Origin of the sequence: Bacillus sp. F56 (assembly GCF_001748205.1) — a bacterium.
In the GTDB taxonomy this organism is placed as follows: Bacteria; Bacillota; Bacilli; order Bacillales; family Bacillaceae; genus Bacillus; species Bacillus stercoris.
The window spans coordinates 1-57671 of record NZ_BDFC01000012.1 but is presented as its reverse complement, the minus strand read 5'-3'; the positions used below and the strand labels follow the sequence as shown (position 1 = coordinate 57671).

At 42.4% G+C, this 57671-nt stretch carries 58 protein-coding genes and 1 pseudogene (1 of these 59 running past the window's edge); all 59 read left to right on the top strand.

Annotated elements, in window-relative coordinates; genetic code table 11:
* Positions 1–1111, top strand: partial view of a flagellar protein export ATPase FliI gene (gene fliI, locus BFW96_RS19295; protein WP_069840325.1) — the 3' portion only. The gene continues 206 nt to the left of window position 1, outside the view; the window shows 1111 of its 1317 coding nt (coding positions 207–1317); its start codon lies beyond the left edge, outside the window; its stop codon occupies positions 1109–1111.
* Positions 1112–1114: 3 nt separating this feature from the next.
* On the top strand, positions 1115–1558 hold the full coding sequence (gene fliJ, locus BFW96_RS19290; RefSeq protein WP_014663970.1) for a flagellar export protein FliJ: 444 nt from the start codon (positions 1115–1117) through the stop codon (positions 1556–1558).
* An 11-nt stretch (positions 1559–1569) separates the two neighbouring features.
* Positions 1570–2184 carry a MotE family protein gene (locus tag BFW96_RS19285; protein WP_040083175.1) on the top strand — a complete coding sequence of 205 codons (615 nt, stop codon included), beginning with the start codon at positions 1570–1572 and terminating at the stop codon, positions 2182–2184.
* Between the two features lie 12 nt (positions 2185–2196).
* Positions 2197–3660, top strand: coding sequence for a flagellar hook-length control protein FliK (locus tag BFW96_RS19280; protein WP_069840324.1), 1464 nt, complete (start codon positions 2197–2199; stop codon positions 3658–3660).
* A complete protein-coding gene (gene flgD, locus BFW96_RS19275; RefSeq protein ID WP_069840323.1) occupies positions 3657–4079 on the top strand; it encodes a flagellar hook assembly protein FlgD in 423 nt (140 codons plus the stop codon). The genes BFW96_RS19280 and flgD overlap by 4 nt, the downstream gene beginning before the upstream one ends.
* Positions 4080–4100: 21 nt before the next feature.
* Entirely contained in the window at positions 4101–4895 is a 795-nt protein-coding gene (gene flgG / locus BFW96_RS19270; protein ID WP_040083173.1) for a flagellar basal body rod protein FlgG, read from the top strand.
* A 39-nt stretch (positions 4896–4934) separates the two neighbouring features.
* Positions 4935–5150, top strand: a complete 216-nt coding sequence (swrD, locus tag BFW96_RS19265; protein ID WP_040083172.1) for a swarming motility protein SwrD — start codon at positions 4935–4937, stop codon at positions 5148–5150.
* A complete protein-coding gene (gene fliL / locus BFW96_RS19260) occupies positions 5147–5569 on the top strand; it encodes a flagellar basal body-associated protein FliL (protein ID WP_014663976.1) in 423 nt (140 codons plus the stop codon). The genes swrD and fliL overlap by 4 nt, the downstream gene beginning before the upstream one ends.
* Positions 5570–5602: 33 nt before the next feature.
* Positions 5603–6601, top strand: a complete 999-nt coding sequence (fliM, locus tag BFW96_RS19255; RefSeq protein WP_003220879.1) for a flagellar motor switch protein FliM — start codon at positions 5603–5605, stop codon at positions 6599–6601.
* Positions 6591–7730, top strand: coding sequence for a flagellar motor switch phosphatase FliY (gene fliY / locus BFW96_RS19250; RefSeq protein ID WP_069840322.1), 1140 nt, complete (start codon positions 6591–6593; stop codon positions 7728–7730). The genes fliM and fliY overlap by 11 nt, the downstream gene beginning before the upstream one ends.
* Before the next feature lie 25 nt (positions 7731–7755).
* Complete coding sequence (gene cheY / locus BFW96_RS19245) at positions 7756–8118, top strand: chemotaxis protein CheY (RefSeq protein WP_014476812.1); 363 nt, start codon at positions 7756–7758, stop codon at positions 8116–8118.
* A gap of 14 nt (positions 8119–8132) precedes the next feature.
* Positions 8133–8792, top strand: a complete 660-nt coding sequence (fliZ, locus tag BFW96_RS19240; RefSeq protein ID WP_069149599.1) for a flagella biosynthesis regulatory protein FliZ — start codon at positions 8133–8135, stop codon at positions 8790–8792.
* On the top strand, positions 8785–9450 hold the full coding sequence (gene fliP, locus BFW96_RS19235) for a flagellar type III secretion system pore protein FliP (protein WP_003245692.1): 666 nt from the start codon (positions 8785–8787) through the stop codon (positions 9448–9450). Before fliZ ends, fliP begins: the two co-directional genes overlap by 8 nt.
* 14 nt (positions 9451–9464) lie before the next feature.
* Positions 9465–9734, top strand: a complete 270-nt coding sequence (gene fliQ, locus BFW96_RS19230) for a flagellar biosynthesis protein FliQ (RefSeq protein ID WP_003220888.1) — start codon at positions 9465–9467, stop codon at positions 9732–9734.
* A gap of 7 nt (positions 9735–9741) precedes the next feature.
* Entirely contained in the window at positions 9742–10521 is a 780-nt protein-coding gene (gene fliR, locus BFW96_RS19225) for a flagellar biosynthetic protein FliR (protein ID WP_014663979.1), read from the top strand.
* Positions 10521–11603, top strand: coding sequence for a flagellar biosynthesis protein FlhB (gene flhB / locus BFW96_RS19220; RefSeq protein ID WP_069840321.1), 1083 nt, complete (start codon positions 10521–10523; stop codon positions 11601–11603). Before fliR ends, flhB begins: the two co-directional genes overlap by 1 nt.
* Positions 11604–11635: 32 nt before the next feature.
* Entirely contained in the window at positions 11636–13669 is a 2034-nt protein-coding gene (gene flhA / locus BFW96_RS19215; RefSeq protein WP_014663981.1) for a flagellar biosynthesis protein FlhA, read from the top strand.
* Positions 13669–14766 (top strand): flagellar biosynthesis GTPase FlhF, encoded by a 1098-nt coding sequence (flhF, locus tag BFW96_RS19210; RefSeq protein ID WP_014663982.1) that lies wholly within the window; start codon positions 13669–13671, stop codon positions 14764–14766. Before flhA ends, flhF begins: the two co-directional genes overlap by 1 nt.
* Positions 14757–15653 carry a flagellum location/number ATPase FlhG gene (gene flhG / locus BFW96_RS19205; RefSeq protein WP_083252925.1) on the top strand — a complete coding sequence of 299 codons (897 nt, stop codon included), beginning with the start codon at positions 14757–14759 and terminating at the stop codon, positions 15651–15653. Before flhF ends, flhG begins: the two co-directional genes overlap by 10 nt.
* 1 nt (position 15654) lies before the next feature.
* Positions 15655–16725: a protein-glutamate O-methylesterase CheB gene (gene cheB / locus BFW96_RS19200; RefSeq protein WP_069840319.1), complete on the top strand. Its 1071-nt coding sequence runs from the start codon at positions 15655–15657 to the stop codon at positions 16723–16725.
* Between the two features lie 5 nt (positions 16726–16730).
* The gene (gene cheA / locus BFW96_RS19195; RefSeq protein ID WP_069840318.1) at positions 16731–18746 is read left to right on the top strand and encodes a chemotaxis protein CheA; all 2016 of its coding nucleotides are present in this window, start codon (positions 16731–16733) and stop codon (positions 18744–18746) included.
* A 21-nt stretch (positions 18747–18767) separates the two neighbouring features.
* Positions 18768–19238, top strand: coding sequence for a chemotaxis protein CheW (gene cheW / locus BFW96_RS19190; RefSeq protein ID WP_003231938.1), 471 nt, complete (start codon positions 18768–18770; stop codon positions 19236–19238).
* An 18-nt stretch (positions 19239–19256) separates the two neighbouring features.
* A complete protein-coding gene (cheC, locus tag BFW96_RS19185) occupies positions 19257–19886 on the top strand; it encodes a CheY-P phosphatase CheC (protein WP_003231935.1) in 630 nt (209 codons plus the stop codon).
* A complete protein-coding gene (cheD, locus tag BFW96_RS19180) occupies positions 19883–20383 on the top strand; it encodes a chemoreceptor glutamine deamidase CheD (protein ID WP_014476818.1) in 501 nt (166 codons plus the stop codon). The genes cheC and cheD overlap by 4 nt, the downstream gene beginning before the upstream one ends.
* Before the next feature lie 22 nt (positions 20384–20405).
* Positions 20406–21170, top strand: a complete 765-nt coding sequence (gene sigD / locus BFW96_RS19175; RefSeq protein WP_003220911.1) for an RNA polymerase sigma-28 factor SigD — start codon at positions 20406–20408, stop codon at positions 21168–21170.
* Positions 21171–21198: 28 nt separating this feature from the next.
* The gene (locus BFW96_RS19170; RefSeq protein ID WP_069840317.1) at positions 21199–21702 is read left to right on the top strand and encodes a Swarming motility protein SwrB; all 504 of its coding nucleotides are present in this window, start codon (positions 21199–21201) and stop codon (positions 21700–21702) included.
* 143 nt (positions 21703–21845) lie between these two features.
* A complete protein-coding gene (gene rpsB, locus BFW96_RS19165; protein ID WP_003220918.1) occupies positions 21846–22586 on the top strand; it encodes a 30S ribosomal protein S2 in 741 nt (246 codons plus the stop codon).
* A gap of 101 nt (positions 22587–22687) precedes the next feature.
* Entirely contained in the window at positions 22688–23569 is an 882-nt protein-coding gene (gene tsf, locus BFW96_RS19160) for a translation elongation factor Ts (RefSeq protein WP_014663986.1), read from the top strand.
* A 145-nt stretch (positions 23570–23714) separates the two neighbouring features.
* Positions 23715–24437 carry a UMP kinase gene (gene pyrH / locus BFW96_RS19155; RefSeq protein ID WP_003220923.1) on the top strand — a complete coding sequence of 241 codons (723 nt, stop codon included), beginning with the start codon at positions 23715–23717 and terminating at the stop codon, positions 24435–24437.
* A 1-nt stretch (position 24438) separates the two neighbouring features.
* Positions 24439–24996 carry a ribosome recycling factor gene (gene frr / locus BFW96_RS19150; protein ID WP_003231927.1) on the top strand — a complete coding sequence of 186 codons (558 nt, stop codon included), beginning with the start codon at positions 24439–24441 and terminating at the stop codon, positions 24994–24996.
* Between the two features lie 130 nt (positions 24997–25126).
* Positions 25127–25909: an undecaprenyl pyrophosphate synthase gene (locus BFW96_RS19145; protein ID WP_040083163.1), complete on the top strand. Its 783-nt coding sequence runs from the start codon at positions 25127–25129 to the stop codon at positions 25907–25909.
* Between the two features lie 3 nt (positions 25910–25912).
* The gene (gene cdsA / locus BFW96_RS19140; protein WP_014663989.1) at positions 25913–26722 is read left to right on the top strand and encodes a phosphatidate cytidylyltransferase; all 810 of its coding nucleotides are present in this window, start codon (positions 25913–25915) and stop codon (positions 26720–26722) included.
* Positions 26723–26783: 61 nt separating this feature from the next.
* Positions 26784–27935, top strand: a complete 1152-nt coding sequence (gene dxr, locus BFW96_RS19135) for a 1-deoxy-D-xylulose-5-phosphate reductoisomerase (protein WP_069840316.1) — start codon at positions 26784–26786, stop codon at positions 27933–27935.
* Positions 27936–27941: 6 nt separating this feature from the next.
* Positions 27942–29210: an RIP metalloprotease RseP gene (gene rseP / locus BFW96_RS19130; protein ID WP_014663991.1), complete on the top strand. Its 1269-nt coding sequence runs from the start codon at positions 27942–27944 to the stop codon at positions 29208–29210.
* 32 nt (positions 29211–29242) lie between these two features.
* Positions 29243–30937, top strand: a complete 1695-nt coding sequence (gene proS / locus BFW96_RS19125; protein WP_069840315.1) for a proline--tRNA ligase — start codon at positions 29243–29245, stop codon at positions 30935–30937.
* A gap of 108 nt (positions 30938–31045) precedes the next feature.
* Entirely contained in the window at positions 31046–35359 is a 4314-nt protein-coding gene (locus tag BFW96_RS19120) for a PolC-type DNA polymerase III (RefSeq protein ID WP_014663993.1), read from the top strand.
* Between the two features lie 329 nt (positions 35360–35688).
* On the top strand, positions 35689–36159 hold the full coding sequence (gene rimP / locus BFW96_RS19115; protein ID WP_014663994.1) for a ribosome maturation factor RimP: 471 nt from the start codon (positions 35689–35691) through the stop codon (positions 36157–36159).
* 34 nt (positions 36160–36193) lie between these two features.
* Entirely contained in the window at positions 36194–37309 is a 1116-nt protein-coding gene (gene nusA / locus BFW96_RS19110; RefSeq protein WP_014663995.1) for a transcription termination factor NusA, read from the top strand.
* 13 nt (positions 37310–37322) lie between these two features.
* Positions 37323–37598, top strand: a complete 276-nt coding sequence (rulR, locus tag BFW96_RS19105) for a glucose-induced regulator RulR (protein ID WP_069840314.1) — start codon at positions 37323–37325, stop codon at positions 37596–37598.
* 1 nt (position 37599) lies between these two features.
* Positions 37600–37902: a YlxQ family RNA-binding protein gene (locus tag BFW96_RS19100; protein WP_003220946.1), complete on the top strand. Its 303-nt coding sequence runs from the start codon at positions 37600–37602 to the stop codon at positions 37900–37902.
* A gap of 19 nt (positions 37903–37921) precedes the next feature.
* Positions 37922–40069, top strand: a complete 2148-nt coding sequence (gene infB, locus BFW96_RS19095; protein WP_069840313.1) for a translation initiation factor IF-2 — start codon at positions 37922–37924, stop codon at positions 40067–40069.
* Entirely contained in the window at positions 40066–40344 is a 279-nt protein-coding gene (locus BFW96_RS19090; protein WP_003220950.1) for a DUF503 domain-containing protein, read from the top strand. The genes infB and BFW96_RS19090 overlap by 4 nt, the downstream gene beginning before the upstream one ends.
* A 16-nt stretch (positions 40345–40360) precedes the next feature.
* Positions 40361–40714 carry a 30S ribosome-binding factor RbfA gene (gene rbfA, locus BFW96_RS19085; protein ID WP_009967251.1) on the top strand — a complete coding sequence of 118 codons (354 nt, stop codon included), beginning with the start codon at positions 40361–40363 and terminating at the stop codon, positions 40712–40714.
* Positions 40715–40796: 82 nt separating this feature from the next.
* Positions 40797–41726: a tRNA pseudouridine(55) synthase TruB gene (truB, locus tag BFW96_RS19080; RefSeq protein WP_069840312.1), complete on the top strand. Its 930-nt coding sequence runs from the start codon at positions 40797–40799 to the stop codon at positions 41724–41726.
* 18 nt (positions 41727–41744) lie between these two features.
* Positions 41745–42698, top strand: coding sequence for a bifunctional riboflavin kinase/FAD synthetase (gene ribF, locus BFW96_RS19075; RefSeq protein ID WP_069840311.1), 954 nt, complete (start codon positions 41745–41747; stop codon positions 42696–42698).
* A gap of 156 nt (positions 42699–42854) precedes the next feature.
* Positions 42855–43124, top strand: a complete 270-nt coding sequence (rpsO, locus tag BFW96_RS19070) for a 30S ribosomal protein S15 (protein WP_003220957.1) — start codon at positions 42855–42857, stop codon at positions 43122–43124.
* Positions 43125–43296: 172 nt separating this feature from the next.
* Positions 43297–45414 (top strand): polyribonucleotide nucleotidyltransferase, encoded by a 2118-nt coding sequence (pnp, locus tag BFW96_RS19065; protein ID WP_014664000.1) that lies wholly within the window; start codon positions 43297–43299, stop codon positions 45412–45414.
* Between the two features lie 116 nt (positions 45415–45530).
* Entirely contained in the window at positions 45531–46490 is a 960-nt protein-coding gene (locus BFW96_RS19060) for a polysaccharide deacetylase family protein (RefSeq protein WP_069840310.1), read from the top strand.
* Positions 46491–46529: 39 nt separating this feature from the next.
* Positions 46530–47759: a M16 family metallopeptidase gene (locus tag BFW96_RS19055; RefSeq protein ID WP_040083155.1), complete on the top strand. Its 1230-nt coding sequence runs from the start codon at positions 46530–46532 to the stop codon at positions 47757–47759.
* Positions 47760–47836: 77 nt separating this feature from the next.
* Positions 47837–48094, top strand: a complete 258-nt coding sequence (locus BFW96_RS19050; protein ID WP_014664003.1) for a YlmC/YmxH family sporulation protein — start codon at positions 47837–47839, stop codon at positions 48092–48094.
* 174 nt (positions 48095–48268) lie between these two features.
* Positions 48269–49162: a dipicolinic acid synthetase subunit A gene (dpaA, locus tag BFW96_RS19045; protein ID WP_069840309.1), complete on the top strand. Its 894-nt coding sequence runs from the start codon at positions 48269–48271 to the stop codon at positions 49160–49162.
* Positions 49163–49164: 2 nt separating this feature from the next.
* Positions 49165–49767: a dipicolinate synthase subunit B gene (gene dpaB, locus BFW96_RS19040; RefSeq protein ID WP_014664006.1), complete on the top strand. Its 603-nt coding sequence runs from the start codon at positions 49165–49167 to the stop codon at positions 49765–49767.
* Between the two features lie 125 nt (positions 49768–49892).
* Complete coding sequence (gene asd, locus BFW96_RS19035) at positions 49893–50933, top strand: aspartate-semialdehyde dehydrogenase (RefSeq protein ID WP_069840308.1); 1041 nt, start codon at positions 49893–49895, stop codon at positions 50931–50933.
* Positions 50934–51024: 91 nt separating this feature from the next.
* A complete protein-coding gene (dapG, locus tag BFW96_RS19030; protein WP_040083152.1) occupies positions 51025–52239 on the top strand; it encodes an aspartate kinase in 1215 nt (404 codons plus the stop codon).
* A gap of 30 nt (positions 52240–52269) precedes the next feature.
* Positions 52270–53142: a 4-hydroxy-tetrahydrodipicolinate synthase gene (gene dapA / locus BFW96_RS19025; protein WP_003245816.1), complete on the top strand. Its 873-nt coding sequence runs from the start codon at positions 52270–52272 to the stop codon at positions 53140–53142.
* A 177-nt stretch (positions 53143–53319) separates the two neighbouring features.
* Positions 53320–54987 (top strand): ribonuclease J2, encoded by a 1668-nt coding sequence (rnjB, locus tag BFW96_RS19020; RefSeq protein WP_014664010.1) that lies wholly within the window; start codon positions 53320–53322, stop codon positions 54985–54987.
* A 116-nt stretch (positions 54988–55103) separates the two neighbouring features.
* A complete protein-coding gene (tepA, locus tag BFW96_RS19015) occupies positions 55104–55841 on the top strand; it encodes a translocation-enhancing protein TepA (RefSeq protein WP_014664011.1) in 738 nt (245 codons plus the stop codon).
* The gene (locus tag BFW96_RS19010; RefSeq protein WP_003231871.1) at positions 55838–56050 is read left to right on the top strand and encodes a YlzJ-like family protein; all 213 of its coding nucleotides are present in this window, start codon (positions 55838–55840) and stop codon (positions 56048–56050) included. Before tepA ends, BFW96_RS19010 begins: the two co-directional genes overlap by 4 nt.
* Positions 56051–56180: 130 nt before the next feature.
* A pseudogene (gene spoIIIE, locus BFW96_RS19005) lies at positions 56181–57671 on the top strand (DNA translocase SpoIIIE); the annotation flags it as partial.

Here is a 57671-nt window from a genome sequence, read left to right as displayed (position 1 = left end):
TATGCCTTATTTAGAGGCTGCGAGTATTGCACCAGGCAGCATTGTAGAAGCTACTGGGGAATCTCTTCGGATTAAAGTTGGATCTGGACTGATCGGGCAAGTCATCGATGCTTTTGGAGAACCGCTTGACGGAAAACTTCTGCCCAAAGGGCTTTCGCCTGTATCGACGGAGCAATCACCGCCCAACCCGATGAAACGGCCGCCTATCCGTGAAAAAATGGGTGTTGGCGTCAGATCCATTGACAGCTTGCTGACAGTCGGTAAAGGCCAGCGGATTGGAATATTTGCCGGAAGCGGTGTCGGAAAAAGCACATTAATGGGAATGATTGCTAAGCAGACAGAAGCTGACTTAAACGTCATTGCACTTGTCGGAGAACGTGGACGAGAGGTCCGGGAGTTTATTGAAAAAGATCTTGGGAAAGAGGGGCTGAAACGATCGATTGTAGTTGTTGCCACCTCAGACCAGCCAGCATTAATGAGATTGAAAGCGGCATATACAGCGACTGCAATTGCCGAGTATTTTCGAGATAGAGGCCAAAATGTCATGTTTATGATGGATTCTGTTACAAGGGTGGCGATGGCGCAGCGTGAGATTGGTTTAGCTGCTGGAGAACCACCGACGACAAAAGGCTATACACCCTCTGTGTTCGCTATTTTACCTCGTTTATTAGAACGAACAGGTGCAAACGAGCACGGAACCATTACGGCATTTTATACAGTGCTGGTAGACGGCGATGACATGAATGAACCGATTGCCGATACCGTACGCGGAATTTTAGACGGACATATTGTGTTGGACAGGGCGCTTGCCAATAAAGGCCAATTTCCGGCAGTTAATGTCCTAAAAAGCATCAGCAGGGTGATGTCAAACATATCGACAAGACAGCACCTGGATGCGGCAAATAAATTCCGCGAACTTTTATCGACATATCAAAATTCGGAAGATCTCATTAATATCGGAGCTTACAAAAGAGGCTCATCAAGAGAAATTGATGAAGCGATACAATTTTATCCGCAGCTTATTCAATTTTTAAAGCAGGGAACAGATGAACCGGCATCATTGGAAGAAAGCATTGCTGCATTAACTAGTTTGACAGGAAATGAGGAATAAAACGTGGCTTATCAATTTAGATTCCAAAAGCTGCTGGAACTAAAAGAAAATGAGAAAGACCAATCCTTATCCGATTATCAGCAATCAGTTTCTGAATTTGAAAACGTTGCTGAAAAATTATATGAGAGTATGAGCAAAAAAGAATTACTAGAACAAAATAAAGAAAAGAAATTAAAAAGCGGCATGAGTGTACAAGAAATGAGGCACTACCAACAATTTGTCTCAAATCTTGATAATACGATTTATCACTATCAAAAGCTTGTCATTATGAAAAGAAATCAAATGAATCAAAAACAAGAAATTTTGACAGAGAAAAATATTGAAGTGAAAAAGTTTGAAAAAATGCGTGAAAAACAGTTTAAAATGTTTGCTCTTGAAGACAAAGCTGCAGAAATGAAAGAAATGGACGATATTTCGATTAAGCAGTTTATGATTCAAGGCCATTAGGAGCGAATGTAATGTCCGGCAAAAAGAAAGAATCAGGTAAGTTCCGTTCGGTTTTGCTTATCATTATCCTCCCGCTGATGTTTCTTCTAATCGCAGGGGGGATTGTTCTTTGGGCTGCTGGTGTCAATGTGTTAAAGCCGATCCAGGATGCTGCGGCAAAAACGCCGGTTCTTAAGGAATTGGTTCCTGAAACCGAAAATAAAAAAGGCACAGCATCAAGTAAGGATAGCAGTAATACGGCAGCTCTGGAAAAGACCATTAAGGATCAAAAAAGTGAAATCAGTATATTGAATAAAGATTTAGAAACAAGCAAATCGGAAATCGATAGGCTCAATCAAAAGATTCGTTCACTTGAAAAGACGGCGGAGGACCAAAAAAAGTCATCTGAAGATCATACTGAGGGAACATCAGACTCTAAAGCTTCATCTAAAAATGACAAAGTGATCAGTGTGTACAAAAGCATGGACAGCGGAAAGGCTGCGAAAATTATTGCCCAATTAAAGGAGCAAGAAGCACTGAAAATATTGAATGGCCTAAGCAAAAAGCAGCTTGCTGACATATTGGCAAAAATGACTCCTGAGCAAGCAGCAACCTATACAGAAAAAATTGCTGCCAGCCAAGAATAGGGGGAATTAAAGGTGAAGCTGCTTGAATTATCGGGACCTTTGCTGCAAACCACAACGGGTTCTGCCGCTAAAAGCATGAAAAGTAGCCCGGGTGTTTTTCAAAACTGGCTTATATCTGAGGCAGGTTTAAAGGAACTCTCAGAACAAGAAAAGGGTACTCCGAATTCCGGAGGTCAGCTTTTAGAAGATGCGCTTAAAAAGATCGGTGAATGGCTAAAAGCAAGTCCTGAAGATCAAGACAAACAAAATGCGGGTCTTCTGCAAACATTAAGCAAACTGACAGGGAAGCAATTGGATGCGAATGCTCTGCAAATGTTGCAAAATCTTTTGCAAGCAGTTGAATCAAGATTGTCAGGCGGGATGGATCAATTGCTCACAGAAACGGAGAAAATCTTTTCAGAAGCTAAAACGGCTCTGAGTGCCAATGATTCTGCTCTTGACATTAATGGACCACTGAAGTCCGATACAGAGCAATCAAATCAGGAAAATGAAGTATCCGAGGCTGCTAAAGAATTGATCTATATCCAGATGTTCATTAGCCAGCTTGTAGAAGGGAATAAGCTGACTGATCGAGGGAACGGCAATGAAGCTCATGCCATTTACCAAAGTGGGGATCAATTTCTTTCTGCATTAGAAAAAAAAGGTGTATCTCAACAGCTAATTCAGGATCTTAAACAGCAAATGTTCACCAAAGATGAGTCGAGTTCAAAACTTTATTCGATGACAGCGTCAGAGCTGAAAAGTTTTCAAAGCTTAATGGATCAAATGTCTATGCTCCCTCAAAAAGGAACCAAAGAATGGAGTTTAGCTGAAAGCCAGTTGAAAACTTTCTTGTTATCGAAATCATCCGAATCATCACAAGACTTTGGGAAGCGTGTTTTCACACCGCTTTCGCAGAGTTCATCCAGCAAAAGTGCATCGGATGTTTCTGGAAGTATTCAGCCTGTAGATAGTAAATCAGGACTCCAAATGCTGTTTTCAGGGTATCGGGGCATAGGAGGAGTTCAAACACTTGATCTGCAGCAGATGTCAGCTGATATACCAAATGCTGAAACAAAAACGGTGGCTGATCAAGTGATCAATGCGTGGAAGCAGATGAAATATACGCCTTTCGGCAGATCAACGGGAAGCTTCACCATTCGGTTAAACCCTGAACATTTAGGATTTGTCACAATCAAGCTGACAAATGAAAATGGAATGTTTCAGAGTAAAATCATTGCATCTAGCCAATCAGCAAAAGAATTGCTTGAACAGCATCTTCCGCAGCTGAAGCAATCATTGCCGAATATGGCCGTCCAAATAGACCGTTTTACTCTTCCGGTCCAAAGCGGGGATCAGCCGATATACGGCCAGCTTGCTGATGAACAGAAACAGCAGCAAGAGGAGCAGAGACAGCAAAGGCAGAAAAAGCAATCAAATGATTTTGGCGATTTGCTCGAGGAAGTGTCGATGGTTGAAATGGAGGAGGAAGAATGACTTCTATAAGTTCAGAATATAAACTGCCTGAAAAAACGAACACCGTGTCGACGAACAACAGCAGCTTGGGGAAAGACGAGTTTTTAAAAATATTAATGACTCAAGTTCAAAACCAAGATCCGCTCAACCCGGTTGACGATAAAGAATTTATCAGTCAGATGGCGACTTTTTCAAGCTTGGAGCAAATGATGAATCTGAATACGACAATGACTCAATTCGTCGAAAACCAAGATCCGTTTACAACGTATGTTGATTGGATGGGAAAAGAAGTATCTTGGACTGATGGTAAAAGTGCAACAGATAAAACAGGCACAGTAAGCTCTGTTAAACATTCTAAAGGAAATTATTATCTCGTTCTTGATGATGGGACCGAGATCAGTCCTGCGAATGTCATGTCTGTGGGACAATCATCTAAATAAAAAAATCTGGGGGAATACATTATGTTACGTTCACTTTATTCTGGAATCAGCGGTATGAAAAACTTTCAAACAAAGCTTGACGTAATCGGTAACAACATTGCAAACGTGAATACAGTAGGATTCAAAAAGAGCCGTGTGACTTTTAAAGATATGGTAAGCCAAACAATTGCCGGCGGTTCTGCGGCCGGTGCAACTATCGGCGGTACGAACTCTAAGCAAATCGGTTTAGGTTCATCATCTGGCACAATTGATACAATTCATTCAACAAGCGCCACACAAAGTACAGGAAGAGCACTTGATTTAGCAATTGACGGTGATGGTTACTTCCGGATTGATACAGGTGATGGAACAGCTTATACAAGAGCAGGGAACTTCTATTTAGATAATACCGGAACATTGGTTACAGGTGATGGCTACCATGTGTTAAATATGAATGGAGGAACAATTAAAATTCCTACTGATGCTCAAAGCTTTAGCATTGGTCCTGATGGAAAGGTGTCAATTGTTGATGCCGGCGGTCAACCACAAGACGGCGGACAAATCGGGATTGTGACTTTTGCCAACAGTGACGGCCTAGATAAAATCGGGAGCAACTTATACCGTGAATCTTTAAACTCGGGTACGGCCAGTGCAGCGAACCAGCCCGGTGATGGCGGAACAGGTTCTCTTAAATCAGGATTTCTCGAAATGTCTAACGTTGATTTAACTGACGAATTTACTGAAATGATCGTAGCCCAGCGCGGATTCCAATCAAACTCAAAAATTATTACAACATCTGATGAAATCCTTCAAGAACTGGTTAACCTTAAACGTTAAGGAGGGAGGGGAGGCGAGTAATCGCTTCTCCGCTGTTTTATGATAAAAGTAACCCGTTTGAACGGGCAGCCCTTTACACTGAATGCGCTATTTATTGAACAGATTGAATGCTTTCCGGATACTACAATCACTCTGTCAAACGGTAAGAAGTTTGTAGTAAAAGAAGATGAAGAAGCTGTTCTGGAAAAGATCGCATCTTTCTACCGAAACATACAAATATTTTCAATGGATCAAGGAATAGAGGAACCGGAATGAAGAAAAAGTTAATGATCATCTTACTAATTATTCTTATCGTAATTGGTGCTCTCGGGGCAACGGCTTATTTTGTGTTAGGCGGAAAGTCCGAAAAAAGTGAAGCGAAAAAAAGTATTGATGAAATTGTTTCATCTTCTGTTGATGTAGAAGAAATCACAACAAATTTAAAGTCTGATAACATTATCCGTCTTGCTATTAAACTTGAAACTGATTCTGATAAATCAAAAGAAGAACTTGAGAAACGTGATTTTCAAGTGAAAGACGCTGTTATATCACTGCTGGCTGATACGAATGCTGATCAGATTGAGGGAGACAAGGGAAAAGAAACCTTTAAGAAGGAACTAAAAGATAAAATAAATAGCTACCTCCAAGAAGGAAAAGTAGAAAAAGTGTATATTACCTCCTTTAATCTGCAATAAAGCATAATTTGACAGAATACGGAGGTGAGGAAAATGTCAGGAGAAGTTCTCTCCCAAAATGAAATAGATGCACTGCTTTCTGCAATATCAACTGGTGAAATGGACGCTGAAGAGCTGAAAAAAGAAGAAAAAGAGAAGAAAGTCAAGGTTTATGATTTCAAACGTGCGCTGCGGTTTTCTAAGGATCAGATCCGCAGTTTAACGAGGATTCATGACAATTTTGCAAGACTTCTTACCACTCATTTTTCGGCTCAGCTCAGAACCTATATTCATATATCTGTCAGTTCTGTTGACCAGGTCCCTTATGAGGAATTTATCAGATCGATCCCGAACATGACGATTCTGAATCTATTTGATGTCCATCCGATGGAAGGCAGAATTATGATGGAGGTTAACCCCACGATAGCTTATACAATGATGGACCGAGTCATGGGTGGGATTGGAATCAGTCATAACAAGGTTGACAGCTTGACAGAAATTGAAACAAAAATCATTTCTAATTTATTTGAAAATGCACTGGGTAATTATAAAGAAGCTTGGCAGTCAATTGCTGATATTGAACCGGAAATGACTGAGTTTGAAGTGAATCCGCAATTCGTTCAGATGGTGTCTCCTAATGAAACAGTCGTGGTGATCTCACTTAATACTCAAATCGGTGAAATCAGCGGTGTCATTAATCTCTGTATCCCGCATATCGTCCTCGAGCCGCTCATACCGAAGCTTTCAGTCCACTATTGGATGCAATCAGACCGAAATGAGCCAAAGCCTGAGGAAACAAAGTCGCTTGAAAAACGTATCATGACAGCACAAATACCTGTCGTGGCCGAGCTCGGCACATCTGAACTGACAATAGAAGAGTTTTTAAGTTTAGAAGTCGGAGACTGCATAACTTTGGACAAATCAGTCACGGATCCTCTTACTGTATTGGTCGGAGATAAGCCGAAATTTTTAGGACAAGCCGGCCGGGTGAATCGAAAACAGGCAGTGCAAATTTTAGATCACGACATAAGAGGTGAACAAGATGGAGAATAATAGATTATCTCAAGATGAGATTGACGCGCTTCTTAACGGTACTGGCAGCACGCTTGATGAGCCAGAGGTTCCGGAAGTAGATGACTTATCGGAAATGGAGCGTGATGCGATCGGTGAAATCGGTAATATTTCATTCGGCAGTTCTGCGACAGCACTGTCAACACTTTTAAATCAAAAGGTCGATATTACGACTCCGAGCGTAACGGTTATCCCCAAAAGTAAAATCAGCGATGCGTTTCCTGAACCGTATGTAGCGATTGAAGTAAATTATACGGAGGGCTTCAGCGGCAGCAACCTGTTAGTCGTGGAACAAAGTGACGCGGCGATCATTGCTGATTTAATGATCGGGGGAGACGGAAAAGGTGCGGATCCTTCACTGGGGGAAATCCATTTAAGTGCGGTTCAAGAAGCAATGAACCAAATGATGGGATCGGCAGCCACATCAATGTCTACTGTATTCAGTAAAAAAATTGATATTTCACCGCCTCGGGTTGAATTGCTCGATGTAACTGAAGAAAAGGGCACAGACCGTATTCCTGATGATGAAATGCTGGTGAAAGTTTCTTTCAACTTAAAGGTGGGAGAATTAATAGACTCCAGTATTATGCAGCTTTACCCATTAACATTTGCGAAAGATTTAATTTCAAGCCTTATGAATTCAGGAAATGCAGAGGAAGCAACAATGGCGCAGCCTGATGCTACATACGAGCAGCCGAAAGAGCCTGTGACGCCAGAGCCTCGTATTGAACCGAAGCAACAGCAGCCGCAGCCGCCAAAAAGGCAGGGAACAGCAAAAAAAGCAGCGCCAGTTCAGGTTTCACCGGTGGAATTTTCTGCGTTTGATCCAAACGAGGCGACACAAGCCCCTATCAATAATCTGGATATGCTTTTAGATATCCCGCTTTCAATTACTGTTGAGCTCGGCAGAACAAAGAGAAGTGTAAAAGAAATTTTAGAGCTTTCTGCAGGTAGTATTATTGAGCTTGATAAATTAGCTGGTGAGCCGGTAGATATTTTAGTTAATCAGCGTATCGTTGCCAAAGGCGAGGTTGTTGTCATTGAAGAAAACTTCGGCGTAAGAGTCACTGACATTTTAAGCCAGGCAGAGCGCATTAATAATTTAAAATAACGAAATACAAGGAGAGAGATAAATTATGGCACATAGAATTTTAATTGTAGATGACGCAGCATTTATGCGAATGATGATTAAAGATATTTTGGTTAAAAACGGTTTTGAAGTAGTAGCGGAAGCTGAAAATGGAGCACAAGCAGTAGAGAAATATAAAGAGCATTCTCCTGACCTTGTTACGATGGATATCACGATGCCTGAAATGGATGGGATTACAGCATTAAAAGAAATTAAACAAATTGATGCTCAGGCAAGAATCATTATGTGTTCTGCTATGGGACAGCAATCAATGGTTATTGATGCCATTCAGGCCGGCGCTAAGGATTTCATTGTGAAACCTTTCCAAGCTGACCGTGTGCTTGAAGCAATCAACAAAACATTAAGTTAAAGGGTGTACGATTGTTGAAAAAGAGTCAATATTTCATCGCTTTTATTTGTTTTTTCGTTTTATTCACTGTACATCCAATTGCTGCTGCTGCGGCAGACTCTGAGAATTCAACTGTAAACGAATGGTTTCAAAAGAAAGATGAGAAAACTGCAGATAAGTCAGGGCAAAAGGAAGAAAAAACAACAAAAACTGCTGATGAGACGGAGGGAGCGGCTGCTCCTTCTGTCTCAGCTTTTGATTTTGTAAAGATGATTTTCGCTTTACTGTTTGTTATCGTGCTGATTTACGGGCTGGTTAAGCTCATGAACAAAAGAAATCGGCTCCTCAAGCCTTTTCAATATGTTGAAAATATTGGCGGCACATCGGTCGGCCAGAACAGATCCATACAATTGATCAAGGTCGGAAAAAGTGTGCTCGTCGTCGGTGTAGGAGAGACGATCCAGCTGCTGAAAGAAATTGAGGATGAAAAAGAGATTGAAGCCATTCTCAGTCAGCATGAAGAGGCAATGTCAAGCAAAATAGAGTGGCAAAAGTTTGTGAAGCCGCTTAAGAGTTCTGAGCATCAGCCGCAGCAAAAACTGCCTTCATTTTCAAAAGCATTAAAAGAGCAACTTGAAGAGTTAAAACAAAACCGTTCTGAAGGAAAGAAGAAAGGCCCACGTCATCATGAATGAGTTTATAAATATTTTCAGTTCAAGCGATCCGGAAAACGTAAGTTCAACTGTTAAATTACTATTATTGTTAACTGTATTTTCAGTGGCGCCTGGAATATTGATTCTTATGACTTGCTTTACTCGCATCGTCATCGTTCTGTCATTTGTCAGAACTTCACTTGCGACGCAATCTATGCCCCCAAACCAGGTTCTTATCGGGCTTGCGCTGTTTTTAACATTTTTTATTATGGCTCCTACTTTTTCAGAAATTAATAAAGAAGCGCTGACCCCATTGATGGACAACAAAATCAGCTTGGATGAAGCGTATACGAAAGCTGAGGAACCGATTAAAGAATTTATGAGTAAACACACAAGGCAGAAGGATTTGGCGCTGTTCATGAATTACGCAAAAATGGATAAACCTGAATCATTAAAGGATATTCCGCTAACAACAATGGTTCCGGCTTTTGCCATATCAGAGCTTAAAACTGCATTTCAAATAGGGTTTATGATTTTTATCCCGTTTTTAATTATAGATATGGTAGTGGCGAGCGTCTTGATGTCAATGGGAATGATGATGCTCCCTCCAGTTATGATTTCTCTGCCCTTTAAAATATTACTTTTTGTTTTGGTGGACGGCTGGTATTTAATTGTGAAATCTTTGCTTCAGAGCTTTTAGGGTAGGTGCTAAACGTGAGTTCAGAATTTGTAATTTCTATGGCGGAAAAAGCCGTATACGTAACACTGATGATCAGCGGGCCGTTATTGGCCATTGCTTTACTGGTCGGTTTAATTGTCAGCATATTTCAGGCGACAACTCAAATACAGGAACAGACTTTGGCGTTTATTCCGAAAATCGTGGCGGTTCTTCTGGCTCTCATTTTTTTTGGTCCGTGGATGCTGTCGACGATTCTTTCATTTACAACAGAGCTGTTTTCTAATCTAAATCGTTTTGCAGGGTAATGCAGAGATGAATTCAATTATTGACTTATTTCCTGCTTTTTTATTGGTTTTTATTAGAATCTCTGCTTTTTTTGTAACGATTCCGCTATTCGGACATCGAAATGTCCCAGCTGTTCACCGCATAGGATTTGCTTTTTTTCTGGCGGTTATTTGTTTCAGCACCATTGATAAACCGCCCTCTTTGGAGATAGATGAGCAATATATGCTCTTGGCTTTTAAGGAAGCCTTGGTTGGCCTATGTCTCGGCTTAATCGCTTATATGATGATTGCCGCAGTACAGATTGCCGGCTCGTTTATTGATTTTCAAATGGGATTTTCAATAGCAAACGTTATTGATCCGCAAACCGGAGCGCAAAGTCCGTTGATTGGCCAGTTTATTTATACGATGGCACTTTTGTTTATGCTGAGTGTCAATGCCCACCATTTGCTGCTGGACGGTATTTACTACAGCTTTCAGTATATTTCAGTTGATCAGGCATTTCCGAATTTCGGCGATGAAAAGTTTGCTTATTTTATCGCGAAAAGCTTTAATGCGATGTTTATTATCGCTTTTCAAATGTCAGCGCCTGTTGTGGCCAGTTTGTTTCTAGTTGATTTAGCATTAGGTATCGTGGCTCGAACTGTTCCGCAATTAAATGTATTTGTGGTCGGTCTGCCTTTAAAGATCGCTGTCAGTTTCATCATGCTTATTGTATGTATGTCCGTTATCTTCGTCGTTGTGCGGAATGTTTTCAGTTTAACGATTGAAACGATGCGGAATCTTTTAGCATTGGTCGGTGTTTCTTAATGAAGCTTAGAATTGACCTGCAGTTTTTTGCCGGGGAGAAGACTGAAAAAGCCACTCCGAAAAAACGGAAGGATACGCGAAAAAAAGGACAGGTAGCCAAAAGTTCGGATGTCAATACCGCCATTTCTTTACTTGTTATATTCCTTTCGCTTATAGCAATTGGCCCGTATATGAGAGACAGGCTGCTGTCATTTATAGAAACATTTTATACCGAATCGCTCACAATGAAGCTCTCAGAATCAAATGTGCATACCTTGTTTGTCAGCTTATTAAAGGATACGGGCATGATACTTGCACCAATCTTGCTTGTAGCTCTTGTTGCAGGGGTCGTAAGCAACTATATGCAGGTTGGATTCTTGTTTTCTGCTGAAGTGATACAGCCTAAGCTTGAAAAACTCGATCCGATCAAAGGCTTTAAACGAATATACAGTATGAGGGCGATTGTGGAGTTGATTAAATCAATTTTGAAAATCGCAGTTGTCGGTTTTGCGGCATTCGCTGTGCTTTGGCTGCATTATGGAGAAATTCTCCGGCTTCCTCTCCTGACACCTGAAGAGGTACTTTCTTTCGTTTCAAAACTCACTTTGTGGATGGGACTGAGCGGTGCAGGTGCTTTATTAATTCTTGCTGGTCTTGACTATTTATATCAGAGATTTGATTATGAGAAAAATATCAAAATGTCAAAACAAGATATAAAAGACGAGTACAAAAAATCTGAAGGTGACCCGATTATTAAGTCTAAAATTAAACAAAGACAGCGGGAAATGGCGATGAGGCGGATGATGCAGGAAGTTCCAAAAGCAGATGTCATCATCACAAACCCGACTCACTATGCGATTGCCCTGAAATATGACGAAGAAAAAATGGACGCTCCTTATATTGTTGCAAAAGGTGTTGACCACCTGGCGTTAAAAATCAGGAAAATTGCTAAAGAGCACGATGTCATGATGGTAGAAAACAGACCGCTAGCCCGTGCGTTATATGATCAGGTGGAAATTGACCAGGCAGTGCCGGAAGAATTTTTTAAAGTCTTGGCAGAAATTCTGGCTTACGTATATAAAACAAAACAAAAAGTATATTGAATTTTTCGATTTAAAAGGAGAGAAAAAACAGCATGTCAACAAGAGATTTATCCGTTTTAATAAGTGTTGTCCTCATTGTGGCGATGCTGGTGATTCCATTTCCTCCATGGCTGTTAAGTATTTTGATCATTATTAATATTTCTCTTGCGTTGATCGTGCTTCTCACCACAATGAATATGCAGGAAGCGCTTCAGTTTTCGATTTTCCCGTCACTGCTGCTGCTTTTAACCCTATTTCGTTTGGGCTTGAACGTCTCAACTACCCGTTCAATTCTTTCACACGGTGAGGGAGGAAAAGTCGTCGAGACATTCGGAAATTTCGTTGTCGGTGGAAATGTATTAGTTGGACTCGTTGTATTTATCATCTTGATTATTATTCAGTTCATCGTCATTACAAAAGGTGCTGAACGTGTTTCTGAGGTTGCAGCAAGGTTTACGCTGGACGCAATGCCCGGGAAGCAGATGAGTATTGATGCTGATTTAAACGCAGGGATGATTACCGAACAGGAAGCGAAGCATCGCCGCGAAAAAGTGGCAAGAGAAGCAGACTTTTATGGAGCAATGGACGGTGCCAGTAAATTTGTAAAAGGTGACGCCATTGCCGGAATCATCATTGTGATGATCAATATTATTTTCGGAATCGTGATCGGAATGCTTCAGCAGGGCATGTCCATTCAAGAGGCCGCTTCACACTTTACGATGCTGACTGTAGGGGATGGAATTGTTTCGCAAATCCCGGCACTGTTAATTTCTACAGCTACGGGTATTGTGGTTACAAGAGCTGCCTCTGAAGGAAACTTAGGGCATGACATTACAGGCCAGCTGTTTGCGTATCCAAAGCTTTTATACGTCGCCGCAGCTACGATCATGCTTTTAGGTATTTTCACTCCGATCGGCATTTTTCTGACGGGGCCGCTTGCGGGGTTGCTTGCTTTTGGCGCTTATACGCTATCTAAATCTGGTAAGGAAAAAGAAGAAGTGGATGAGATTCTTGAGGAAGAGGCTGAGGTTGACGAGCTTAAAAGTCCTGAAAGCGTTGTTCAGCTACTGCATATAGATCCGATAGAATTTGAATTTGGCTATGGACTGATACCGCTTGCTGATGCCAATCAAGGCGGTGATTTATTAGACCGCATTGTTATGATACGCCGTCAGTTGGCTTTGGAACTCGGGCTTGTCATTCCTGTCGTGCGGATTAGAGATAATATAGCGTTGCAGCCTAATGAATACCGATTGAAAATTAAAGGAAACGAAGTAGCAAAAGGTGAGCTGTTGCTTGATCATTATTTAGCAATGTCGCCTACACCTGAAGACGATTTGATTGAAGGGATAGAAACAGTGGAACCTTCATTCGGACTGCCGGCCAAATGGATTAGCGAAGCGGTAAAGGATGAAGCCGACATGCTTGGTTATACAGTAGTTGATCCTGCATCAGTCGTTTCAACGCATATTACGGAGAAAATAAAACAGCATGCTCACGAATTGATCGGAAGGCAGGAGACAAAGCAGCTGATTGATCACTTGAAAGAATCGTATCCAGTCCTGGTTGAAGAGGTTACGCCAAATCCATTGTCTGTCGGTGATATTCAGAAGGTGCTTGCTAAGCTTTTAAAAGAAAAAGTTTCAATTCGAAACTTAGTAACGATCTTTGAAACACTTGCTGACTATGGGAAATTAACAACAGATTCTGATCTTTTGACAGAGTATACAAGACAAGCACTTGCTAAACAAATTACAGCCCAATTTGCCAAAGATAATGAAGTGTTGAAAGTTGTTACTTGCTCGGGCCGGGTAGAGAAGGCTATAGCAGACGGTGTGCAGCAAACGGAACATGGGAATTATTTATCGCTCGAACCAGATATTTCAGAAAGCATAGTGCGTTCTGTCGCTAAAGAAGCTGAACAGCTGTCATTACGTCAGGAAACCGCGATTCTTCTATGCTCGCCGCCTGTCAGAATGTATGTGAAACAGCTTCTGGAACGATACTTCCCTGATCTTCCGGTACTCTCTTATAACGAACTTGAGGCGAATGTTGAGGTACAAAGCATTGGAGTGGTGGATATTTAATGAAAATAAAAAAATTTACTGCTGCTTCAATGCAAGAAGCGGCACTTCTCATCAGAAAAGAATTGGGCAATGAAGCGGTCATATTAAATTCGAAAAAAATTAAAAAGCGAAAATGGTTTGGCCTCATCAACAAGCCTGCTGTTGAAGTGATCGCCGTATTGGATCAGGACTTTCTTGAGAAAAAAACGTCTCAGAAGGCAACTGAACCGAAACAAACATTAAAAACTCCGGTCAGCAGTCCGAAAATAGAGGAGAGGACATCCCCTCAAATTTCGGTGCAACAGGAGCAAGGTGATTTTTCAGCATATCAATCTGTACTTCCTGAGCCACTGCGAAAAGCAGAGAAGCTTTTGCAAGAAACGGGAATTAAAGAGTCAACGAAAACGAGCACTCTGAAAAAATTGCTTCGCTTCTCTGTGGAAGCAGGCGGCCTTAATGAAGAAAATGTGGTCGGCAAACTTCAGGAATTACTATGCGATACGCTGCCCTCAGCAGACAAGTGGCAGGAACCAATCCATTCAAAGTATATCGTTCTCTTTGGTTCAACAGGGGCTGGTAAAACAACTACACTAGCTAAACTCGCAGCCATATCTATGCTTGAAAAACAGAAAAAAATCGCTTTTATTACTACAGATACGTATCGAATTGCAGCTGTTGAACAGTTGAAAACATACGCTGAGCTGCTGCAGGCTCCTCTGGAAGTTTGTTATACAAAAGAAGAATTTGAGCAGGCGAAGGAGTTATTTTCTGAGTATGATCATGTGTTTGTTGATACAGCAGGAAGAAACTTCAAGGACCAGCAATACATTGATGAACTGAAAGAAACGATTCCTTTTGAGAGCAGCATTCAGTCATTTCTTGTTTTATCCGCGACTGCAAAATATGAAGATATGAAACATATTGTCAAACGGTTTTCATCCGTCCCTGTCAATCAGTTTATTTTTACGAAAATAGATGAAACGACTTCCTTAGGTTCTGTGTTTAATATACTGGCAGAATCAAAAATAGGTGTCGGATTTATGACAAACGGCCAGAATGTGCCTGAGGATATACAGACTGTATCTCCACTTGATTTTGTAAGGATGCTGTGCAGATGAACCGATATGACCAAGCAGCAACTTTACGGGCGAAAATGGAAAAGCGTCAGCGCGTTCTGCCAATGGTTTATTCACAAAAAGCGAAGACACTTGCTGTCATCAGCGGCAAGGGCGGTGTCGGAAAATCTAATATTACCTTAAATATGGCACTTGCGTTACAGGATAAAGGTAAAAAGGTGCTTCTCATCGACCTTGATATTGGGATGGGGAACATTGATATATTAATGGGAAATTCATCGTCTGCCACGATAATCGATGTTTTAACCGATCAGAAGCCGTTGTTACAGTCATTATCCGTTGGCCCAAAGGGTTTGCGGTATATATCAGGTGGAACCGGCCTGGATGTGATGTTTCAACTGGATCAGAGAAAATGGACGTTTTTTGCCAATGAACTTTCTCATGCATTAAGCCAGTTCGATTATGTGCTGTTTGACATGGGAGCAGGATTATCAAAAGATCAACTGCCCTTTATTTTATCAGCAGAAGATATTTTGATCATAACAACTCCCGAGCCGACGGCCATCATGGACGCATACAGTGCTGTCAAGCACTTGGTTTTGACAGGAAATAAGCTTTCGATGAAGGTGGCTGTCAATCGGTGCCGTGACCAAAAAGAAGGGCTTGACGCTTTTGCCCGCCTTTCCCGCACAATTCATATGTTTTTGGATGTTCAGGTTCAGTTTGCCGGTTCCGTTTCTGACGATGTGATCGTGAGCAAAGCGGTTGTCGAACAGGTTCCTTTTTTCATAAAAAGCCCTCAGGCAAAAGCCAGCCGGTCAGTCCGCCTTTTAGCGGACGCCTTGTTTGAAAGAGAAGAAACGAGACACAAAGAAGACAAACAGACATTTATTGAGAAATTATCTTCTTTTTTAATGAGGAGGGCTTAATTTGATTCGTGTGCTTGTAGTTGATGATTCAGCTTTCATGAGAAAAATGATAAGTGATTTTCTGACCGAGGAAAAGCAGATAGAAGTAATCGGAACTGCCAGAAACGGAGAAGAAGCGCTTAAGAAGATTGAATTATTAAAACCGGATGTTATTACTCTTGATGTTGAAATGCCGGTCATGAATGGAACAGATACGCTTCGCAAAATTATTGAGATTTATAACTTGCCGGTCATCATGGTATCGAGCCAGACCGAAAAAGGTAAAGAGTGCACAATTAATTGTTTGGAGATCGGTGCCTTTGACTTTATCACAAAGCCATCAGGCTCAATATCTTTAGATTTGTACAAAATTAAAGAACAATTAGTTGAGCGTGTCGTCGCGGCTGGACTTTCCGGCAATCGGAACCGTCCTGTTTCCCAAACGGTTCGGCCCGAACCTATTGTGCGAGCTGTTAAGCCTGAATTGAGCAAACCGAAACCAGGCACAGGCAGACAAATTGTGTGTATCGGCACATCAACAGGCGGCCCAAGGGCGTTACAAAAGGTGATACCGAAGCTTCCTAAGGACTTGAACGCACCAGTGGTTGTCGTTCAGCACATGCCTGAAGGATTTACTGCTTCTTTGGCTGATCGGCTGAATCATTTATCTGACATTCAGGTGAAAGAAGCAAAAGATGGTGAAGCAGCTCTTAACGGCTGTGTTTACATAGCACCGGGCGGCAAAAACATTTCCGTTATTAAAAGCAGCGGAGGACTCCAGATTGTGCTTGATAATCTCGATACCCCGAGCCGTCATAAACCATCTGCTGATTATTTATTCCGTTCTGTCGGTAAACTGACAGATTATGAAAAAGTAGCGGTTATTATGACCGGAATGGGCAGTGACGGCACTGCAGGGCTAAAGGACATGCTAACAGCCGGCAATGTGAAAGCCATTGCTGAGTCTGAAGAATCTTGTGTCGTATACGGGATGCCAAAAGCTGCTGTTAAAGCGGGTCTCATTCATGAGATTAAACATGTGGAAGATATCGCAGCATCCATCACAAGCTGTGTGAAAAAAGAGAGGGTGTGATTCAAATGGATATGAATCAGTATTTAGATGTCTTTATTGATGAGAGTAAAGAACATTTACAAACATGTAATGAAAAGCTTCTCCTTTTAGAGAAAGACCCGACTGACCTTCAGCTCGTACATGATATATTCAGGGCTGCCCATACATTAAAAGGAATGAGCGCAACGATGGGCTACACGGATTTAGCGCATCTTACCCACCTGCTTGAAAACGTGCTGGATGCAATCCGAAACGGAGACATGGCAGTTACCTCAGAATGGCTGGATATTTTGTTTGAAGCTCTGGATCACCTGGAAGCTATGGTTCAGTCTATTATTGATGGCGGGGATGGTAAAAGAGATATCTCAGAAGTGAGTGCCAAGCTTGATGTAAATGGTGCACACACTGAATCTGCTGCATCCGCGGAACCTGCAGAAGCACCGAGTTCAGCATCTGATTGGGAATATGATGAATTTGAACGTACAGTTATACAAGAAGCGGAGGAGCAAGGCTTCAAACGATATGAAATCAAGATTTCTCTGAACGAAAACTGTATGTTAAAAGCAGTTCGTGTCTATATGGTGTTTGAAAAACTAAATGAAGTCGGAGAAGTAGCCAAAACAATTCCAAGTGCTGAAGTGCTTGAAACAGAAGATTTTGGAACTGACTTTCAAGTTTGTTTCTTAACACATCAATCAGCAGAAGACATTGAACAATTAATCAATGGCGTGTCGGAAATTGAGCATGTTGAAGTCAGTCAAGGGGCTCCTTTAACATCAGCTGAAAAGCCTGAGGAATCTAAGCCTGTAGACTCGCCGGCAGCTGTACCTGCGAAGCAGGAAAAACAAAAACAGCCTGCTAAAAACGATGAACAGGCGAAGCACTCAGCCGGCGGATCCAAAACAATTCGTGTCAACATTGACAGGCTTGATTCTTTAATGAACTTATTTGAAGAGCTTGTCATTGACCGCGGACGTCTTGAGCAGATTGCGAAAGAGCTTGAGCACAATGAACTGACTGAAACGGTTGAACGGATGACGAGAATTTCCGGAGATTTGCAATCAATTATTCTGAATATGAGAATGGTCCCGGTTGAAACCGTTTTTAACAGATTCCCGAGAATGATTCGCCAGCTTCAGAAAGAGCTGAATAAAAAAATTGAACTCTCGATCATCGGTGCGGAAACTGAACTGGATCGTACAGTGATTGATGAAATCGGAGATCCTCTCGTTCATTTGATCAGAAACAGCATTGACCATGGTATCGAGGCGCCGGAAACGCGTTTACAAAAGGGAAAACCGGAATCAGGAAAAGTTGTGCTTAAAGCTTATCACAGCGGTAACCATGTCTTTATCGAAGTAGAAGATGACGGTGCAGGCCTTAATCGAAAGAAAATTATGGAAAAAGCACTTGAGCGCGGGGTCATAACGGAAAAAGAAGCTGAAACCTTAGAAGACAACGAAATTTACGAATTGATTTTTGCTCCGGGGTTCTCAACTGCTGACCAAATTTCTGATATTTCCGGCCGCGGCGTCGGACTTGACGTTGTAAAAAACAAACTGGAGTCTCTAGGCGGTTCAGTCAGTGTGAAATCAGCCGAAGGTCAGGGCTCTCTATTCAGTATCCAGCTGCCGCTTACCTTATCTATTATTTCAGTCCTGCTGATTAAGTTGGAAGAAGAGACATTTGCCATTCCGATTTCTTCAATCATTGAAACAGCAGTCATTGACAGAAAAGACATTTTGCAAACGCATGACCGTGAAGTGATTGACTTTAGAGGGCATATTGTCCCTGTCGTTTATTTAAAAGAAGAGTTTAAAATAGAAGATACAAGAAAAGATGCGGAACAGCTCCATATCATTGTCGTGAAAAAAGGCGACAAACCTACTGCATTTGTGGTGGACTCCTTTATTGGCCAGCAGGAAGTTGTGCTTAAATCACTCGGAGATTATTTAACAAACGTCTTTGCAATTTCCGGAGCTACTATTTTAGGAGACGGAGAAGTAGCGCTCATTATTGATTGTAATGCACTGATTATTTAACCATTCGAGGAGGTGTCTCACATGACTGCAGAAATTAAAACAGGCGAAAAAATGATTGTCTTTATGGTAAATGGAAAAGAATATGCCATTTCCGTCACTCAGGTGAAATCAATTGAAAAATGGCAAAAGCCAACGAGGGTACCTGGCGTCGAACCATATATTTGCGGAGTAATCAATTTGCGCGGGGTGGTGACTCCGGTTATTGATTTAAGAAAGCGCCTGAATTTGCCAGAGTATGAAATTACCGATGAAACACGAATTATCATTATTGCTTATCGTGATATTGAAGTCGGCTGGATTGTGGATGAAGCGAATGATGTGATAACCGTACACGAAAGTGAAATAGAATCCGCTCCAGAAGGCGTTCAGAAAGATACGGATGTGTCGATCGAACAGATTGTGAAACAAGAGAACAGACTCTTAAATATTATTGATGCGAACGCGGTTTTGGATAAAGAATCATCTCAGTCCGCTGTGCCCGATCAAGCTTAATCTTAAAGGGGTTATGACATGAGTATTTTTAATGGAATCAAAGAAGAGCAGATGGACATTTTGCGGGAAGTCGGCAATATAGGCGCCGGCCACTCCGCCTCTGCAATGGCCCAGCTGTTAAATAGAAAGATAGATATGGAAGTCCCATTTGCAAAGCTGCTGTCTTTTGATGAGCTTGTCGATTTTTTCGGCGGTGCTGATGTCCCGGTTGCCAGCATCTTTTTAAGAATGGAAGGCGATTTAACGGGTTCGATGTTCTTTATAATGCCTTTTTTTCAGGCGGAGCAATTTATCAGAGAGCTGATTGGAAACCCTGATTTTGATATAGAGGACTTAGGTGAAGATCATATGAGCTCATCCGCTTTGCATGAACTGGGCAATATTTTAGCGGGATCATATTTAACAGCTTTGGCAGATTTGACTAAACTCCAGCTTTATCCAAGTGTTCCTGAAGTTTCATTGGACATGTTCGGAGCTGTGATCAGCGAAGGGCTGATGGAGCTCAGTCAGGTTGGAGAACACGCCATTGTGGTCGACACGTCAATTTTTGACCAGAGCCATCAGCAAGAGCTGAAAGCGCATATGTTTATGCTGCCGGACTATGATTCATTTGAAAAGCTCTTTGTCGCTTTAGGTGCATCATTATGAGTACAACTGAGGCTGTTGTTATAAAGGTTGGGATTGCTGATGTGAAGATCGCCCGCTTCCCGGATACCATTCGGACCTCTGGTTTAGGATCATGTGTGGGGCTGGTGCTTTATGATAAAGAAAAGCAAACGGCGGGTCTTGTTCATGTCATGCTGCCGGATTCGACGTTATCGAAAACTGCAGAGCTCAACCGGGCTAAGTACGCTGACACTGCCGTAAAGACCACGATTGATATGCTGATAGAAGCGGGATGTAGGAAATTTGCATTAAAAGCAAAGCTGGCCGGCGGATCAGAGATGTTTAAATTTAAATCGACAAATGATTTGATGAAGATCGGACCGAGAAATGTATTAGCGATAAAAGAACAGCTGTCTTTATTTAATATTCCTATTATTAGTGAAGATACGGGCGGCTCAAGCGGCCGGACGATAGAATTTGAACCGAAGTCCTGCATGCTGCATATTCGAACTGTTAAACAAGGTGAAAAAACGATTTAATTAAGGTATTAGGGGGATAACAATGCAATCCTTGAATTATGAAGATCAGGTGCTTTGGACGCGCTGGAAAGAGTGGAAAGATCCTAAAGCCGGTGACGACTTAATGCGCCGTTACATGCCGCTTGTCACATATCATGTAGGCAGAATTTCTGTCGGACTGCCGAAATCAGTGCATAAAGACGATCTAATGAGCCTTGGTATGCTTGGTTTATATGATGCCCTTGAAAAATTTGACCCTAGCCGGGACTTAAAATTTGATACCTACGCCTCGTTTAGAATTCGCGGCGCAATCATAGACGGGCTTCGTAAAGAAGATTGGCTGCCCAGAACCTCACGCGAAAAAACAAAGAAGGTTGAAGCAGCAATTGAAAAGCTTGAACAGCGTTATCTTCGGAATGTATCGCCCGCGGAAATTGCAGAGGAACTCGGAATGACGGTACAGGATGTAGTGTCAACAATGAATGAAGGTTTTTTTGCAAATCTGCTGTCAATTGATGAAAAGCTCCATGATCAAGATGACGGGGAAAACATACAAGTCATGATCAGAGATGACAAAAATGTTCCGCCTGAAGAAAAGATTATGAAGGATGAACTGATTGCACAGCTTGCTGAAAAAATTCACGAACTCTCTGAAAAAGAACAGCTGGTTGTCAGTTTGTTCTACAAAGAAGAGCTGACACTGACAGAAATCGGACAAGTATTAAATCTTTCTACGTCCCGCATATCACAGATCCATTCAAAGGCATTATTTAAACTAAAGAATCTGCTGGAAAAAGTGATTCAATAATGAATTTCATGGTTAGCGAGTGAAAAACATGTCAACACTATTATGGCTTTTAAGCTTTACGCTCCACGGCGTTCTTCTGTACGCTGTCATTATCCTGTATACGAGGCTCGCTGCAGTGAAAGAAACAGAAAAACAGCAAAAGCAGATACTTGAAGAGACGGAAAACACCTTGGCCGCGTTTCTCCTTGAATTAAAAGAAGAAAATGAGAAACTGATAGAAAACGCCGCTCCATCTTCAAGTCAATCTGACGCAGAATCTCAAAAGACAGATCTTCAGCACTTTGAAAAACATCCAGAGCGGGATGAAGTTCAAGAAATAGAGAACCTTCCTGAACATATTGAAGGTCTGATTACTGAGGTTGACCGTCGGGAAGAGATCGTAAACAGTGATGTCCCATCATTTGAAGACCAGGTCATAGAATTATATGAACAGGGGTATTCGGCAAGTCAAATTGCTCAGAAACTGAAGAGCGGAAAGACAGAAATCGAGCTATTTTTAAAATTTCGCTCCAAAGGTGTAAAGGATTCTTGATTGTCGGATAAAGCTGTGTTATATTATGTCTTGGTGTTAAATACACACGCTTAACGATTTATGCAGAGGGTGCTGCAGGCGGCAGTTCTGCACAAAAATGACCTAAGCGGAGGAAAAAAACCATTATACTAGGAGGAAATAACATGTCAGTCATTTCTATGAAGCAATTGCTTGAAGCTGGTGTTCACTTCGGTCACCAAACACGCCGTTGGAACCCAAAAATGAAGCGTTACATTTTCACGGAGCGTAACGGAATCTACATCATTGACCTTCAAAAAACAGTCAAAAAAGTAGAGGAAGCTTACAACTTCACTAAAAATCTTGCTGCTGAAGGCGGAAAAATCCTTTTCGTCGGAACAAAAAAACAAGCTCAAGATTCTGTTAAAGAAGAAGCTCAACGCTCTGGCATGTACTATGTCAACCAACGCTGGTTGGGCGGTACATTAACAAACTTTGAAACAATCCAAAAACGTATTAAACGTCTTAAAGACATTGAAAAAATGCAAGAAAACGGTACGTTTGATGTACTTCCTAAAAAAGAAGTCGTTCAATTGAAAAAAGAATTAGAGCGTCTTGAAAAATTCCTAGGCGGAATTAAAGATATGAAGGATCTTCCTGATGCATTATTCATCATCGATCCTCGCAAAGAGCGCATCGCTGTTGCGGAAGCTCGTAAATTAAACATCCCTATCATCGGTATCGTAGATACTAACTGTGATCCAGATGAAATCGATGTTGTAATCCCAGCGAACGATGACGCTATCCGCGCTGTTAAACTTCTAACTTCTAAAATGGCAGATGCAATCTTAGAAGCGAAGCAAGGCGAAGAAGAAGCGGAAGTTGCTGAAGAAACTGCACCAGAAACAGAAACAACAACTGCGTAACCTATTCAAAAGGTGATAAGAGGGACTGCCTTTTATCACCTTTTTTCAAGAAAAATGTGTAATATACATACTCTTGTTTAAACATATAAGGAGGAATACAAATGGCAATTACTGCACAGCAAGTAAAAGAACTGCGTGAAAAAACTGGCGCGGGCATGATGGATTGTAAAAAAGCGTTAACTGAAACTGACGGAGATATGGACAAAGCAATTGACCTTTTAAGAGAAAAAGGGATTGCAAAAGCAGCGAAAAAAGCTGACCGTATCGCAGCAGAAGGTTCTACTCTTATTAAAACTGACGGCAACAAAGGTGTTATCCTAGAAGTAAACTCTGAAACTGACTTCGTTGCGAAAAACGAAGGATTCAAAGAGCTTCTTAACACTTTAGCTGACCACCTTCTTGCAAATGCACCTGCAGATGTTGAAGAAGCAATGGGTCAAAAAATGGAAAATGGCTCTACTGTTGAAGAGTACATCACAAGCGCAGTTGCTAAAATCGGTGAGAAAATCACTCTTCGCCGCTTTACAGTTCTTACAAAAGACGACAGCTCTGCATTCGGTGCTTACCTTCACATGGGCGGCCGCATCGGTGTATTAACTGTTCTTAACGGTACAACTGACGAAGAAATTGCGAAAGATATCGCAATGCACGTTGCTGCGGTTAACCCTCGTTACATTTCTCGTGATCAAGTTTCTGAAGAAGAAGCTAACCATGAGCGTCAAATCCTAACTCAGCAAGCCCTTCAAGAAGGCAAACCTGAAAACATCGTAGCGAAAATGGTTGAAGGCCGTCTGAACAAATTCTTCGAAGAAATTTGTCTTTTAGACCAAGCGTTCGTTAAAAACCCAGATGAAAAAGTGAAACAAGTTGTTGCAGCGAAAAACGCAACTGTTCAAACTTATGTCCGCTATGAAGTTGGAGAAGGCATCGAAAAACGTCAAGAAAACTTTGCTGAAGAAGTAATGAACCAAGTGAAAAAATAATGGCGAAAAGATTTCGCGGCCAAGTCGCGACTTTTCAGGCAGTATAGGGGACACAATTTGTGTTCCCTATTTTTAAAACTATATTTACAAACCTTTTTTTCTCTTGCATAATAGAAAACGGCAATGTTTACACTTGGAGGTTATCATGGAAAAACCAAAATACAAACGTATCGTATTAAAGCTTAGCGGGGAAGCATTGGCAGGAGAACAGGGAAACGGAATTAACCCAACTGTCATTCAATCCATTGCAAAGCAAGTGAAAGAAATCGCTGAGCTTGAAGTCGAAGTGGCTGTTGTAGTAGGCGGCGGCAACCTATGGCGCGGAAAAACAGGAAGTGACCTGGGCATGGACCGTGCGACTGCTGACTATATGGGGATGCTGGCGACAGTTATGAATTCGCTTGCTCTTCAAGACAGCTTGGAAACACTCGGAATCCAGTCCAGAGTGCAAACATCCATTGAAATGAGACAAGTTGCTGAACCGTACATAAGAAGAAAAGCGATACGCCACTTAGAGAAAAAACGTGTCGTTATTTTCGCTGCGGGCACAGGAAACCCATATTTCTCAACTGATACAACAGCTGCACTGCGGGCTGCTGAAATTGAGGCAGACGTTATTTTGATGGCTAAAAATAATGTTGACGGTGTGTATAATGCTGATCCTAGAAAAGATGAATCAGCTGTTAAGTATGAATCACTTTCTTATCTTGACGTTCTTAAAGACGGCCTGGAAGTCATGGATTCAACAGCATCATCTTTATGCATGGATAATGACATTCCGCTTATCGTCTTTTCTATTATGGAAGAAGGAAATATCAAACGTGCCGTTATCGGTGAATCAATCGGAACGATCGTGAGGGGGAAATAACGTGTCAAAAGAAGTATTAACTCAAACAAAAGAAAAAATGGAAAAAGCAATTGCTGCTTATCAGCGCGAATTGGCTACTGTACGCGCAGGCCGTGCAAATCCATCTTTATTAGATAAAGTAACGGTTGAATATTACGGGGCACAGACACCTTTAAATCAGTTGTCTTCTATTAATGTGCCTGAAGCTCGTATGCTCGTTATCACGCCATACGACAAAACAGCAATCGGCGATATCGAAAAAGCGATTTTAAAAGCTGATTTAGGTCTTACACCGACAAGTGACGGCAATATGATTCGAATTGCAATTCCGGCACTAACGGAAGAGAGACGGAAAGAATTAGTGAAAGTTGTAAAAAAATATGCTGAAGAAGCAAAAGTAGCTGTCCGTAACGTTCGCCGTGATGCTAACGATGATCTCAAAAAACTTGAGAAAAACGGAGACATTACTGAGGATGAATTGCGTGCTTCCACTGAAGACGTTCAAAAACTGACAGATGAATATGTGTCAAAAATTGACAGTGTCACAAAAGACAAAGAAAAAGAAATCATGGAAGTTTAATGAAAAACTATGTACAATAGATAATAGTGAAAAGACCCTCTCATGTTTACAGGGGGTTTTTTTGTTAATACTGTTGATTACATTGATGATCAGCAGGGAATGTAACCTTTTTGGGTGACGGAGGAATCTCATGCTCAACATACTCAAAAATTGGAAGAATCAGCAAACTGCGGCTTCCAACTTAGAACGCTATACAAAAGAAGACATACTTAAGGGAGAAATTCCCGAACACATCGCCATTATCATGGATGGAAATGGCCGTTGGGCTAAAAAACGCTCTCTTCCCAGAATTGCAGGCCACCATGAAGGGATGAAGGTGGTAAAAAGGACAACGAAGCTCGCAAACGAATTAGGTGTCAAAGTGCTGACTTTGTATGCATTTTCAACAGAAAACTGGAAAAGACCGAAAATGGAAGTCGATTTTTTAATGAAGCTTCCGGAAGAATTTTTGAATACGTATCTTCCAGAGCTTGTTGAGGAAAATGTACAGGTTCGGATCATTGGGGATGAAACGGCTTTGCCGGCGCACACATTGCGTGCGATTGAAAAGGCTGTTCAGGATACGGCGCAAAATGATGGAATGATCCTTAATTTTGCCCTTAACTATGGAGGCCGTACTGAAATTGTCACTGCTGCAAAATCACTCGCGGAAAAAGTGAAGGAAGGCTCTTTGAATATTGAAGACATTGATGAATCGCTTTTTTCTACTTATTTAATGACTGAATCTTTGCAGGATCCTGAACTTTTAATTCGAACGAGCGGCGAGATAAGACTGAGTAACTTTATGCTATGGCAGGTGGCCTACAGTGAATTTGTCTTTACTGACGTCTTGTGGCCTGATTTCAAAGAAGATCACTTCTTACAGGCGTTAGGAGAGTTTCAGCAGAGAGGCCGGAGGTTTGGCGGAATTTAGAGGATGGTGGACATGAAACAAAGAATTTTGACAGGTGTTCTGGCAGCAATTGTATTTTTATTTTTGGTTATTGTCGGGAAATTGCCGTTCACCATATTAATTTATGCTATGGGCAGTGTGGCGCTTTTTGAACTTTTACGGATGAAAAAGCTGAAGATGATTTCACTGCCGGGTTTGATCGGTCTTTTATTATTGTGGATGTTCTTATTGCCAAGCCAGTATTCGCTTTTCGAAGCGGATGGAATTTCCAAAATGGAAATCGCTTTGTTTGCGGTATTGCTTTTGCTGACTTACACAGTGTTGGTCAAGAACACCTTTACTTTTGATGAAGTCGGATTTATTACGCTTGCCGCAATCTACATCGGAATGTGTTTTCATTATTTTATCGAAATCAGAAATCTTGACCAATACGGATTAACATACATTTTTTATGCATGTGTTGTCATTTGGTCCACTGATTCCGGTGCATATTTTGTCGGTAAAGCGCTTGGGAAGCGAAAACTGTGGCCTGAAATCAGTCCGAATAAAACAGTGGAGGGTTTTGTAGGCGGAATTGTCATCGCACTTGTATTGGCGACGATTTTTCAGCTTGTAGCACAACTTCCGATCCCGTATATCTATCTGCTGTTGATCACGCTGTTTTTGTCTGTTTTCGGACAACTTGGAGATTTAGTGGAATCCGCCTTGAAAAGACATTACGATGTAAAGGATTCTGGGAATATTCTTCCCGGGCATGGCGGTATATTAGACCGTTTTGACAGTTTCTTGTTTGTCATGCCTTTCTTGTACTTTCTGCTTGCCCTTTTTTCATAAAAAAGTCTAATATGAATATGAGACTGATCATGCAGCAATAAGAATAGGAGTAGTGGCAACTTTGAAAAATATTTGTCTTTTAGGAGCAACAGGATCAATCGGCGAACAGACTCTTGACGTACTGCGTGCGCATCAAGATCAATTTCAGCTGGTATCTATGTCGTTTGGCAGAAATATTGATAAGGCCGTTCCGATGATTGAGGCCTTTCAGCCGAAATTTGTCTCTGTCGGTGATCTGGATACATATCATAAACTAAAACAAATGTCTTTTTCTTTTGAATGCCAAATCGGGCTGGGAGAAGAAGGACTGATAGAAGCAGCAGCAATGGAGGAGGTTGACATTGTTGTCAATGCTTTGCTCGGCAGCGTTGGCCTAATCCCGACATTAAAGGCGATTGAACAGAAAAAAACAATTGCGCTTGCAAATAAGGAAACTCTTGTCACTGCAGGGCATATAGTAAAAGAACATGCTAAGAAATATGATGTTCCGCTGCTGCCTGTTGACAGTGAGCATTCAGCCATTTTTCAAGCCCTCCAAGGCGAACAGGCCAAAAACATGGAACGCCTCATCATTACGGCATCAGGCGGAAGCTTTCGGGACAAGACGCGGGAGGAGCTCGAATCAGTAACTGTTGAGGATGCATTAAAACATCCGAATTGGTCAATGGGTGCAAAAATTACAATTGATTCGGCTACAATGATGAATAAGGGATTAGAGGTGATCGAGGCACATTGGCTTTTCGATATACCTTATGAACAAATTGATGTGGTTTTACATAAGGAGAGCATCATCCATTCAATGGTTGAGTTTCATGATAAAAGTGTGATCGCGCAGCTTGGAACTCCGGATATGAGAGTCCCAATTCAATATGCGCTCACATATCCTGACAGGTTGCCATTACCAGATGCGAAAAGGCTTGAATTATGGGAAATCGGCAGCCTTCATTTTGAGAAAGCTGATTTTGACAGGTTCCGATGCTTACAATTTGCATTTGAATCAGGTAAAATAGGAGGAACAATGCCGACAGTGCTAAATGCGGCAAATGAAGTAGCTGTCGCTGCCTTTTTAGCCGGCAAGATACCGTTTTTGGCTATTGAAGACTGTATCGAAAAGGCACTAACCCGCCATCAATTACTGAAAAAACCGAGCCTGGCGGACATTCAAGAAGTGGACAAAGATACCCGGGGATACGTCAATTCAATACTCACATAAGGTGGTATGTTCGTGAATACAGTTATAGCGTTTATCATTATTTTCGGAACGCTCGTTTTCTTCCATGAACTGGGCCATTTATTGCTAGCCCAAAGAGCGGGAATTCTCTGCCGTGAATTTGCGATCGGCTTCGGTCCAAAGATTTTTTCTTTCAAGAAAAATGAAACAGTTTATACGATCAGGCTGCTTCCGGTCGGCGGATTTGTTCGTATGGCCGGCGAAGATCCGGAAATGATTGAGGTGAAACCCGGTTACACGGTTGGGCTTCTGTTTAATAAAGAAGATCAAGTTGAGAAAGTCATCATCAATCAAAAGGAAAAATATCCGGATGCTTTAGTCATTGAAGTGGAAACAGCGGATTTAGAGCATGACATGAAGATTACCGGTTATGAACAAGGGAAAGAGGACGAACTTTCCAGCTTTACGGTCAGCGAAACATCCTTTTTCATTGTAGACGGAGAAGAAGTGCAGATTGCGCCGTATAATCGCCAATTTGGTTCCAAACCTGTGTGGAAGCGGATCAAAGCCATTGCTGCAGGACCGATTATGAACTTTATTTTAGCTTACGTCATTTTAGTGATGCTTGGGCTGATTCAAGGTGTACCGTCAAATGAGCCTATGCTCGGACAGCTGACAGACAATGGACGGGCGGCCGAAGCAGGGCTAAAAGAAGGGGATTACATCCAAAGCATCAACGGAGAAAAAATGAGGTCTTGGACTGACATTGTCTCCGCTGTAAAAGAAAACCCGGAAAAAGAAATGGACGTTGCAGTAAAAAGAGATAACAAAACGCTTCATATTTCAGTGACTCCGGAAGCTGTTAAAGATGAAAATAAAAAAACAATCGGACGTTTCGGCTCCTATGCGCCGACTGAAAAAGGCGTTCTTTCAGCGGTGGCTTATGGCGCGACATCAACCGTTGATGTCACCAAAGCCATTTTAACCAATCTGAGCAAATTAGTAACAGGCCAATTTAAACTTGATATGCTGTCAGGTCCTGTCGGCATATATGATATGACAGACCAAGTGGCGAAAACAGGGATAGTGAACTTATTTCAGTTTGCTGCGTTTTTAAGCATTAACCTTGGGATTGTCAACTTGCTTCCGATTCCGGCACTTGACGGGGGAAGACTGTTATTTCTATTTATTGAAGCGATTCGGGGCAAACCGATTAACAGGGAAAAAGAAGCATTTGTTGTGTTTATCGGAGTAGCTTTCTTAATGCTTCTTATGCTGGTCGTCACATGGAACGATATCCAGCGGCTGTTTTTGTAAACGAAAAGTAAATCAATCAGAGGTGCGAAGAAATGAGACAAAGCTTGACGCTTATTCCTACGCTCCGTGAAGTTCCAGCTGATGCCGAAGCAAAAAGTCATCAGCTTCTTCTGAGAGCAGGGTTTATCAGACAGAATACGAGCGGGGTATACAGCTATATGCCTCTTGCGTATAAGGTGATTCAAAACATTCAGCAGATTGTTCGAGAAGAAATGGAGAAAATTGATGCCGTAGAAATGCTCATGCCCGCATTGCAGCAGGCTGAGACATGGCAGGAATCAGGCAGATGGTATACGTATGGTCCCGAACTGATGAGACTAAAAGACCGTCATGGCCGTGAATTTGCTTTAGGGGCAACGCATGAAGAAGTTATCACTTCGCTTGTTCGCGATGAGGTTAAATCTTATAAGCGTCTCCCTCTGACTCTGTATCAAATTCAGTCTAAGTTCAGAGATGAAAAACGTCCTCGCTTCGGTTTGTTAAGAGGCCGCGAATTTATTATGAAGGATGCGTACTCATTCCATGCATCTGCAGAGAGCCTGGATGAAACGTATCAAAAAATGTATGAGGCTTATTCAAATATTTTTGCCCGCTGCGGCATTAATGTAAGACCTGTTATTGCTGATTCAGGCGCAATGGGAGGAAAGGATACGCACGAATTTATGGCGCTTTCTGCGATCGGAGAGGATACGATTGCGTATTCTGATGAATCACAGTACGCGGCTAATATCGAAATGGCTGAAGTTCTTTACCAGGAAGTCCCTTCAAATGAAGAACCAAAAGCTCTAGAGAAGGTTCATACGCCTAACGTGAAAACAATTGAAGAACTGACTGCGTTCCTACGGGTTTCTGCTGAAGCATGCATTAAGTCAGTATTGTTTAAAGCCGATGACCGTTTTGTCCTAGTGCTTGTTAGAGGGGACCATGAGGTTAACGATATTAAAGTGAAAAACTTGCTTCATGCAGAAGTTGTAGAGCTTGCCACACATGAAGAGGTCATTCAGCAGCTCGGAACAGAACCAGGGTTTGTAGGCCCTATCGGTATTCATCAGGATGTGGAAGTATATGCCGATCAAGCTGTGAAGACAATGGTCAATGCTGTTGCCGGAGCAAATGAAGGAGATCATCATTATCAAAATGTCAATGTGAATCGTGACGCGCAAATTAAAGAATTTGCTGATCTTCGTTTTATTAAAGAAGGTGATCCTTCACCAGACGGCAAAGGAACGATCCGTTTTGCTGAAGGGATCGAGGTCGGACAAGTCTTTAAGCTCGGAACACGCTATTCAGAAGCGATGAATGCGACATATTTAGATGAAAATGGACGCGCGCAGCCAATGATGATGGGCTGTTACGGAATCGGCGTGTCAAGAACGCTTTCTGCTATTGCTGAACAGCATCATGATGAAAAAGGCTTAATATGGCCAAAAAGCGTTGCACCGTACGATCTTCATATTCTTGCTTTGAACATGAAAAACGATGGACAAAGAGAGCTTGCTGAAAAGCTGTATGCCGATTTAAAAGCTGAAGGCTATGAAGTGCTCTATGACGACCGTGCTGAGCGTGCCGGCGTAAAATTCGCTGATTCAGATCTAATCGGCCTTCCAATTCGCATCACTGTTGGAAAACGGGCTGACGAAGGCATTGTCGAAGTGAAAATCCGCCAAACAGGTGAGTCAACTGAGATTTCAGTAGACGAATTATCCGCATTTATCAGCAAGCAGTAATCACCATAACGATTTAACAAAAAACATGTTAAAATAGAAATAATAGAAGGTACCTCATTGCCTGAGGTACCTTCACTTATGATGTTTTTAGGGAGGGATACTGTCTTAATGGAACAGTTATCAGTAAACAGAAGGCAGTTTCAAATTCTTCTGCAGCAGATTAATATGACAGATGATACCTTCATGACATACTTTGAAGATGGCGAGATTAAAAAGCTGACAATACACAAAGCTTCTAAGTCTTGGCATTTTCATTTTCAATTTAAATCTTTGCTGCCTTTTCAAATATATGACACATTAACAACGAGGCTGACCCAATCGTTTGCCCACATAGCAAAAGTGACATCTTCAATTGAAGTTCAGGATAACGAGGTCAGTGAAAGTATTGTTCAAGACTACTGGTCACGCTGCATTGAAGAACTGCAGGGCATTTCGCCGCCGATTATCAGTCTTTTAAACCAGCAAAAACCGAAGCTGAAGGGCAATAAACTGATTGTCAAAACCAAAACGGATACAGAAGCGGCTGCGCTAAAGAACAAATACAGTTCCATGATTCAAGCAGGCTACCGTCAATTTGGCTTTCCGGATCTTCAGCTTGATGCTGAAATATTTGTATCCGAGCAGGAAGTTCAAAAGTTTCGGGAGCAAAAGCTTGCAGAAGACCAAGAGCGGGCTATGCAGGCCTTGATTGAAATGGAGAAGAAAGATAAAGAAAGTGATGAAGACCAAGCTCCATCTGGTCCTCTAGTCATCGGTTATCAGATTAAAGATAACGAGGAAATCCGGACACTTGACAGCATCATGGACGAGGAACGGAGAATTACGGTCCAAGGTTATGTGTTTGATGTGGAGACGCGCGAGCTGAAAAGCGGGCGCACGCTGTGCATCTTTAAAATTACAGACTATACAAATAGTATTTTAATCAAAATGTTTGCACGTGAAAAAGAAGATGCGGCACTGATGAAGTCTCTGAAAAAAGGAATGTGGGTAAAAGCACGCGGAAGCATTCAAAATGATACATTTGTCAGAGATCTTGTCATGATCGCAAATGACGTAAACGAAATAAAAGCAAAAACCCGTGAAGATTCAGCACCTGAAGGAGAAAAAAGAGTGGAATTGCATCTGCATTCCCCAATGAGCCAAATGGATGCTGTTACGGGTATCGGAAAGCTTGTCGAACAGGCGAAAAAATGGGGGCATGAGGCCATCGCTTTGACTGACCATGCTGTCGTTCAATCCTTCCCTGATGCGTATTCTGCGGCCAAAAAGCATGGAATTAAAATGATTTATGGGATGGAAGCGAATCTCGTGGATGATGGCGTGCCAATTGCTTATAATGCCGCACATCGTCTGCTCGAGGAAGAAACATATGTTGTTTTTGACGTTGAGACGACAGGATTGTCTGCTGTATACGATACCATTATTGAGCTGGCTGCAGTAAAAGTAAAAGGCGGAGAAATTATTGATAAATTTGAGGCGTTTGCGAACCCGCATCGTCCGCTTTCCGCCACAATTATAGAGCTGACAGGCATCACCGATGATATGCTGCGCGACGCTCCGGATGTCGTAGATGTCATAAGAGATTTTAGGGAATGGATTGGCGATGATATCCTTGTCGCTCATAATGCTAGCTTTGATATGGGGTTCTTAAATGTAGCCTACAAAAAGCTTCTTGAAGTCGATAAAGCTAAAAACCCGGTCATTGATACACTTGAACTTGGCCGTTTTCTCTATCCGGAATTTAAGAACCACCGGTTGAATACACTTTGTAAAAAGTTCGATATCGAACTCACACAGCACCACCGTGCGATCTATGATACTGAGGCGACCGCTTATTTGCTTCTGAAAATGCTGAAAGACGCAGCTGAAAAAGGCATTCAGTACCATGATGAGTTGAATGAAAATATGGGTCAGTCCAATGCTTATCAAAGATCAAGACCGTATCACGCCACATTGCTTGCTGTGAACAGCACGGGACTTAAAAATTTATTTAAGCTTGTGTCACTTTCTCATATTCATTATTTTTACAGAGTGCCCCGTATTCCGAGATCTCAGCTTGAGAAATACAGGGAAGGGCTTCTGATCGGTTCAGCCTGTGACAGGGGAGAGGTTTTTGAGGGAATGATGCAAAAATCGCCTGAAGAGGTGGAAGACATCGCGTCATTCTATGATTATCTTGAGGTTCAGCCGCCTGAAGTGTACCGTCACTTGCTGGAGCTTGAACTGGTCCGCGATGAAAAAGCGCTGAAAGAAATTATTGCGAATATCACCAAACTGGGGGAAAAGCTTAATAAACCGGTTGTTGCTACGGGAAATGTTCATTACTTGAATGATGAGGATAAAATCTACAGAAAGATTTTAATATCCTCACAAGGCGGGGCAAATCCGCTGAACAGGCACGAGCTGCCAAAAGTGCATTTCAGAACGACAGACGAAATGCTTGAAGCTTTTTCTTTCTTAGGCGAAGAAAAAGCGAAGGAAATCGTAGTCGCCAATACCCAAAAGGTTGCTTCTTTAGTTGATGACATCAAGCCGATTAAAGATGATTTATATACGCCGAAAATCGAAGGCGCAGATGAAGAGATCAGAGAAATGAGCTATCAGCGTGCAAGAAGCATTTACGGGGAAGAGCTGCCTGAAATTGTCGAAGCACGGATTGAAAAAGAATTAAAGAGTATCATTGGCCACGGCTTTGCTGTTATTTACTTGATCTCTCACAAACTTGTAAAACGTTCACTAGATGACGGGTATCTCGTTGGTTCCCGTGGTTCCGTAGGATCTTCATTAGTTGCGACACTTACTGAGATTACCGAGGTAAACCCGCTGCCGCCGCACTATGTTTGTCCTGAGTGCCAGCATTCTGAGTTCTTTAATGACGGTTCGGTCGGTTCTGGTTTTGACCTGCCTGACAAAACATGTCCTCATTGCGGAACACCTTTGAAAAAAGACGGCCATGATATTCCATTTGAAACGTTCTTAGGATTTAAAGGGGACAAAGTACCTGATATCGATTTGAACTTCTCGGGAGAATATCAGCCGCAGGCACACAATTACACAAAAGTGCTGTTCGGAGAAGACAATGTATATCGTGCGGGTACAATAGGCACGGTGGCAGAAAAAACAGCCTACGGTTATGTAAAAGGCTATGCCGGAGACAATGATCTTCATATGCGCGGTGCCGAAATAGATAGGCTCGTACAGGGATGCACAGGTGTAAAACGTACAACTGGACAGCACCCCGGCGGTATTATCGTAGTTCCGGATTATATGGATATTTATGATTTTTCACCGATTCAGTTCCCGGCAGATGCCACAGGTTCAGAGTGGAAAACGACTCATTTTGATTTCCACTCCATCCATGACAACCTGTTAAAACTGGATATTCTCGGACACGATGATCCGACTGTCATTCGGATGCTTCAAGACTTAAGCGGAATAGATCCAAAAACAATTCCGACGGATGATCCTGAAGTGATGAAGATCTTCCAGGGAACCGAATCACTCGGTGTGACGGAAGAACAGATTGGCTGTAAAACGGGCACGCTTGGAATTCCTGAATTCGGAACCCGATTTGTCCGGCAGATGCTTGAAGATACAAAGCCGACAACTTTTTCAGAGCTCGTTCAGATTTCAGGCTTGTCTCACGGAACTGATGTATGGCTAGGCAATGCGCAGGAACTCATCCACAATAATATTTGTGAGCTGAGTGAGGTTATCGGCTGCCGTGATGACATTATGGTGTATTTAATCTATCAAGGCCTTGAGCCGTCCCTTGCCTTTAAAATCATGGAATTTGTGCGTAAAGGAAAAGGATTAACGCCTGAATGGGAAGAAGAAATGAAAAATAACAATGTCCCAGACTGGTATATTGATTCTTGTAAAAAGATTAAATACATGTTCCCGAAAGCCCACGCCGCGGCATATGTATTAATGGCAGTCCGCATTGCTTACTTTAAAGTGCATCATGCTCTTTTGTATTATGCGGCTTATTTTACCGTTCGTGCGGACGACTTTGATATCGATACAATGATCAAGGGTTCTACAGCAATCAGAGCGGTTATGGAGGATATAAACGCTAAAGGACTTGATGCTTCACCGAAGGAAAAGAACCTTCTGACTGTTTTAGAATTAGCGCTTGAGATGTGTGAGAGAGGCTATTCATTCCAAAAAGTCGATTTATATCGCTCCAGCGCTACAGAGTTTATTATTGACGGCAACAGTCTTATCCCGCCGTTTAACTCTATCCCTGGATTAGGAACGAACGCTGCTTTGAACATTGTAAAAGCTCGCGAAGAAGGCGAATTCCTCTCAAAAGAAGATTTGCAAAAGAGAGGGAAAGTATCAAAAACCATTTTAGAGTATTTAGATCGCCATGGCTGTCTGGAATCACTGCCTGATCAAAACCAATTGTCACTGTTTTAACATGGAAAGCAGAATTTCTCGGAAATTCTGCTTCTATGCATACATATGCGCAAAAAGTGTCATCGTATTATTAGAGTTTCTGTCACTTGCTTAGGTATGAAGGTAAGCGTATATCCATTTGCAATAAAAATATGGTTATGGTATAGTTTTATTGGAAATGCTAACGATTACCGAGGCAAAGAGTGGGGAAACCCGCTCTTTTGTATTGAACAAGAGAATTTTGTCTCGACATGTTCATCGTTTACTTTTTAGCCCCTGCTCTTTTGAAGCAGGGTTTTTATGCAGAGTGACGAGACGAATATGAGATCGACAGCACAAGGAGGAAGAACATGAGCAAAAAAGTGACTGACACCGTTCAAGAAATGGCTCAGCCAATCGTAGACAGCCTTCAGCTGGAACTCGTTGACATTGAATTTGTCAAAGAGGGCCAAAGCTGGTTCCTTCGCGTGTTTATTGATTCCGATGACGGTGTGGATATTGAGGAATGTGCCAAAGTAAGCGAAGCTTTAAGCGAAAAGCTTGATGAGGCAGACCCAATTAGCCAAAATTACTTTCTTGAAGTCTCATCTCCAGGAGCTGAGCGTCCGCTAAAGAAAAAAGCCGATTTCGAAAAATCACTTGGAAAAAATGTATACATTAAGACGTACGAGCCTATTGAAGGCGTAAAAGTGTTTGAAGGTGAACTGGCTGAATTTGATGGACAAACAGTGACAGTTGAGATCACGATCAAAACAAGAAAGAAACGGGTCAATATTCCGTATGAAAAGATAGCTAATGCAAGATTAGCTGTTACATTCTAATGAATACAAATGTTTTAAGGGGGGAGACCGTTAAATGAGCAGTGAATTATTAGATGCTCTCACGATTCTTGAAAAAGAAAAAGGCATCAGTAAAGAAATTATCATTGAAGCAATCGAAGCTGCGTTAATTTCTGCTTATAAGCGGAATTTTAATCAAGCGCAAAATGTACGGGTGGATCTAAACCGTGAAACTGGCTCCATCCGTGTATTTGCAAGAAAAGATGTCGTTGACGAAGTGTACGACCAGAGATTAGAGATCTCTATCGAAGAAGCGCAGGGCATCCATCCGGAATATATGGTCGGCGATGTCGTCGAAATCGAAGTAACTCCTAAGGATTTCGGGCGCATAGCTGCTCAAACAGCGAAGCAGGTCGTCACACAGCGTGTGCGCGAAGCTGAGCGCGGTGTGATTTATTCTGAATTTATCGACCGTGAAGAAGACATCATGACAGGTATCGTCCAGCGTCTGGACAATAAATTTATCTACGTGTCTTTAGGCAAAATAGAAGCCTTGCTGCCGGTTAATGAGCAAATGCCGAATGAAAGCTACAAGCCTCATGACCGCATTAAGGTATTTATCACAAAAGTAGAAAAAACAACGAAGGGCCCGCAGATCTACGTGTCAAGAACACATCCAGGCCTGTTAAAGCGTTTGTTTGAAATTGAAGTGCCTGAAATTTATGATGGAACTGTCGAGCTAAAATCTGTTGCCAGAGAAGCCGGCGACCGTTCAAAAATTTCTGTCCGCACAGATGATCCTGATGTGGATCCTGTCGGTTCATGCGTAGGCCCTAAAGGCCAGCGTGTGCAAGCAATCGTCAATGAATTAAAAGGTGAAAAAATTGACATTGTCAACTGGTCCAGTGATCCTGTAGAATTTGTCGCGAATGCGCTCAGCCCTTCCAAAGTGCTTGATGTCATCGTTAATGAAGAAGAAAAAGCGACAACTGTTATTGTTCCTGATTACCAGCTGTCTTTGGCGATTGGCAAAAGAGGACAAAACGCACGCTTAGCTGCTAAACTGACAGGCTGGAAGATTGATATTAAGAGCGAAACAGACGCAAGAGAACTTGGAATCTATCCGAGAGAACTTGAAGAAGACGATGAGCCGCTCTTTACAGAGCCTGAAACTGCTGAATCGGATGAATAAGAGGTGACTTTAGGTGAATAAACACAAAAAGATCCCATTACGCAAATGTGTAGTGACTGGTGAAATGAAGCCTAAAAAGGAACTGATCCGAGTTGTACGGTCGAAAGAAGGCGATATCTCAGTAGACCTGACCGGCAAAAAGAACGGACGGGGTGCTTATTTAACGCTGGATAAAGAGTGCATCTTAGCAGCAAAAAAGAAAAACACTTTGCAAAATCAATTTCAATCACAAATCGATGACCAGATTTTCGATGAATTGCTGGAACTGGCGGAAAAGGTGAAAAAATAAAATGTCTGGAATGGAATGGTTTCCCTTGCTGGGTCTGGCCAATCGAGCTCGTAAGGTCGTGTCAGGCGAAGACTTGGTGATAAAAGAAATCAGGAATGCGCGTGCAAAGCTTGTCCTGCTTACAGAGGATGCATCATCTAACACAGCAAAAAAAGTAACCGACAAGTGCAATTATTATAAAGTCCCTTATAAAAAAGTCGAGAGTCGCGCGGTTCTTGGACGCTCTATCGGTAAAGAAGCCCGTGTCGTTGTCGCCGTCACTGACCAAGGTTTTGCGAATAAGCTGATCAGCTTGCTCGATTAATATTTTTGGGGGTGAACGAATGGCTAAAATGAGAGTATACGAATATGCAAAAGCGTTAAATGTTTCAAGTAAGGAAATTTTGACCGCACTGAAAAACATGGATTTAGAAGTGAATAATCACATGGCCATGCTAGAAGAAAAGGCCATTAAAAAGCTTGATGCCAAATATAAAAAAGGCGGCGCTGCCGCTAAATCTCAAAAGCCAGCAGAAACGAACAAAAACAAACAGCCACAAGGGGTTAATCAGCAATCAGCTGGAAATCAACCAAACAAAATTCGAGACGGAAAGAAGAATGACGTGCAGAATAATCAATTTAACAAAAACAAGAAGAATAACAACAACAAAAAAAATAAACGCAACCACAACAATAAAAACCAACATCAGCAAAAGCCTGTAAAACCGAAAAAAGAGCTTCCTGAGAAAATTACATTCTCTGGCACTTTAACAGTTGGCGCACTTGCTGAAGAGCTTGGCAAAGAACCTTCAGAAATCATTAAAAAGCTGATGCTTCTTGGCGTAATGGCAACCATTAACCAAGAGCTTGATAAAGACACAATCGAACTCATTGCATCAGAATATGGTGTTGAAACAGAAGAGGTCATTGTGCTTGAAGAAACAGAGCTGGAAAAATACGAAGAGCCTGATAAAGAAGAGGATCTTGAAATTCGTCCACCTGTTGTAACAATCATGGGCCACGTTGACCATGGGAAAACGACGCTTCTTGACAGCATCCGTAAAACAAAGGTTGTTGAAGGAGAAGCAGGCGGTATCACTCAGCATATCGGCGCTTATCAAATTGAAGAGAACGGCAAGAAAATCACGTTCTTGGATACACCGGGCCACGCCGCATTTACAACGATGCGTGCACGCGGTGCAGAAGTAACGGATATTACGATTCTCGTCGTAGCTGCCGATGACGGTGTAATGCCGCAAACAGTAGAAGCGATTAACCATGCTAAAGCAGCAGAGGTTCCAATCATCGTTGCTGTGAATAAAATAGATAAAGAATCCGCAAACCCTGACCGTGTGATGCAAGAACTGACGGAATACGGACTTGTCCCTGAAGCTTGGGGCGGAGAAACCATTTTTGTGCCGCTTTCCGCTTTAACTGGAAAAGGCATTGATGAGCTCGTTGAAATGATTTTGCTTGTCAGTGAGGTAGAGGAATTGAAAGCGAACCCGAACCGTCAGGCAAAAGGAACGGTTATTGAAGCTGAACTCGATAAAGGCAGAGGGTCAGTCGCGACATTGCTCGTACAGACTGGAACACTGCATGTCGGTGATCCGATCGTAGTCGGCAATACATTTGGCCGTGTCCGTGCGATGGTCAACGACATTGGCCGCCGTGTGAAAACTGCCGGCCCGTCAACTCCGGTTGAAATTACCGGTTTGAATGATGTCCCTCAAGCGGGAGACCAATTCCTTGTCTTTAAGGATGAAAAAACAGCTCGTTCTGTCGGTGAAGCCCGTGCTTCGAAACAGCTTGAAGAGCAGCGCAGCGATAAAGCGAAGCTCAGTCTTGATGACTTATTCGAGCAAATTAAACAAGGTGATGTAAAAGACATCAATCTCATCGTAAAAGCTGACGTTCAAGGATCTGCTGAAGCTTTAACGGCTGCACTTCAAAAAATTGAAGTAGAAGGCGTTAAAGTGAAAATCATCCATACAGGCGTTGGTGCGATTACTGAATCTGACATTATCTTGGCATCTGCTTCCAATGCAATTGTTATCGGGTTTAATGTGAGACCGGACGGAAATGCTAAGAGTACGGCTGAAGCTGAAAATGTAGATATTCGACTTCACCGTATCATTTACAAAGTAATTGACGAGATTGAAGCTGCCATGAAAGGTATGCTTGATCCTGAATATGAAGAAAAAGTGATTGGTCAAGTAGAAGTGCGCCAAACATTCAAAGTATCTAAAATTGGTACAATTGCCGGCGGATATGTTACTGAAGGAACCATTACGCGCGACAGCGGCCTCCGTTTAATTCGTGACGGCGTCGTTATCTTCGAAGGCGAAGTAGATGTTCTGAAACGCTTTAAAGACGATGTGAAAGAAGTTTCACAAGGCTATGAATGTGGTATTACAATTAAGAAATACAATGACATTCGTGAAGGTGACATCCTTGAAGCGTTTGTCATGCAAGAAATTGAAAGAACGTGATCGGATTTGCGGAGTGTGAATGCATCATTTATGATGCAGGATCGCTAAAAGAAAAGCGCGCCGTTCTGAAGCGGATTTTAACCAGGGTTCAAAACAAGTTCAATGTTTCGATTTCGGAGATTGGCTATCAGGACACCTGGCAAAGAACCAGCTTCGGAATCGCCGCTGTTTCTTCCTCTCGCGTTCAAACAGAAAAAGAACTACAGCGCGTCCTAGCGTTTATCGATTCTTTTCCTGAAATTGAACGGACGATCACTAGGACAGAGTGGTTTTAACTTAGAGGTGATTGAATTGAGTATGAGAGCAAACCGTGTCGGCGAGCAAATGAAAAAAGAACTCGGTGATATTATCAGCCGCAAGCTGAAAGACCCGAGAATTGGTTTTCTGACAGTAACGGATGTACGTGTATCAGGTGATTTGCAAATTGCAAAGGTGTATATCTCGGTTCTCGGTGACGAGAAAAAACGGGAAGAAGCACTGAAAGGGCTGGCAAAAGCGAAAGGATTTATCCGATCCGAAATCGGCAGCCGCATCAGACTTCGTAAAACGCCTGAAATTGAATTTGAGTTCGATGAATCAATCGATTACGGAAATCGAATCGAAACATTGATTCACGAATTACATTCAGAGAAACCATCTGAATAAAAAATGAGAGGATAGGCGTATATCGTCTGTCCTCTTTCTTCGTTTTTAAGAAAAAAGCTAAAAAAGAAGGAGTGAAAGGCAAATGGTTAACGGAGTTCTCCTTTTACATAAACCTGTTGGCATGACATCGCACGACTGTGTCATGAAGATCCGAAAACTGTTGAAAACAAAAAAAGTAGGACATACGGGAACGCTCGATCCAGAAGTGTCAGGCGTGCTTCCGATTTGTGTGGGCAGAGCGACAAAAATAGTCGAATACTTAACTGAAAAATCTAAAACATATGATGCGGAAATAACGCTTGGCTTTTCAACGACAACAGAGGATCAAACCGGAGAAACGGTGGAAACAAAGCCTGTCAATCATGACATTGATAAAGCCGATGCAGAAAAGGTTTTAAACAGTTTAAAGGGCAAACAAGAACAAATTCCGCCCATGTATTCCGCTGTAAAAGTAAACGGCAAAAAATTATACGAATACGCAAGAGCGGGGATTGAAGTAGAACGTCCGAAACGTATGATTACCATTGAAGACATTGCCCTGACAACCGGGATTAAACATAATGGAGAAACCGCAAGCTTCCGGTTTACAGTGACATGCTCCAAAGGGACCTATGTAAGGACGCTGGCGGTCATGATCGGTGAAAAGCTCGGATATCCGGCTCATATGTCTCATTTAATCCGTACGGCATCCGGAGATTTTTCTCTCGACGAATGCTTTACTTTTGACGAACTGGAGGCACAGGTCCAATCCGGAACCGTGGAAGAGCATATAGTCCCTATTGAACGTGCGCTCAATCATTTGCCGAAATGGATCATAAGTGATACATTAGCTAAGAAAGTAGAAAATGGGGCTTTGCTTGAGACGCCCGAGCAGTTTTCTGAAATGACAAGTGAAGACCGAATTGCCGTCTTTACTGAATCCGGAAGCTGTTTGGCGATCTATCTCCCCCATCCTGCGAAAAAAGGGCTGTTAAAGCCGGCAAAAGTATTGATGCAAAAAAGCGAACAATAGAAAAAAGGTGACCGTTCTGTGAAGACGATACATATTACACATCCTCATCATTTAATGAAAGAGGAGCAGGCAAAATCAGTGATGGCGTTAGGTTATTTTGACGGCGTTCATCTTGGACATCAGAAGGTAATCGGCACAGCGAAGCAAATAGCCGAAGAAAAAGGCCTGACATTGGCTGTGATGACCTTTCATCCTCATCCTTCTCACGTTTTGGGCAGGGATAAGGAGCCAAAGGATCTAATTACGCCTCTTGAAGATAAAATAGACCAAATTGAACAATTAGGTACAGAAATTCTGTATGTCGTTAAATTTAACGAAGTGTTTGCTTCTCTTTCTCCCAAGCAGTTTATAGACCAGTATATCATCGGCCTTAATGTGCAGCACGCAGTGGCAGGCTTTGACTTTACGTACGGCAAATACGGCAAGGGTACAATGGAGACCATGCCGGCTGATTTAGACGGAAAAGCTGAGTGCACCATGGTAGAAAAATTAACGGAGCAGAATAAAAAAATCAGTTCTTCGTATATCCGTACCGCGCTTCAAAACGGAGATGTTGAATTGGCGAATGTCTTGCTTGGACAGCCTTATTTTATAAAAGGAATTGTGATTCATGGTGATAAAAGAGGGCGGACCATCGGGTTTCCGACAGCAAATGTCGGTTTAAATAACAGCTATATCGTTCCGCCAACGGGTGTATATGCCGTAAAAGCGGAAGTGAACGGCGAAGTCTACAATGGCGTTTGCAATATCGGCTATAAGCCGACGTTTTATGAAAAGCGCCCGGAACAGCCTTCCATTGAGGTCAATCTGTTTGATTTCGATCAAGAGGTATATGGAGCCGCTATAAAAATCGAATGGTACAAACGGATTCGGAGCGAGCGGAAATTCAATGGCATCAAAGAATTAACAGAGCAAATTGAGAAAGATAAGCAGGAAGCCATCCGTTATTTCAGCAATTTGCTGCGGAAATAACTTGCAACGCACGCAAATTTTATTCTAAAATATTTGCATATAGGCACGATTTTTAGTATGATAGTTTTCGTAGTCTTAAAACCATTGCTTGGCAATCCGAAGTCACCGACGGTTGCTAGGTAACTGGGGCTAAATATGATTTGGAGGTGAAACAGGATGGCAATTACTCAAGAGCGTAAAAACCAACTCATCAACGAGTTCAAAACACACGAATCTGATACTGGATCTCCAGAAGTTCAGATCGCTATCCTAACTGACTCAATTAACAACTTGAACGAGCATTTACGTACTCACAAGAAAGACCACCACTCACGTCGCGGTCTTCTTAAAATGGTAGGTAAGCGTCGTAATCTTCTTACGTATCTACGTAATAAAGACGTAACTCGTTACCGTGAGTTAATTAACAAACTAGGCTTACGTCGATAATCGTAAAAAGCGGGAGGATTCCCGCTTTTTTATCGTATTAAAGCGAAATTTCTTATAACAAATCATTGAAATCCTTTTACATACTACTTTGACATTGATATGTTCAATTCATTTCGTTCATAATAGGAGTAATTGATTATTTCACACAACGAAGAGAGGAGTTCGTAATCGTATGGGACAAGAAAAACACGTCTTTACCATAGATTGGGCCGGAAGAACGCTTACTGTTGAAACCGGCCAGCTTGCCAAACAGGCAAATGGTGCTGTGATGATCCGCTACGGTGATACAGCAGTACTTAGTACAGCAACCGCTTCAAAAGAACCAAAACCGCTTGATTTCTTCCCTCTTACTGTAAACTATGAAGAAAGATTATATGCGGTAGGGAAAATTCCGGGCGGCTTTATTAAAAGAGAAGGACGCCCGAGTGAAAAAGCGGTTCTTGCCAGCCGTTTAATTGACCGTCCGATCCGTCCTTTGTTTGCCGATGGATTCCGTAATGAAGTTCAAGTCATCAGCATTGTCATGAGTGTTGACCAAAACTGCTCTTCAGAAATGGCTGCCATGTTCGGTTCATCTCTTGCGCTTTCTGTATCGGATATTCCGTTTGAAGGACCAATTGCAGGGGTTACTGTCGGACGCATTGATGATCAATTTATCATTAACCCAACAGTTGATCAGCTTGAAAAAAGCGACATCAATCTTGTCGTTGCCGGCACGAAAGATGCCATTAACATGGTAGAAGCGGGAGCGGACGAAGTTCCTGAGGAAATCATGCTTGAAGGCATTATGTTCGGCCATGAAGAGATTAAACGCCTGATTGCATTCCAAGAAGAAATTGTTGCGGCAGTCGGCAAAGAGAAATCAGAAATTAAGCTCTTTGAAATTGATGAAGAGCTTAACGAAAAAGTAAAAGCTTTAGCAGAAGAGGATCTGCTGAAAGCTATCCAAGTTCATGAAAAGCATGCTCGTGAAGATGCCATTAACGAAGTGAAGAGCGCAGTTGTGGCAAAATTCGAGGATGAAGAGCATGATGAAGATACAATCAAACAAGTGAAGCAGATTTTATCTAAGCTGGTGAAAAATGAAGTTCGCCGCCTGATTACTGAAGAAAAAGTAAGACCGGACGGCCGAGGTGTCGATCAAATCCGCCCGCTTTCTTCAGAAGTTGGCCTCTTGCCAAGAACGCACGGTTCTGGTCTATTTACAAGGGGACAAACTCAGGCCCTCAGCGTATGTACGCTAGGTGCTCTGGGAGATGTGCAAATCCTTGATGGCTTAGGTGTCGAAGAGTCGAAACGGTTTATGCATCACTACAACTTCCCGCAATTTAGCGTTGGGGAAACAGGACCGATGCGCGGACCGGGACGTCGTGAAATCGGACATGGAGCACTGGGTGAGCGCGCGCTTGAGCCAGTTATTCCGTCTGAAAAAGACTTCCCTTATACTGTCCGTCTTGTTTCAGAAGTGCTTGAATCAAACGGTTCTACGTCTCAAGCAAGCATTTGCGCAAGCACACTTGCAATGATGGATGCAGGTGTACCGATTAAAGCGCCAGTTGCTGGTATTGCGATGGGTCTTGTCAAATCAGGCGAACATTACACTGTTTTGACTGACATCCAAGGCATGGAAGACGCGCTCGGAGATATGGACTTTAAAGTAGCGGGAACTGAAAAAGGCGTAACGGCCCTGCAAATGGACATTAAAATTGAAGGCCTTTCCAGAGAGATTCTTGAAGAAGCGCTTCAGCAGGCGAAAAAAGGCAGAATGGAAATCCTCAACAGCATGCTTGCAACATTAAGCGAATCAAGAAAAGAGCTTTCTCGATATGCGCCTAAGATCTTAACAATGACCATTAATCCTGATAAAATCCGCGATGTCATCGGACCAAGCGGAAAACAAATCAATAAGATCATCGAAGAAACCGGTGTTAAAATTGATATTGAGCAGGACGGCACAATCTTCATTTCCTCTACAGATGAAAGCGGCAACCAAAAAGCGAAAAAAATCATTGAAGACCTTGTCAGAGAGGTTGAAGTCGGCCAGCTTTACCTAGGTAAAGTGAAACGGATTGAAAAATTCGGTGCTTTCGTTGAAATTTTCAGCGGAAAAGACGGTTTGGTGCACATTTCAGAGCTTGCGCTTGAACGCGTAGGGAAAGTTGAAGATGTTGTGAAGATCGGAGACGAGATTCTTGTCAAGGTCACTGAAATTGACAAACAAGGACGAGTGAATTTGTCTCGCAAAGCGGTGCTCCGTGAAGAGAAAGAAAAAGAAGAACAACAATCTTAAATGAAAACATAAAAGGAGCCTGGGAGACCCGGCTTCTTTATTTTGAAGCTTTTCAAAAGCAGGCGGGTTCTACCTTGTCCTTCTTCTTCATAATGTGAGGTGAGGGGGGACAGAACATGTACAAAAAATTTGTACCGTTTGCCGTTTTTTTATTTCTTTTTTTTGTCTCATTTGAGATGATGGAAAATCCGCATGCACTTGATTATATAGGGGCAATGAAAAAAGATACGGTGACTGTCACGGCGTCCAAAGACCCGTTATATGAAGAATTGCTTCAAAAAGCGCCGGAGTACGAAGTTAAGCCCCAGAATGCAAGAATTGATAAAGTGTGGAAAAGCATTCCTGGCTACAATGGATTAAAGGTCAATATTGAACAATCATATAAAAAAATGAAAAAGCATGGCGAGTTTCGGGAAAATGACCTGGTGTACAGCCAAGTAAAACCAAACGTTCATCTTGAGTCACTTCAGCCTGAGCCTATTTATAAAGGAAATCCTGACAAACCGATGGTGGCTTTTTTAATCAATGTGGCATGGGGAAATGAGTATTTGGAAAAAATGCTTCCTATTCTGCAAAAGCACCATGTCAAAGCTACGTTCTTTTTAGAAGGCAATTGGGTGAGAAACAATGAACAGCTCGCTAAGAAGATTGCAAAAGACGGACATGAAATCGGAAATCATTCATACAATCATCCGGATATGAGCAAACTGACTACAGGAAGAATTTCCGAGCAGCTCGACAAGACAAATGAGCAAATAGAACAAACGATCGGCGTTAAGCCAAAGTGGTTCGCTCCGCCGAGCGGAAGTTTCAGAAAAGCGGTTATCGATATTGCAGCTGAGAAACAGATGGGAACAGTTATGTGGACAGTTGATACAATCGATTGGCAAAAGCCGGCTCCGTCTGTACTTCAGACAAGAGTGTTAAGCAAGATACATAATGGTGCCATGATTTTAATGCATCCGACTGACCCTACGGCGGAAAGTCTTGAAGCGCTGATTACAAAGATAAAAGACAAAGGATACGCACTTGGAACAGTTACTGAACTAATGGATGAAACAAGACTATTGAAGTAACAGATGAAGGCAGCTTGTCTTTGAATAGGAGGAACAAATTTGATTAAACGATATACGTGTCAAAATGGTGTAAGAGTTGTGCTGGAAAATAACCCGACAGTCCGTTCTGTTGCGATCGGCGTATGGATCGGCACAGGGTCGAGACATGAAACGCCGGAGATAAACGGAATTTCTCACTTTTTAGAGCACATGTTCTTTAAAGGGACGAGCACAAAATCTGCACGTGAGATAGCAGAATCTTTTGATCGTATTGGCGGTCAAGTCAATGCGTTTACTTCAAAGGAATATACCTGCTACTATGCAAAGGTGCTTGACGAGCATGCGAATTACGCGCTGGACGTATTAGCAGATATGTTCTTTCATTCAACGTTTGATGAAAACGAGCTGAAAAAAGAGAAAAATGTAGTATATGAAGAAATTAAAATGTACGAAGATGCGCCGGACGACATTGTACACGATTTACTGAGCAAAGCCACTTACGGCAATCATTCTTTAGGCTACCCAATTCTTGGCACGGAAGAAACGCTTGCTTCCTTTAACGGTGACTCTCTCAGACAATACATGAATGATTATTATACACCGGACCGAGTGGTGATTTCGGTAGCGGGCAATATATCTGACAGTTTTATCAAAGATGTGGAAAAATGGTTCGGGTCATACGAGGCGAAAGGCAAAGCGACAGGACTTGAGAAGCCTGAGTTCCACACGGAAAAACTGACGAGGAAAAAAGAAACAGAGCAGGCTCATTTGTGCCTCGGATTTAAAGGCTTAGAGGTTGGCCATGAACGTATTTATGATTTAATCGTCCTCAATAATGTGCTCGGAGGCAGCATGAGCAGCCGGCTGTTCCAAGATGTCCGTGAAGATAAAGGACTAGCTTATTCAGTTTACAGCTATCACAGCTCGTATGAGGACAGCGGAATGCTAACGATTTACGGCGGAACGGGTGCAAATCAGCTTCAGCAACTGTCAGAAACAATTCAAGAAACGCTTGCTACATTAAAACGTGACGGCATTACTTCGAAAGAGCTGGAAAACAGCAAAGAGCAAATGAAGGGAAGCTTAATGCTGAGCTTAGAAAGCACAAACAGCAAAATGAGCCGAAATGGGAAAAATGAACTGCTTCTCGGCAAACATAAAACATTAGATGAGATCATCAATGAATTAAACGCCGTGAACTTAGAGCGTGTCAACGGCCTTGCCAGACAATTGTTCACCGAAGACTATGCATTAGCACTGATCAGCCCTTCCGGCAATATGCCATCTTAAAAAGGAAAGCCTGCCCCATAATGGGGCAGGCATTTTTTAATCCTTTCCATCATACATAGTACAAGGGGGTGACAGACATGCGGCTCAGTGAATTATCAGGAAAGGAAATTGTAGACATCAAAAGAGCTGAACGGCTCGGAGTGCTCGGCCAGACCGATTTAGAAATTAATGAACAGGATGGACAAATTACAGCACTCCTCATTCCCACAGTTAAGTGGTTTGGTTTAAGAAAACAAGGTCATGACATTCGCGTCCCATGGCATCATATTCAAAAGATCGGATCAGATATGATCATATTAGATGTACCTGAGGAAATGTCTCCTCGACAAGAGTAAATCGACCAATTGGGTTCTAAAGAAAACATCTGAAACATCGGCTCTGGCAGCCGATGTTTTTTTATATGGAAAAAGCGCATCTTTTATATTCACCGGTATTTCCTTTTGATCATAAGATGAAGGGGAGCTTAACAACTAGAGATCCAGTATATACAAAGAAGGTGAACGTTTAGAATGTTAACCGGATTGAAAATTGCAGTTATCGGCGGTGACGCAAGACAGCTCGAAATTATAAGAAAGCTCACTGAACAGCAGGCTGACATCTATCTTGTCGGGTTTGACCAATTGGATCACGGTTTCACCGGAGCAGTAAAATGCAATATTGATGAAATTCCTTTTCAACAAATAGATAGCATCATTCTCCCAGTATCCGCAACAACAGGAGAAGGTGTCGTATCGACTGTATTTTCGAATGAAGAGGTTGTGTTAAAACAGGAGCATCTCAACAAAACGCCTGCACATTGTGTCATTTTCTCAGGTATTTCTAATGCCTATTTAGAAAACATTGCAGCTCAGGCAAAAAGAAAACTTGTTAAGCTGTTTGAGCGGGATGACATTGCGATATACAACTCTATTCCGACAGTAGAAGGAACGATTATGCTGGCTATTCAGCACACGGATTATACGATACACGGATCTCAGGTGGCCGTTCTCGGTCTCGGGCGCACCGGGATGACGATTGCCCGGACATTTGCCGCGCTCGGGGCGAATGTAAAAGTGGGGGCAAGAAGTTCAGCGCATCTGGCACGTATCACTGAAATGGGGCTCGTTCCTTTTCATACCGATGAGCTGAAAGAGCATGTGAAAGATATAGATATTTGCATTAATACCATACCGAGTATGATTTTAAATCAAGCGGTACTTTCTTGTATGACACCGAAAACCTTAATATTGGATCTGGCCTCACGTCCCGGGGGAACGGATTTTAAATATGCCGAAAAACAGGGGATTAAAGCACTTCTTGCTCCCGGCCTTCCAGGGATTGTCGCTCCTAAAACGGCTGGGCAAATCCTTGCAAACGTCTTGAGCAAGCTTTTGGCTGCAATACAAGCTGAGGAGGGGAAATAAGGATGTCGTCATTAAAAGGAAAAAGAATCGGGTTTGGGCTGACCGGGTCGCATTGCACATATGAAGCGGTTTTTCCGCAAATTGAGGCGTTGGTCAACGAAGGAGCTGAAGTTCGTCCGGTTGTCACATTTAACGTAAAATCCACAAATACCCGATTTGGAGAGGGTGCAGAATGGGTTAAAAAAATTGAAGACCTGACTGGATATGAGGCCATTGATTCGATTGTAAAGGCAGAACCCCTTGGGCCGAAGCTGCCCCTTGACTGCATGGTCATTGCGCCTTTAACAGGCAATTCAATGAGCAAGCTGGCAAATGCCATGACGGACAGCCCGGTGCTGATGGCGGCAAAAGCGACAATCCGAAACAATCGGCCAGTCGTTCTAGGTATCTCAACAAATGATGCACTCGGTTTAAACGGAACAAATTTAATGAGGCTCATGTCAACAAAAAATATCTTTTTTATTCCATTCGGGCAAGACGATCCATTTAAAAAACCGAATTCAATGGTAGCCAAAATGGATCTGCTTCCGCAAACGATTGAAAAGGCGCTATTGCACCAGCAGCTTCAGCCGGTTCTCGTTGAGAATTATCAGGGAAATGACTAAATTTACAGAAAATCATTCCCAAACTAAAAAATTCGGTCATCACCCGCATATTCTATGGTAAAATAAAACGTAAAATCATAGTCAAATCAATTCAATGAAGCTGATTGGCGGAAGGAGTTTTACAGATGGGAAGAGGTTTACACGTAGCTGTTGTCGGAGCGACAGGGGCTGTGGGACAACAAATGCTTAAAACACTCGAAGACAGAAACTTTGAAATGGACACACTTACATTGCTATCTTCAAAACGCTCTGCGGGGACAAAAGTCACGTTTAAAGGCCAAGAGCTGACTGTTCAGGAAGCTTCTCCTGAGAGCTTTGAAGGGGTAAATATTGCTTTGTTCAGCGCCGGCGGAAGCGTATCACAAGCATTGGCACCAGAAGCTGTAAAACGCGGCGCTATTGTTATAGATAATACGAGCGCGTTCCGCATGGACGAAAATACACCGCTTGTTGTGCCAGAAGTGAATGAGGCAGACTTGCATGAACACAACGGCATTATTGCCAATCCAAACTGCTCTACAATCCAAATGGTTGCGGCTCTTGAGCCGATCCGTAAAACATACGGCTTAAACAAAGTCATCGTATCAACTTACCAGGCAGTATCAGGAGCGGGTAATGAAGCTGTAAAAGAGCTTTACAGCCAAACACAGGCAATTTTAAATAAAGAAGAAATAGAGCCTGAGATCATGCCTGTAAAAGGTGACAAAAAACACTATCAAATCGCCTTCAACGCGATTCCGCAAATTGATAAATTCCAGGATAACGGCTATACGTTTGAAGAAATGAAAATGATCAATGAAACGAAAAAAATCATGCACATGCCTGACCTTCAAGTAGCGGCTACATGTGTGAGACTGCCAATTCAAACTGGGCACTCAGAGTCTGTCTACATCGAAATAGACCGTGATGACGCTACAGTTGAAGATGTTAAAAATCTATTAAAAGAAGCTCCGGGCGTGACACTTCAGGATGACCCGAGCCAGCAGCTTTATCCGATGCCTGCTGATGCTGTCGGCAAAAACGATGTGTTTGTAGGCCGCATCCGCAAAGACTTGGACAGAGCAAACGGTTTTCATTTATGGGTTGTTTCTGATAACCTATTAAAAGGCGCAGCATGGAACTCTGTTCAAATTGCAGAAAGCCTGAAAAAACTAAACCTCGTATAAAAGAGAGAATTTCCTAAAGACGAATAGAAGAGAGTAAGGCACTATCAGCCTGCTCTCTTCTGTTACGTCCGAATAATTTGGAGTGAAAACAGTGAAGATAATTGTTCAAAAGTTCGGCGGAACATCAGTAAAGGATGATAAAGGCCGCAAACTGGCTTTAGAGCATATTAAAGAAGCAATCAGTGAAGGATATAAGGTTGTCGTTGTCGTTTCAGCGATGGGCCGAAAAGGAGACCCGTATGCAACAGATTCTTTGCTGGGGCTGCTTTACGGCGATCAGTCAGCGATTTCTCCAAGGGAGCAGGATTTGCTTTTATCTTGCGGAGAGACCATTTCCTCTGTCGTATTTACAAGCATGCTGCTTGATAACGGTGTGAAAGCAGCTGCGCTGACAGGGGCTCAGGCTGGCTTTTTAACGAATGATCAGCATACCAATGCGAAAATCATTGAAATGAGACCGGAGCGTTTATTCGGTGTGCTCGCCAATCATGATGCGGTCGTCGTCGCAGGCTTCCAGGGCGCAACTGAAAAAGGTGATACAACAACAATCGGCAGAGGGGGCAGTGATACGTCTGCAGCCGCACTCGGAGCAGCTGTTGATGCAGAATACATCGATATTTTCACCGATGTAGAAGGTGTAATGACTGCAGACCCAAGAGTTGTGGAAAATGCGAAACCGCTTCCTGTTGTGACGTATACGGAAATCTGCAACCTGGCGTATCAGGGAGCTAAGGTCATTCATCCGCGTGCTGTGGAAATCGCGATGCAGGCCAAGGTTCCGATCCGCGTCCGTTCGACTTATTCGAAGGATAAAGGTACATTGGTGACATCACATCACTCTTCCAAGGTCGGCAGTGATGTTTTTGAAAGGCTGATTACGGGAATCGCTCATGTCAAAGATGTCACGCAGTTCAAGGTGCCTTCTAAAATCGGCCAGTATAATGTTCAGACTGAAGTGTTCAAGGCAATGGCGAACGCTGGAATCAGTGTCGATTTCTTTAACATTACACCTAGTGAAATCGTTTATACGGTAGCCGGAAATAAAACAGAAACAGCTCAGCGTATTTTAATGGATATGGGCTATGATCCAATGGTAACAAGAAACTGCGCGAAGGTATCGGCGGTCGGTGCGGGCATTATGGGTGTTCCCGGTGTTACGTCCAAAATTGTGTCAGCTCTTTCAGAAAAAGAAATTCCGATTCTTCAGTCGGCTGACAGCCATACGACGATATGGGTGCTCGTCCATGAAGCGGATATGGTTCCTGCTGTAAACGCTTTGCATGAAGTGTTTGAACTTTCCAAGTAAATGTGATTGAATCATGATGAGGTGAATAAAATGAATTTCGGAAATGTGTCTACAGCGATGATTACACCCTTTGACAATAAAGGGAACGTAGACTTTCAAAAACTGTCTACACTGATTGACTACTTGTTGAAAAACGGAACGGATTCTTTAGTAGTAGCGGGAACAACTGGAGAATCTCCAACCCTATCAACTGAAGAAAAAATTGCGCTTTTTGAATATACGGTAAAAGAAGTAAACGGACGGGTTCCGGTTATCGCCGGTACTGGAAGCAACAATACGAAAGATTCCATTAAGCTGACAAAAAAAGCTGAGGAAGCAGGCGTGGACGCTGTTATGCTTGTTACGCCGTATTACAATAAACCTTCCCAAGAGGGAATGTACCAGCATTTTAAAGCAATTGCGGCAGAGACATCGCTTCCGGTTATGCTTTATAATGTTCCGGGCCGTACGGTTGCTTCTCTGGCTCCTGAAACGACGATCCGTTTGGCGGCAGACATTCCGAATGTTGTTGCGATTAAAGAAGCGAGCGGCGACCTCGAAGCGATTACAAAAATTATTGCTGAAACGCCTGAAGACTTCTATGTCTATTCAGGGGATGACGCTCTGACGCTTCCAATTCTTTCAGTTGGAGGAAGAGGAGTTGTGTCAGTGGCGAGCCATATCGCAGGCACTGATATGCAGCAAATGATCAAAAATTATACGAATGGGCAAACAGCTAATGCGGCACTGATTCATCAGAAACTGCTGCCGATTATGAAGGAACTGTTTAAAGCGCCTAACCCTGCTCCAGTCAAAACAGCGCTTCAGCTGAGAGGTCTTGATGTCGGTTCTGTGCGTCTGCCTCTTGTCCCGTTAACCGAGGATGAACGTCTGAGCTTAAGCAGCACGATCAGCGAACTGTAAGAAAATTTCATACAGTGAAACAAACGCGGTCATTCTCACATTCAGCTGAGTTTGACCGTTTCTTTTACATATTGGTTTTCCCTAAACCTTCTGCTTTATCTTGTTTTCTAAATTTACTTTCAGTTATAATAGGAACAAGTGATGATGGACGGGTATGAGACTAGGAGGATATAGATTTTGAAAAAGAAAAATACAGAAAACGTTAGAATTATCGCCCTTGGCGGTGTCGGAGAGATTGGGAAGAACCTTTATGTCATTGAAATTGACTCAGACATATTTGTCGTTGATGCCGGCCTTATGCATCCAGAAAATGAAATGCTCGGTATTGATGTGGTGATTCCTGACATATCATATTTGATTGAACGGGCTGATCGCGTCAAGGCAATCTTTTTAACGCACGGGCACGATGAAAATATCGGCGGCGTTTTTTACTTATTAAACAAGCTGTCTGTTCCAGTGTACGGAACAAAGCTGACGCTTGCGCTGTTAAGAGAGAAATTAAAACAATACGGACATAACCGAAAAACTGATTTAAGAGAAATTCACTCCAAATCTGTCATTACATTTGAATCGACAAAAGTATCGTTCTTTAGAACGATTCACAGCATCCCTGATTCTGTAGGTGTGAGCTTTAAAACATCACTTGGATCTATTGTATGCACGGGAGACTTCAAATTTGACCAAACACCTGCACTTAATCAGACGTGCGACATTGGCGAAATCGCCAAGATCGGAAATAGCGGCGTGCTTGCCCTGCTTTCTGACAGTGCAAATGCGGAACGGCCGGGTTATACTCCTTCGGAATCGGCTGTCAGCGGAGAAATTTCGGATGCGCTGTATAATTCAGAGAACCGGGTGATTATTGCTGTTTTCGCATCCAATATTAACCGGATTCAGCAAGTCATTCATGCAGCGGCTCAAAATGGCAGAAAGATTGCCGTAGCCGGAAAAAATCTTCAATCTGTCCTGCAGCTGGCAAGAAAGTTAGGATACATTGAAGCAGATGATGAATTATTTATTTCAGTACAGGATGTCAAGAAATATCCGAAGCGTGAAGTGGCCATTATTACAGCCGGAAGCCAAGGTGAACCATTAGCTGCCCTTACAAGAATGGCAAACAAAGCTCACAAACAGCTGAACATTGAAGAAGGGGATACGGTTGTCATTGCGTCAACTCCAATTCCCGGGCAGGAACTCATTTATTCTAAAACAGTGGACCTACTTGCGAGAGCCGGTGCACAAGTCATCTTTGCCCAAAAGCGTGTTCATGTATCAGGCCACGGCTCACAAGAAGAGTTAAAGCTGATGATCAATCTGCTTAAACCAAAGTATTTAATTCCTGTAAACGGCGAATACAGAATGCAAAAAGCCCATTCAAAAATCGCTGAAGAAACTGGCATGAAGCGCAGTGACATCTTCTTAATTGAAAAAGGAGACGTCGTTGAGTTCCGCGGCCAAAACGTAAAAATCGGGGATAAAGTTCCTTACGGCAATATTTTAATTGATGGGCTAGGTGTCGGTGATATCGGCAATATCGTATTGAGAGACCGCCGCTTGCTTTCACAGGACGGAATCTTAATCGTTGTCATTACACTTGATAAACAAAAGAAACATCTTGTATCAGGACCAGAAATTATCACTCGCGGTTTTGTTTATGTAAGAGAGTCTGAAGGTCTTATCGTACAGGCTACTGAGCTTGTTCGTTCCATCGTGACAGAAGCGACTGAAACATCAAATGTTGAATGGTCAACGCTGAAGCAGGCAATGCGGGATGCTTTGAACCAATTCCTTTATGAAAAAACGAAACGTAAACCGATGATCATCCCAATTATTATGGAAGTATAATGACTGACTAAAGACCGGAGCAGCTCCGGTCTTTATTTTTTTGCCCTTTAAGCCGGGATTGAATTGAGTATCTTTGTTCATAATACAAAGAGAAACTCGGAAAGGGTGAAAGCGAGATGGATCATCGTATGGAAAACACAGAAGAAGAGCGTTCTGAAAAAAATGATGCGAAAGACAGCATTATGAATAAAATACAGCAGCTTGGTGAAACGTCACTTCCACAGCTGCCCCAAGATACAAATATTCATTGTCTGACTATAATCGGACAAATAGAAGGCCATGTTCAGCTCCCTCCGCAAAACAAAACAACAAAATATGAGCATGTCATCCCACAGATTGTGGCAATTGAACAAAATCCTAAAATTGAAGGCCTGCTGATTATATTAAATACTGTGGGAGGAGATGTTGAAGCTGGTCTAGCAATTGCGGAAATGCTGGCATCTTTATCGAAACCGACCGTTTCTATCGTGCTTGGCGGGGGTCATTCCATCGGCGTTCCGATTGCTGTATCCTGTGATTACAGCTATATCGCCGAAACAGCAACGATGACGATTCACCCCGTTAGGCTCACCGGTCTGGTCATCGGGGTGCCGCAAACGTTTGAATACCTGGATAAAATGCAAGAAAGAGTTGTTAAATTTGTCACAAGCCATTCCAATATAACTGAAGAGAAATTTAAAGAGCTAATGTTTTCAAAAGGAAACTTAACACGCGACATCGGAACAAATGTAGTTGGTAAGGATGCAGTTGAATACGGATTGATTGATCACGCAGGCGGCGTCGGACAGGCAATCAATAAACTGAATGAGCTCATAGAGGCAGCAAGGAAAGAAGAAGGACGGATGATCCAATGATTCTGTATACCGTGATGCCGCAGGAAATTGTGTTTGCAGAACAGAACCAAGAAACGAGCGCACATGAGCAAATTGAATATAAAGGTGTACCGCTTCTGGTCGAAATGAAAGGAAATGAAGCGGAAGTCATTCAAATTATGAGCACAAACCCAATGCATTTTCTGCATCCGGACATTTCACCGGGACAAAAGCTGAAATTAAACGTATAAGAATCCAATCCTTTTTTAAGGGCAAAATATGCTATAATAGGGGAATCCTACAGAAAAAACGCAGCCTGTAAACGGCTGCTTTCTTCATTATGTATGAACTTACATTTTTTAACGCAGTAAGGTGATGAGTGTGGCAAAGAAAAAACGAAAATCAAGAAAAAAACAGGCGAAACAGCTCAATATAAAATACGAACTCAACGGACTGCTATGTATAGCCATTTCAATTATCGCAATCTTGCAGCTGGGGGTAGTCGGGCAAACATTTATCTATTTGTTCCGCTTTTTTGCTGGAGAGTGGTTTATTTTATGCTTGTTAGGTTTATTGGTGTTAGGAGTCTCGCTGTTTTGGAAGAAGAAAACCCCAAGCCTATTAACGAGACGAAAGGCCGGGTTGTACTGTATCATCGCAAGCATATTGCTGCTTTCTCACGTGCAGCTGTTTAAAAATTTGACGCACAAAGGGACTATTGAGTCCGCAAGTGTGGTCCGCAATACGTGGGAATTGTTTTTGATGGACATGAATGGCAGCTCTGCTTCTCCTGATTTAGGCGGAGGGATGATCGGTGCGCTGCTGTTTGCAGCTTCACACTTCTTGTTTGCGTCAACTGGTTCTCAGATCATGGCGATTGTCATGATTTTGATCGGCATGATTTTAGTCACAGGACGATCACTGCAAGAAACGCTGAAAAAGTGGATGAGCCCGATTGGACGCTTTATAAAAGAACAATGGTTGGCATTTATTGATGATATGAAATCCGTCAAATCAAATATGCAGTCATCGAAAAAAACAAAAGCGCCTAGCAAAAAACAAAAACCGGTCCGCAAAAAACAGCAAATGGAACCGGAGCCTTCTGATGAAGAAGGGGATTCTGAGACAGAATCGCCTCTTGTCCATTCAGAACCAATTATCTCAAGCTTTTCTGATCGTAATGAAGAGGATGAGTCTCCAGTTATAGAAAAGCGCACCGAACCTGTATCGGAGCCGCTTCAGGACATCCAACCAGAGACAGGTGATCAGGAAACTGTTTCTGCTCCTCCTATGACCTTTACGGAGCTTGAAAATAAGGATTACGAGATGCCGTCACTGGATTTACTGGCAGATCCAAAGCATACCGGCCAGCAGGCTGATAAAAAGAATATTTATGAAAATGCGAGAAAGCTTGAACGGACCTTCCAAAGCTTTGGCGTAAAGGCGAAAGTGACACAGGTTCATCTCGGGCCGGCCGTAACAAAATACGAAGTGTATCCTGATGTCGGAGTGAAGGTTAGCAAAATTGTCAATTTAAGCGATGATTTAGCGCTGGCGCTTGCTGCGAAGGATATCAGGATCGAAGCGCCTATACCAGGCAAATCGGCAATCGGAATTGAGGTTCCAAACGCAGAAGTGGCAATGGTTTCGCTGAAGGAAGTGCTGGAGTCTAAATTAAATGACAGACCGGATGCGAAGTTGTTAATTGGACTTGGCCGCAATATTTCAGGTGAAGCTGTATTGGCTGAGTTAAATAAGATGCCCCACCTTTTGGTCGCAGGCGCAACCGGGAGCGGAAAAAGTGTCTGTGTCAACGGCATTATTACAAGTATTTTAATGCGCGCAAAACCGCATGAAGTGAAAATGATGATG

Bases quoted from the DNA above. Each gene is read 5' to 3' on its own strand.
- BFW96_RS19285 (WP_040083175.1), top strand. From the start codon at position 1,570: ATGTCCGGCAAAAAGAAAGAATCAGGTAAGTTCCGTTCGGTTTTGCTT.
- flgD (WP_069840323.1), top strand. From the start codon at position 3,657: ATGACTTCTATAAGTTCAGAATATAAACTGCCTGAAAAAACGAACACC.
- flgG (WP_040083173.1), top strand. From the start codon at position 4,101: ATGTTACGTTCACTTTATTCTGGAATCAGCGGTATGAAAAACTTTCAA.
- swrD (WP_040083172.1), top strand. From the start codon at position 4,935: ATGATAAAAGTAACCCGTTTGAACGGGCAGCCCTTTACACTGAATGCG.
- fliL (WP_014663976.1), top strand. From the start codon at position 5,147: ATGAAGAAAAAGTTAATGATCATCTTACTAATTATTCTTATCGTAATT.
- fliM (WP_003220879.1), top strand. From the start codon at position 5,603: ATGTCAGGAGAAGTTCTCTCCCAAAATGAAATAGATGCACTGCTTTCT.
- fliY (WP_069840322.1), top strand. From the start codon at position 6,591: ATGGAGAATAATAGATTATCTCAAGATGAGATTGACGCGCTTCTTAAC.
- cheY (WP_014476812.1), top strand. From the start codon at position 7,756: ATGGCACATAGAATTTTAATTGTAGATGACGCAGCATTTATGCGAATG.
- fliP (WP_003245692.1), top strand. From the start codon at position 8,785: ATGAATGAGTTTATAAATATTTTCAGTTCAAGCGATCCGGAAAACGTA.
- fliR (WP_014663979.1), top strand. From the start codon at position 9,742: ATGAATTCAATTATTGACTTATTTCCTGCTTTTTTATTGGTTTTTATT.
- flhB (WP_069840321.1), top strand. From the start codon at position 10,521: ATGAAGCTTAGAATTGACCTGCAGTTTTTTGCCGGGGAGAAGACTGAA.
- flhA (WP_014663981.1), top strand. From the start codon at position 11,636: ATGTCAACAAGAGATTTATCCGTTTTAATAAGTGTTGTCCTCATTGTG.
- flhF (WP_014663982.1), top strand. From the start codon at position 13,669: ATGAAAATAAAAAAATTTACTGCTGCTTCAATGCAAGAAGCGGCACTT.
- cheA (WP_069840318.1), top strand. From the start codon at position 16,731: ATGGATATGAATCAGTATTTAGATGTCTTTATTGATGAGAGTAAAGAA.
- cheW (WP_003231938.1), top strand. From the start codon at position 18,768: ATGACTGCAGAAATTAAAACAGGCGAAAAAATGATTGTCTTTATGGTA.
- cheC (WP_003231935.1), top strand. From the start codon at position 19,257: ATGAGTATTTTTAATGGAATCAAAGAAGAGCAGATGGACATTTTGCGG.
- cheD (WP_014476818.1), top strand. From the start codon at position 19,883: ATGAGTACAACTGAGGCTGTTGTTATAAAGGTTGGGATTGCTGATGTG.
- sigD (WP_003220911.1), top strand. From the start codon at position 20,406: ATGCAATCCTTGAATTATGAAGATCAGGTGCTTTGGACGCGCTGGAAA.
- BFW96_RS19170 (WP_069840317.1), top strand. From the start codon at position 21,199: ATGTCAACACTATTATGGCTTTTAAGCTTTACGCTCCACGGCGTTCTT.
- rpsB (WP_003220918.1), top strand. From the start codon at position 21,846: ATGTCAGTCATTTCTATGAAGCAATTGCTTGAAGCTGGTGTTCACTTC.
- tsf (WP_014663986.1), top strand. From the start codon at position 22,688: ATGGCAATTACTGCACAGCAAGTAAAAGAACTGCGTGAAAAAACTGGC.
- pyrH (WP_003220923.1), top strand. From the start codon at position 23,715: ATGGAAAAACCAAAATACAAACGTATCGTATTAAAGCTTAGCGGGGAA.
- BFW96_RS19145 (WP_040083163.1), top strand. From the start codon at position 25,127: ATGCTCAACATACTCAAAAATTGGAAGAATCAGCAAACTGCGGCTTCC.
- cdsA (WP_014663989.1), top strand. From the start codon at position 25,913: ATGGTGGACATGAAACAAAGAATTTTGACAGGTGTTCTGGCAGCAATT.
- rseP (WP_014663991.1), top strand. From the start codon at position 27,942: ATGTTCGTGAATACAGTTATAGCGTTTATCATTATTTTCGGAACGCTC.
- proS (WP_069840315.1), top strand. From the start codon at position 29,243: ATGAGACAAAGCTTGACGCTTATTCCTACGCTCCGTGAAGTTCCAGCT.
- BFW96_RS19120 (WP_014663993.1), top strand. From the start codon at position 31,046: ATGGAACAGTTATCAGTAAACAGAAGGCAGTTTCAAATTCTTCTGCAG.
- rimP (WP_014663994.1), top strand. From the start codon at position 35,689: ATGAGCAAAAAAGTGACTGACACCGTTCAAGAAATGGCTCAGCCAATC.
- nusA (WP_014663995.1), top strand. From the start codon at position 36,194: ATGAGCAGTGAATTATTAGATGCTCTCACGATTCTTGAAAAAGAAAAA.
- BFW96_RS19100 (WP_003220946.1), top strand. From the start codon at position 37,600: ATGTCTGGAATGGAATGGTTTCCCTTGCTGGGTCTGGCCAATCGAGCT.
- infB (WP_069840313.1), top strand. From the start codon at position 37,922: ATGGCTAAAATGAGAGTATACGAATATGCAAAAGCGTTAAATGTTTCA.
- truB (WP_069840312.1), top strand. From the start codon at position 40,797: ATGGTTAACGGAGTTCTCCTTTTACATAAACCTGTTGGCATGACATCG.
- rpsO (WP_003220957.1), top strand. From the start codon at position 42,855: ATGGCAATTACTCAAGAGCGTAAAAACCAACTCATCAACGAGTTCAAA.
- pnp (WP_014664000.1), top strand. From the start codon at position 43,297: ATGGGACAAGAAAAACACGTCTTTACCATAGATTGGGCCGGAAGAACG.
- BFW96_RS19060 (WP_069840310.1), top strand. From the start codon at position 45,531: ATGTACAAAAAATTTGTACCGTTTGCCGTTTTTTTATTTCTTTTTTTT.
- BFW96_RS19050 (WP_014664003.1), top strand. From the start codon at position 47,837: ATGCGGCTCAGTGAATTATCAGGAAAGGAAATTGTAGACATCAAAAGA.
- dpaA (WP_069840309.1), top strand. From the start codon at position 48,269: ATGTTAACCGGATTGAAAATTGCAGTTATCGGCGGTGACGCAAGACAG.
- dpaB (WP_014664006.1), top strand. From the start codon at position 49,165: ATGTCGTCATTAAAAGGAAAAAGAATCGGGTTTGGGCTGACCGGGTCG.
- asd (WP_069840308.1), top strand. From the start codon at position 49,893: ATGGGAAGAGGTTTACACGTAGCTGTTGTCGGAGCGACAGGGGCTGTG.
- dapA (WP_003245816.1), top strand. From the start codon at position 52,270: ATGAATTTCGGAAATGTGTCTACAGCGATGATTACACCCTTTGACAAT.
- tepA (WP_014664011.1), top strand. From the start codon at position 55,104: ATGGATCATCGTATGGAAAACACAGAAGAAGAGCGTTCTGAAAAAAAT.
- BFW96_RS19010 (WP_003231871.1), top strand. From the start codon at position 55,838: ATGATTCTGTATACCGTGATGCCGCAGGAAATTGTGTTTGCAGAACAG.